At 71.6% G+C, this 43,465-nt stretch carries 34 protein-coding genes and 2 pseudogenes; 22 read left to right on the top strand and 14 right to left on the bottom strand.

The window, feature by feature from the left end:
• Positions 1 to 114 precede the first annotated feature (114 nt).
• From ABZT12_RS35100 to ABZT12_RS35085, 4 genes are read right to left on the bottom strand one after another with little or no spacing between them, the layout of a single operon-like run.
• On the bottom strand, positions 115 to 1,389 hold the full coding sequence (locus tag ABZT12_RS35100; RefSeq protein WP_356392518.1) for a S8 family serine peptidase: 1,275 nt from the start codon (positions 1,387 to 1,389) through the stop codon (positions 115 to 117).
• A 51-nt stretch (positions 1,390 to 1,440) separates the two neighbouring features.
• A complete protein-coding gene (locus ABZT12_RS35095) occupies positions 1,441 to 3,849 on the bottom strand; it encodes a BTAD domain-containing putative transcriptional regulator (protein ID WP_356392515.1) in 2,409 nt (802 codons plus the stop codon).
• Between the two features lie 10 nt (positions 3,850 to 3,859).
• Positions 3,860 to 5,263, bottom strand: coding sequence for a ricin-type beta-trefoil lectin domain protein (locus tag ABZT12_RS35090; RefSeq protein WP_356392512.1), 1,404 nt, complete (start codon positions 5,261 to 5,263; stop codon positions 3,860 to 3,862).
• Positions 5,260 to 8,553, bottom strand: coding sequence for a BTAD domain-containing putative transcriptional regulator (locus ABZT12_RS35085; RefSeq protein ID WP_356392509.1), 3,294 nt, complete (start codon positions 8,551 to 8,553; stop codon positions 5,260 to 5,262). Before ABZT12_RS35085 ends, ABZT12_RS35090 begins: the two co-directional genes overlap by 4 nt.
• 467 nt (positions 8,554 to 9,020) lie before the next feature.
• Here ABZT12_RS35085 and ABZT12_RS35080 point away from each other — a divergent pair, with 467 nt between their 5' ends.
• The 9 genes and pseudogenes from ABZT12_RS35080 to ABZT12_RS35040 all read left to right on the top strand — a co-directional run bounded on the left by ABZT12_RS35080 (position 9,021) and on the right by ABZT12_RS35040 (position 20,583).
• Positions 9,021 to 9,431 carry a hypothetical protein gene (locus ABZT12_RS35080; RefSeq protein WP_356392505.1) on the top strand — a complete coding sequence of 137 codons (411 nt, stop codon included), beginning with the start codon at positions 9,021 to 9,023 and terminating at the stop codon, positions 9,429 to 9,431.
• Between the two features lie 71 nt (positions 9,432 to 9,502).
• On the top strand, positions 9,503 to 9,937 hold the full coding sequence (locus tag ABZT12_RS35075) for a hypothetical protein (protein WP_356392504.1): 435 nt from the start codon (positions 9,503 to 9,505) through the stop codon (positions 9,935 to 9,937).
• A 75-nt stretch (positions 9,938 to 10,012) separates the two neighbouring features.
• Positions 10,013 to 13,432, top strand: coding sequence for a BTAD domain-containing putative transcriptional regulator (locus ABZT12_RS35070; RefSeq protein ID WP_356392502.1), 3,420 nt, complete (start codon positions 10,013 to 10,015; stop codon positions 13,430 to 13,432).
• 28 nt (positions 13,433 to 13,460) lie between these two features.
• Positions 13,461 to 13,645 (top strand): annotated as a pseudogene (locus tag ABZT12_RS35065) (hypothetical protein); the annotation flags it as partial.
• A 111-nt stretch (positions 13,646 to 13,756) separates the two neighbouring features.
• Complete coding sequence (locus tag ABZT12_RS35060) at positions 13,757 to 14,572, top strand: oxidoreductase (protein ID WP_356392499.1); 816 nt, start codon at positions 13,757 to 13,759, stop codon at positions 14,570 to 14,572.
• 266 nt (positions 14,573 to 14,838) lie between these two features.
• Complete coding sequence (locus ABZT12_RS35055) at positions 14,839 to 15,852, top strand: NADP-dependent oxidoreductase (RefSeq protein ID WP_356392496.1); 1,014 nt, start codon at positions 14,839 to 14,841, stop codon at positions 15,850 to 15,852.
• Positions 15,853 to 15,989: 137 nt separating this feature from the next.
• Positions 15,990 to 16,580: a TetR/AcrR family transcriptional regulator gene (locus tag ABZT12_RS35050; protein ID WP_356392493.1), complete on the top strand. Its 591-nt coding sequence runs from the start codon at positions 15,990 to 15,992 to the stop codon at positions 16,578 to 16,580.
• Between the two features lie 534 nt (positions 16,581 to 17,114).
• Positions 17,115 to 19,034: an ATP-binding protein gene (locus tag ABZT12_RS35045; RefSeq protein WP_356392491.1), complete on the top strand. Its 1,920-nt coding sequence runs from the start codon at positions 17,115 to 17,117 to the stop codon at positions 19,032 to 19,034.
• Positions 19,035 to 19,059: 25 nt separating this feature from the next.
• Positions 19,060 to 20,583 carry a hypothetical protein gene (locus ABZT12_RS35040; RefSeq protein ID WP_356392488.1) on the top strand — a complete coding sequence of 508 codons (1,524 nt, stop codon included), beginning with the start codon at positions 19,060 to 19,062 and terminating at the stop codon, positions 20,581 to 20,583.
• Between the two features lie 179 nt (positions 20,584 to 20,762).
• On the opposite strand, the gene ABZT12_RS35035 is transcribed toward ABZT12_RS35040, so the two are convergent.
• A complete protein-coding gene (locus ABZT12_RS35035; protein WP_356392485.1) occupies positions 20,763 to 20,921 on the bottom strand; it encodes a hypothetical protein in 159 nt (52 codons plus the stop codon).
• Positions 20,922 to 21,074: 153 nt separating this feature from the next.
• On the opposite strand from ABZT12_RS35035, the gene ABZT12_RS35030 reads away from it, so the two are divergent.
• A complete protein-coding gene (locus tag ABZT12_RS35030) occupies positions 21,075 to 21,737 on the top strand; it encodes a DUF4328 domain-containing protein (protein WP_356392482.1) in 663 nt (220 codons plus the stop codon).
• Between the two features lie 99 nt (positions 21,738 to 21,836).
• Here ABZT12_RS35030 and ABZT12_RS35025 read toward each other — a convergent pair whose 3' ends face one another.
• Entirely contained in the window at positions 21,837 to 22,442 is a 606-nt protein-coding gene (locus ABZT12_RS35025) for a dihydrofolate reductase family protein (protein ID WP_356392479.1), read from the bottom strand.
• A 403-nt stretch (positions 22,443 to 22,845) separates the two neighbouring features.
• Between ABZT12_RS35025 and ABZT12_RS35020 the strand changes: the two are divergent.
• A pseudogene (locus tag ABZT12_RS35020) lies at positions 22,846 to 23,774 on the top strand (ADP-ribosylglycohydrolase family protein).
• 202 nt (positions 23,775 to 23,976) lie between these two features.
• Here ABZT12_RS35020 and ABZT12_RS35015 read toward each other — a convergent pair.
• The gene (locus ABZT12_RS35015) at positions 23,977 to 24,510 is read right to left on the bottom strand and encodes a 2'-5' RNA ligase family protein (protein ID WP_356392476.1); all 534 of its coding nucleotides are present in this window, start codon (positions 24,508 to 24,510) and stop codon (positions 23,977 to 23,979) included.
• Between the two features lie 504 nt (positions 24,511 to 25,014).
• Entirely contained in the window at positions 25,015 to 25,371 is a 357-nt protein-coding gene (locus tag ABZT12_RS35010; protein ID WP_356392473.1) for a nuclear transport factor 2 family protein, read from the bottom strand.
• Positions 25,372 to 25,571: 200 nt separating this feature from the next.
• On the opposite strand from ABZT12_RS35010, the gene ABZT12_RS35005 reads away from it, so the two are divergent.
• The 6 genes from ABZT12_RS35005 (at position 25,572) to ABZT12_RS34980 (ending at position 32,785) form a co-directional block, all read left to right on the top strand.
• Positions 25,572 to 26,525, top strand: coding sequence for a helix-turn-helix domain-containing protein (locus ABZT12_RS35005; RefSeq protein ID WP_356392470.1), 954 nt, complete (start codon positions 25,572 to 25,574; stop codon positions 26,523 to 26,525).
• A gap of 462 nt (positions 26,526 to 26,987) precedes the next feature.
• On the top strand, positions 26,988 to 27,737 hold the full coding sequence (locus ABZT12_RS35000) for a DUF998 domain-containing protein (protein ID WP_356392468.1): 750 nt from the start codon (positions 26,988 to 26,990) through the stop codon (positions 27,735 to 27,737).
• Positions 27,738 to 27,830: 93 nt separating this feature from the next.
• Positions 27,831 to 29,993, top strand: coding sequence for an MMPL family transporter (locus ABZT12_RS34995; protein ID WP_356392464.1), 2,163 nt, complete (start codon positions 27,831 to 27,833; stop codon positions 29,991 to 29,993).
• Between the two features lie 62 nt (positions 29,994 to 30,055).
• Entirely contained in the window at positions 30,056 to 30,376 is a 321-nt protein-coding gene (locus tag ABZT12_RS34990) for a hypothetical protein (protein WP_356392461.1), read from the top strand.
• A 157-nt stretch (positions 30,377 to 30,533) separates the two neighbouring features.
• Positions 30,534 to 31,277, top strand: a complete 744-nt coding sequence (locus ABZT12_RS34985; RefSeq protein ID WP_356392458.1) for an SDR family oxidoreductase — start codon at positions 30,534 to 30,536, stop codon at positions 31,275 to 31,277.
• Between the two features lie 62 nt (positions 31,278 to 31,339).
• Positions 31,340 to 32,785, top strand: coding sequence for an aldehyde dehydrogenase family protein (locus tag ABZT12_RS34980; RefSeq protein ID WP_356392455.1), 1,446 nt, complete (start codon positions 31,340 to 31,342; stop codon positions 32,783 to 32,785).
• A gap of 176 nt (positions 32,786 to 32,961) precedes the next feature.
• Here the strand turns inward: ABZT12_RS34980 and ABZT12_RS34975 are convergent, their stop codons facing one another.
• Positions 32,962 to 33,828, bottom strand: a complete 867-nt coding sequence (locus ABZT12_RS34975; RefSeq protein ID WP_356392452.1) for a GNAT family N-acetyltransferase — start codon at positions 33,826 to 33,828, stop codon at positions 32,962 to 32,964.
• Between the two features lie 227 nt (positions 33,829 to 34,055).
• Here ABZT12_RS34975 and ABZT12_RS34970 point away from each other — a divergent pair, with 227 nt between their 5' ends.
• Together ABZT12_RS34970 and ABZT12_RS34965 are read left to right on the top strand one after the other, a co-directional pair.
• Positions 34,056 to 34,652, top strand: a complete 597-nt coding sequence (locus ABZT12_RS34970; protein ID WP_356392449.1) for a TetR/AcrR family transcriptional regulator — start codon at positions 34,056 to 34,058, stop codon at positions 34,650 to 34,652.
• A gap of 113 nt (positions 34,653 to 34,765) precedes the next feature.
• A complete protein-coding gene (locus ABZT12_RS34965; protein WP_356392446.1) occupies positions 34,766 to 35,455 on the top strand; it encodes a type 1 glutamine amidotransferase domain-containing protein in 690 nt (229 codons plus the stop codon).
• 273 nt (positions 35,456 to 35,728) lie between these two features.
• On the opposite strand, the gene ABZT12_RS34960 is transcribed toward ABZT12_RS34965, so the two are convergent.
• Entirely contained in the window at positions 35,729 to 36,673 is a 945-nt protein-coding gene (locus ABZT12_RS34960) for a DMT family transporter (protein WP_356392443.1), read from the bottom strand.
• An 80-nt stretch (positions 36,674 to 36,753) separates the two neighbouring features.
• On the opposite strand from ABZT12_RS34960, the gene ABZT12_RS34955 reads away from it, so the two are divergent.
• Positions 36,754 to 37,698: a LysR family transcriptional regulator gene (locus ABZT12_RS34955; protein WP_356392440.1), complete on the top strand. Its 945-nt coding sequence runs from the start codon at positions 36,754 to 36,756 to the stop codon at positions 37,696 to 37,698.
• A gap of 58 nt (positions 37,699 to 37,756) precedes the next feature.
• Here ABZT12_RS34955 and ABZT12_RS34950 read toward each other — a convergent pair whose 3' ends face one another.
• The 3 genes from ABZT12_RS34950 to ABZT12_RS34940 all read right to left on the bottom strand — a co-directional run bounded on the left by ABZT12_RS34950 (position 37,757) and on the right by ABZT12_RS34940 (position 39,831).
• Entirely contained in the window at positions 37,757 to 37,999 is a 243-nt protein-coding gene (locus ABZT12_RS34950; RefSeq protein WP_356392437.1) for a hypothetical protein, read from the bottom strand.
• Positions 37,987 to 38,808 (bottom strand): hypothetical protein, encoded by an 822-nt coding sequence (locus tag ABZT12_RS34945; protein ID WP_356392434.1) that lies wholly within the window; start codon positions 38,806 to 38,808, stop codon positions 37,987 to 37,989. Before ABZT12_RS34945 ends, ABZT12_RS34950 begins: the two co-directional genes overlap by 13 nt.
• Before the next feature lie 153 nt (positions 38,809 to 38,961).
• Positions 38,962 to 39,831 carry a LysR family transcriptional regulator gene (locus tag ABZT12_RS34940; protein WP_356392431.1) on the bottom strand — a complete coding sequence of 290 codons (870 nt, stop codon included), beginning with the start codon at positions 39,829 to 39,831 and terminating at the stop codon, positions 38,962 to 38,964.
• Positions 39,832 to 39,980: 149 nt separating this feature from the next.
• Between ABZT12_RS34940 and ABZT12_RS34935 the strand changes: the two genes are divergently transcribed.
• Positions 39,981 to 40,940: an NADP-dependent oxidoreductase gene (locus ABZT12_RS34935; protein ID WP_356392428.1), complete on the top strand. Its 960-nt coding sequence runs from the start codon at positions 39,981 to 39,983 to the stop codon at positions 40,938 to 40,940.
• A gap of 328 nt (positions 40,941 to 41,268) precedes the next feature.
• Here ABZT12_RS34935 and ABZT12_RS34930 read toward each other — a convergent pair whose 3' ends face one another.
• The gene (locus ABZT12_RS34930) at positions 41,269 to 42,180 is read right to left on the bottom strand and encodes an SDR family oxidoreductase (protein ID WP_356392425.1); all 912 of its coding nucleotides are present in this window, start codon (positions 42,178 to 42,180) and stop codon (positions 41,269 to 41,271) included.
• A gap of 292 nt (positions 42,181 to 42,472) precedes the next feature.
• Between ABZT12_RS34930 and ABZT12_RS34925 the strand changes: the two genes are divergently transcribed.
• Positions 42,473 to 43,063, top strand: a complete 591-nt coding sequence (locus tag ABZT12_RS34925) for a TetR family transcriptional regulator (RefSeq protein ID WP_356392422.1) — start codon at positions 42,473 to 42,475, stop codon at positions 43,061 to 43,063.
• The last annotated feature ends 402 nt before the right edge of the window (positions 43,064 to 43,465 follow it).

The raw sequence follows: 43,465 nt of genomic DNA, 5'->3' as shown, positions 1-43,465 counted from the left end.
CCAGCGCCGCCGAACTCTTCCCGCTGTACCGGCGCCCCAGGCCGGGCCCCTCCGCGGTCGACGGTTCCCCCGCCCCGGTCACCCCACCCGAGGGCTTCCTCCGCCGGGACGCGGTCAGCCCTCCGCGACACCGTCGCGGCGGCCACGCCGGGCGCGGAGCACGCCCCGCACGGCCGCCGCCGTCAGGAGCGCCAGCAGGCACACCGAGCCCACAGCGACGGCGATCCCGCGCGGACCCGGGTCGTCGGCGGGCAGCGACAGCACCACCCGCTCCCCCGGCGCCCGGCGCGACGCGGCGGTTCCTCCGTCGTGCGGTACGACGGTGAGGGAGGCGTAGGTGTCCAGGCGCGGCACGTCGGCCGGGTACGCGGTGCCGGTCAGCCGGCGCGCGGTCTCCTCGGCACTCAGGTCCGGGTACCGCGACCGGACGAGCGCGGCGGCCCCGGCCACGTGGGCGGTGGCGAAGGAGGCGCCGGTGCCGGTGAAGTCGCCGGAGCCGCGCGGGCCGGTGCCGACGACCTTGTCGCCCGGCGCGGCCAGGTCGGCCCGGACCGGCTCGGGCGCCCCGTCGGGGCGGCTGCCGGAGGGGCCGAAGTCCAGGACGGACAGCACGCCCTGCTCCGACGCGGGCCAGTAGCGCGCGGCCGGGACGGCGCGCGTCGTGGCGCCGGACGCGCCGGTGGTGTCCCCCGTGGCGTCGGGCACGGCCGCGGCGACCACCAGGCAGTCGCGGGCGACGGCGTAACGGACCGCCGCGCTCAGCGCCTTGCTGCCCCGGGACAGCGCCAGCGGCACCGCGACGATCCCGGCTCGGGCGTGGGCCGCCGCGCGGATGCCGGCGGCGACGCTCGCGGCGTCGGCCAGACCACGGGCGTCGGTGCCGCGGACGGCGAGAACGCGGGCGTCGGGGGCCATTCCGCCGAAGTCGGTGCCGGTGCCGTCGTACTCCGCGGCGATGAGTCCGGCGACGAAGCTGCCGTGTCCGACACAGTCCTCGGCGGCGTCGCCCACCGCCTCGACCCGGCCCTTGAGTCCGTGGGTTGCGGGTGCGACGCCCGTGTCGACGACGGCGACGGTGACTCCCGCGCCCCGGGAGTAGCTCCGGGCACCGGACAGTCCGAGCGCGGCGTGCGTCCACGGGACGACCGTCATCGTGGTCGGCGACGCCCGGGTACAGGCGGCACCGGTGCCCAGGGAGCCGGGGATGACGGGCAGTCGTACGGTCGGGCCGGTCGCGGCCGGGGCCGGTGACGCGTCGTCGGCCAGCGCGACCGGCGCGGGGCAGACGGTGAGCGCGAGGGCGCACAGCCCGGCGGGGACGGCCTGCCGGGTGCGGCGGGGGGACGGGGCGGGCCGGGCCGCCCTGCGCGACGGCCGGGAGTGGGGCATGTGCGGTCCAGTCCTTCGGTGGTGGGGCGGCCGCCGGTCGGGGCGAGCCGGTCAGAGCGAGAACATCTCCGGCTCCACGGCGAGGATGCGGCCGGTGCCCGGCAGCCAGGCCGGTGCGCCGGCGGATCCGTCACCTTGTGGCCACGCGGTCCACGGCTCGTCGTCCGGGAGCGCGTGGCGGACGAGGTGGCCGAGCAGGCGGCGCACGGCGGCGGCGCGGGCCGGCGGGCCGTCGGTCGCGTGGACCAGTTCATGGGCGTACGAGCGCTCCAGGGGCCGCAGGGCGAAGCGGCCGGGCGCGCGCTCGTCCAGCAGGTGCACTCCGGTGAGCGCGGACAGCAGGGCGCGGGCCCGCCGGGGACCCGTGCCGGCCAGCGCGGCGGCCTCGGCGACGCCCGTCTCGGGCTCCGGGTGCAGCGCGAGCAGCCGGAACAGCCGGGCGGCGTCGGGGTCGAGCGTCCGGTACGAGCCGTACAGACTCCGCCGTACGGTGGCCCGGTCGCTCTCCCCGAGAACGCCGGACGGTACGGGCGACGCCGCCGGTTCACCCGGGGTGTCCGTGAGCCGTCCGGCGGCCAGGTGGAGGGCGAGCGGCAGTCCGGCGCAGTGCTCCACGAGCCGTTCGGTCCGCTCGGGGTCGGCGGCGAGCCGGTCGGGACCGAGGCGGGTCGCCAGGAGTTCCCGGGACTCCTCGGGGGTGAGCGTGCCCAGGACGACGCGATGGGCGCCCTCCGCGGCGACCAGGCCGGAGAGCTGGTCGCGGCTGGTCACCAGGACCGCGCAGCCGGGCGTGGCGGGCAGCAGCGGCCGGATCTGCGCGGTGTCGCGGGCATCGTCGAGCAGCAGCAGGAAGCGTCGTCGGGAGAGCACACTGCGCCACAGGGCGGTGTACGCGTCCACGTCGTCCGGGTCGGTGGGCAGCCGGTCGCGGGGGACGTCCAGTGCCGTGAGGAGAGTGCGGATCGCCTCGACCGGCGCGACCGGCGCGGCAGACGGGTCGTAGCCGCGCAGGGCGACGCGGATCAGCCCGTCGGGGAACCGGTCGGCGAGGCGGCGGGCGGTCTCGGCCGCGAGGGCGGTCTTGCCGGACCCGGCCGGCCCGCAGACGGCGGCGAGTCGCACGGTCTCGTCCCCGGGCCGGGCGGCCTCACCCGCGACCTCGGCGAGCAGCCTCGCCGTCTCGGTACGGCGCCCGACGAAGGTGTGCGGGGGCGCGGGCGCGTCCCCGCCGAACGTGAGCAGGCGACGCCCCTCGTCATGTCCGCCGCCGGGACCCTCCGGGCGGGGCGTGGTGTCGTCCTCGGGCAGGACGGCCGACGGCCCCGCCGCGGGCCACGGCTCGCCGGTGCGGCCCGGTGCGGGGGCGGGCGGAGGTGCCGCCGGCGCGGGCCTGTGTCCGCCGCTCGGCACCGGAGCGGCCCGCCGGTGTTGTGCGGGCGCCTCGGGGTGCTCGGGGTGCTCGGAGCGCCGCTCCGGGTGCCGCGCGGGTTCCGAGTGCCGCGGGTGCTCCGGGTACATCGGTGACTCCGGGTGCTCCGAGTGCTTTGGGTGCTCTGAGCACTGCGGGTGCCTTGATGACTCCGGGTGCTGCGAGTGCTGCGAGTGCTGCGAGTGCTGCGGATGTTTCGGGTGTTGCGGGTGTTTCGGCCGGACGGCGCCCGGGGGGCCGTTCAGGTCGCCGCCCAGCACCCGCTCGTGTGCGGCGCGCAGTTCCGTGCCCGGGGTGACGCCCAGTTCCTCGGCGAGCCGGGTCCGGGCGCGGTGGCACACGTCGAGGGCTTCGGCCTGGTGGCCGGTGGCGGCGAGCGCCAACGCCAGTTTCGCGTGGACCCCCTCGTCGAGGGGGTGGCGGGCGGCGCAGCGTTCGATCGCCGGGAGGACGCGGTCCGCCAGGCCGTCGCGCAGGGCGGTGTCCGCGGCTTCGCGGACTGCCGCCACGTACTCGTCGTCGAGGGCGGTGAAGATGCGGTGGGCGCGCGCGACGGCCGGGACTCCGGCGGCGACCGGCCCCCGCCACAGCGCGAAGGCGTCGTTGAACCGCGCCACGGCCTCCGCCGCGTCCCCCGCCCGAGTGGCCTCCTGGGCCTCCTCGCGCAGTCGGCGGAAGCGGGACAGGTCGACGTCGTCCGCGCCGACGCGCAGCCGGTAGCCGCCGCTGACCCGGACCAGCCGCTGTCCCTCGGTGCGGTTGGGCAGCTCCGGCTCCAGGACCCGGCGGAGCATGCCGATGTGACGGTGGATCACGTTCGTCGCGCTCACCGGCCGGCCCTGGCCCCACAGCACGTCGGCGATCTCGCCGACCGGGACGGTCCGTTTCACTCGGACCAGCAGCACCGCCAGGGTGGCGCGCTGCTGCGGGGGGCCGAGATCCAGCTCGGTGCCGTCGCGCCAGGCACGCATCGGCCCCAGCACGGAGAACGACGGCGCCGTGGGGTCCTGACCCCTCACCGGCTCTGCCACGGCACCGTCCTCACCCGAGGTACCACTTCTGGTTCTGCGCCCCGGTGCACGTCCAGAGCTGGAGCCGGGCGCCGTTGTCGCTCTGCTGGTCCTTGACGTCCACGCACTTGTCGGCTCCGACGTTGACCAGGTCTCCCGCGGAGTTGAGCCGGAACCGCTGGCCCGAGCCGGCGTCGCAGTGCGCGAGCCGGATCGCGGCGCCGTCGCTCACGGAGGCCGAGGCGACCTCCATGCACAGGCCGAGCGAACGCACCGTACCGTCCGAATAGAAGGACCAGTGCTGCCACTTGGCGCCGGTGCAGTCCCAGATCTGGAGGGGCGTACCGGCGCTGGCGGTGCCGTCGGTGACGTCCGCACAGCGGCCGGAGGCCGAGCTGACGAGGGTGCCCGCCGACTGCACGGACGGGGCCACGGCGGCCTGTCCCGGGGACGGTGTCGAGGCCGACTTCGCCGGAGGGCCGTCGTCCGCCGCTGCCGCCGCCGCGGCACCCGCGGCGGTCTTGCCCGTGGCCGAGCCGGATGCGCTGTGGTGGGAGCCGGCACCGGTCGTGGACCCGGTCCCGTTCGCGGCGCTCCGCGGCGCGGCGCCGGTGCCGGTGCCGGTGCCCGGCCGGGTGCCGGTGGTCGGCCGGGCGGAGTGAGCGGTGGAAGCGGTGGAGGCGGCGGCGCCCGGGACACCGCCGGGTCCGTCCTCGCCGTCCTGCGAGAAGCCGCCGCGCGCGGACCGGACGGTACTGGACGCGGACGAGTCGCCTCCGGAGCCGACCAGCAGGAAGGAGCTTCCCGCCACGAGCAGGGCCAGCAGGGAGACGCCGATGACCGACTCGCGGGAGATACGGCGGCCACCGTTCGCGGTGTCACCGTCGTCGCCGTCCCGGCCGGTGTCCGAGACGAGCGCCACCGTCTGGGCGGCACCGGCGGCAGTGCCCTCGGCGGTGCCGCCGGGGACCTCGGAGCGGCCCTCGGAACGCCCCTCGGAGGAGCCCTCGGCCGCGTCCGGCCCGGCGGCGCCCGCTGCTCCGGCATCCGGTGCTCCGCCGTCAAGGGTCTCGGCGTCGGTGTCCTCGTCGGCGGTGGGGCGCAGGGACCCGCCCGCGGCGGTCACGGTGGGCACGGCCGCCGACGTGACAAGGGTCGACGCGGTGACGGCGGGCACGGCCGGGGCCTCTCCGGCCGGGGTCTCCTCGGCGGGGCCGGTGGCCGGTTCCGCGGGGACGGTCCGTCCGGCGTCGGCGTCGGCGGCAGGACCGGCGGACCGGGTCTCGTCGCGGCCCCGCGCGATGGCCGCGGCGGCCTGCGTGGATCCCCGCTCCGCGACGTGGTCCGTCTCCGGCGATTCCGCCGCCGCCACCGCGAGGCCGCCGGACGAGGACGCCCTCGCGTCCCTGGGGCGTGGTGTTCCCCCGCGCGTCATAGTCCACTCCCCTGGATCAAACCTGGATCAAGCATGTGATGGGCTGTGCTCATACCCGTGCCGCGCCCTGGCGCGGCGCCACGACCGTCCGCCGGGCGGCGGTGGGGACCGTCCCCCTCCGGGTCAGCGTAGGTCGGTCCAGTGACAGGAAACTGACCCCGCCGGAACGTACGGAACGCCGTTTTCCGGCCAGATTCGCGCCCGTCACGTGGAGGCGTCCGACACCAGTCGCAGGGACGGGCGCGCCGGGGGTCCGCGCCGGTGTCGTCCGGCGGGGACAGGTCTCGGAGCCTGCTCCGGAGCAGGGCGGTGGCCTCCCGCACCTCGGGGGTCTCGTGATCCAGGGTGTCGCGGACGGCGAGGGCACGAGCCCAGGCGGTACGGGCGGGCCCCGGGTCGGCGGCGGCGCGGTGCGCCTCGCCGATGCGGACCAGACAGCGGAACTCCTGGTACCCGTCCCCGGCCGCCCGGTACAGCTTCAGGGCCCGCTGGTGGGCGAGGAGCGCGCGGCGGTGGTTGCCGACCGCGTCGTGCCAGCGCCCGAGCGCGCCGCTGACCGCGGCCTCGGCATGCGGCTCGGTGAGGCCGTCCAGGGCTTGGAGGGCCTGGCGGGTCACGGCGAACGCGTCGCGGTGCCGACCGAGCAGGAGGTGGATCCTGGCGAGCGCGAGGAGCGCGCCTGACGCGCCCACCCGGTCACCGGCGCCCCGGTGCCGCTCCACGGCCCGCTCGGTATGGCCGAGGGCCTCGTCGAGGCGGCCCCGCGCCTCGTACAGCCGGCTGAGCCGCCGGTGCACGTCGCCCTGGCCGGCCAAGTCGCCCAGTTCGCCGAAGAGTTCGTGGGCCCGGCGCAGACGGGCGTGGGCCTCCTTGGTACGGCCCAGGCGTCCGGTGAGTTCGCCGAAGGAAGCGTAGGCGTGGGCGAGCGCTGCCGGGTCGCAGAGGCGCCGGGCCGAGTCGAGGGCGGCCCGCCGGGGCTCGACGGCGTCGTAGCGGAGGCCTTGCTGGTCGAGGAGGAGTTCGATCAGCAGGGCGAGCCGCCAGGCGTGGTCGTGGAATCCGTGGCGGGAGGCCAGGCTCACCAGGCCGGCCAGGCCGCGGATCTCGGCGCCGCACCAGGCGAGGGCCTGGGCGGCGCTGCCGTGCTCGATCGTGGTGACTCCAGGCAGGGCGGGCGGCGGCGGGGGCACGATCCGGTGCGGGGAGATGTGGGCGAGGGCGTTGCGGGCCGTGTGCAGGTGGTGGTCGAGCACCCGCCGCAGGGCCAGCCGTGACGCCTCGGCGTCGGGCTGGACGTCGTCCCGTGGCGCCCGCGGTTCCCCGCCACCGGCGTCCAACTCCCCGTCCCCGGCGGGGCCGGGTGGCGTGGCGGCGGTCTCGTGCTCGTCGGGGCGGGCCAGTTCGTGCGCGTACGCCGTGACGAGCTGCGGCCGGTGGTACCGGTCGCCGAGCCGTTCGGTGAGCAGTCCCGCGCGGACGAGTTCGCCCAGCGGGTGCCGGACCCCTTCCAGGGGCAGCGCGGCGGCACTGGCGGCAGCGGCCGTGGAGATCGCCGTGCCCGGGCAGGCGGCGAGGAGCCGGAAGACGCGGGCCGCGGCCGTGGTGAGTGTGCGGCGGGAGGCGTCGAGGGCCGCCCGTACCTCGGGTACGGCGTCCAGTCCCCCGCTCGCCGAGCGGATCTCCTCGGCGAGCGCGGCGAGGGGGTAGGCCGGTCCCGCGGAGGCGCGGGCCGCGGTGGCCGCCAGGGCCAGGGGCAGTCCCCCGGTCAGCACGGTGAGCGCGCGGACGGCGTCCTCCTCGGCGGCCACCCTCTCGCCGCCGAGCCGGGCGGCGAGACAGTCGCGGGCCTCGTCGGCGTCGAAGGGGGCCAGGTCGAGGAAGCGGCTGTCCCGCCCGCCGCCCGCGAGCTCGCGGAGCGGGCTCCGGCTGGTGACGACCGCGAGGCAGCCCGGGGCGTCGGGGAGGAGCTCCTGTATCTGCGCGGCGTCGCGGGCGTCGTCGAGGAAGACCAGGACCCGGCGGCCGGCCAGCGCCTCCTGATAGCGCCGAGGTCGCTCGTCCCCGGGTATCCGTTCCGGTGGCAGACCCAGGGCGCGCAGGAACCCGCTCAGGATGACCGCGGGGTCGGCCGGGGGCGCGCCGGGGGTGTGGCCGCGCAGGTTCGCGTGGAGCTGGCCGTCGGGGAAGCCGGGTGCCGCGCGGTGGGCCCAGCGGCCCGCCAGTGCGGTCTTGCCCATGCCGGGCGGCCCGCTGATGACGATCACCGCCGCGGGTCCGTCCGCGGCACCCGGCCCCGCCAGGAGCGCCAGTTCCCGCTTCCGGCCGACGAACACCGGTAGTCCCGGCGGGAGTTGGGCGGGTACGGAGGAGGCGTCCGACGGGCTGCCGGTCGGGCGCGGGACGGTGGACGACGGGCCGGGGCCGGCGGCGGCGGACGCCGGCACGACGGCGGGAGGCCCGAGCACGTGCCGGGCGGCGGCCCGCAGTTCCTGGCCCGGTCCGATGCCCAGTTCGTCGGCGAGCCTGGCCTTCACCGCGCGGTAGGTCCGCAGCGCCTCCTGGACCCGGTCGGTGGCCATCAGGGCGTACAGCAGGCGGGCGTGGAGCGGCTCGTCGAGGGGCCGTTCGGCGGCGCAGCGGCGGAGCGGGCCGAGCAGTTCGCCCGCGAGACCGCACCGCAGGGCGGCGTCGGCGGCCTCCTTGACCACGGCGTGGTGCTCCCGGTCCAGCGCCTTGAAGGCGGGGGCGGTGTGCATGAACGGCGGCAGGCCGTCGAGCGGGTGGCCGGTCCAGAGGGCCAGTGCCTCGACGTACCTGGCCACGCTCCGCCGGGTGGCGCCGTCGTCCCGTACCCGCCGTGCCTCCTGGGCAAGTTGGCGGAAGCGCAGCAGGTCGAGGGAGTCCGCGTCGGCCTCGATGCGGTAGCCGCCGGCTCCGCGCAGGAGCCAGCCGCCGGGGGCCCGCGCGGGGAGGTCGGGTTCCAGGGTGCGGCGCAGCAGGCCGATGTGCCGGTAGACCAGGGTGAGGGCGCTGACCGGCGGTTCCTCGCCCCACAGGGCGTCGACGATCTGCTCGACCTCCAGCGGCTGCCCGGGGCGGGCCAGCAACAGGGCGAGCAGCGCGCGCTGTTGGGGCGGCCCGAGTTCCAGGGCGGTTCCGTCGCGGGAGGCGCGGACGGGCCCGAGAACCGAGAACCACAGCTTGCCCCGCTCGGGTGCGGTCGCGCTGTCCTTGGTGACACCCGTCGGCATGTGCTTGGCCTTCCCCGTTCCGGTACCGACGTCGTCCACGATCGCCCCGCACCCTGAGTTCACTTGCGATCCCAACGCTGGGGCGAGTCGCTTGGAGGCGACTTGGCACGGGGCGTGGGCCGGATGCCGTGTCACGGGCCTCACCGCTCGCGTACCGCGACCGACAGCGCTCCTCGCGGCCCGGCGGCGGGCCACGGCCGGCCGCGGCCCGGCACACGCGCCAAGACGGTGCCAAGATGTCGGCGTGCCGGGCCTGGCGCCGCGGTCACTTCGTACGCACAGAGTCCTGCCTATGCTCCTCGGGCCCAGCGACACCTTCGGCGCCGCTCCGTGGCCACAGGCTTCGGCCACGGCGGCGTCCGTGTCGAGGGGTACGCGGCGCAGGGGGTGCCGAACAGTGTCACGGCGGGTGCTCACGGTCGTAGTGGTCGTCGACACCGGAATCGAGCCGGCACGCACCTTCGCGCGGCTCGTCCACGCCGTTCCCCGTCCTGAGGATCACAGCCATGTCCAAGCCTCTGTCGTCCCACGCGCACGCGACTCCCCTGGTCCGCACCTGCTTCTCCGACGAGCAGTCGTGGCAGGCCCTGCTCACCGAGGTCGCCACACCCACCGAGGAGGACTTCCTGGCGAACCTCGACATCGTCGACGACCTCGCCTACCGGGGGTTGTCGGCCCAGCGGATGGCGAGCCTCACGCCGTCGGGGACGAAGCTGGTGGTGCTCGCCGACGACACCGCGCTCGCCGCGCCCGAGAAGCCTCTTCTCGTCATCCGTACGGGCACCGGACGGCATGACGAACTACGCGTGATCGCGGCGGAGTTGTGGTCCATCGAGAACAACATCACGTGGGCCAACATGGATTGGGCCGACTTCACCGACGCCGCGGACGAGGACGGCGTGTTCCGCGGGTTCTGAAGCGGATTTGAGAGCACCACACCTCGAACGCACCGACCGCCGTACCGACAGAACCGAACGAGAGGGCTTCCGTGTACAAGCTTCCGGAGGGCACCGGTGCCGTAGTGATACGGACCGACTTCACCGACGAGCCGGCCTGGGATCAACTCCGCGCCCACCTCGGCTCTTACGCTCCCGAAGGCCTGCTGGTGGACGTGCGTACCGTGGACGATCCGCGCCATGAAGGCATGACCGCGGCGCAGCTCCGCTCGCTCGTGCCCGACCAGGCCGAGTACCCGTACCTCGCGGTGGCGGACTCCGGCACCTTCGCGGCCTGTCTCGCGGCCCGCGACCGCACACTCCTCGTGCTCGACCTGGACGATGAGGGCCCGGGAGAGGTGTTCCGGGCCGTGGTCTCGTCACTCGCGGAGATCGACGCCAATCTGTCCCTGGCCAACACGGACTTCGGCGACTACGTGGAAGGCGTCGGCCACGACGGGGTCTACCGGGGGCTCGACGGCGGGTGACCCTGACGGCGGCCCGCGGCCGGGACGGTGCACGCGTGGACCGGGCGGGGCTGCCGCTCGGGTAAATTCGCGTGCGTGCTGCGCATACGAGTCCTGGGTTCCATGGGTGCCGAAGTCGAGGGCAGACCCGTCGAACTGGGAACCCCTCGGCAGCGCGCCGTCCTCGCCCTGCTGATCACGGCCCGCGGCACAGTGGTGAGCGCAGACCAGATGGTGGACGCCGTGTGGCACGGACTCCCCCCGGCCAAGGCCAGCTCGTCCCTCCACGCCTACGTGTCGAACCTGCGCCGCCTGCTCGAACCCCGCCGCCCCAGCCGGGCGCCCTCGACCGTCCTGGCGACCTCCGCCCCCGGATACGTCCTCCGACTGCCCCCCGACTCCGTGGACGCCTGGCGTTTCGAGTCCCAGGTCGGCGAGGCCAGAGGGGCCCCGCCGGGCCGGTCCCGCGAACTGCTGGCCGACGCGCTCCGCTCCTGGCAGGGACCTCCGTTCCTGGAGCACGCGGACGAGCCGTGGGCGGCGCCGGAAGTGGCCCGGCTGACCGAACTGCACGTCCAGGCACGGGAGTTGACCGCCGCGGTCGATCTGCGCGAGGGCCGTGCCAACGAGGCGGCGCTCGCCGCCGAGGACCTGGTGCGGGAGAACCCGTTACGGGAGGAAGGGTGGCGGCTGCTCGCGCTGGCTCACTGGGCGTGCGGCCGGCAGGCCGACGCCCTGGCCGCACTGCGCCGTGCCGCGAAGGTGGTGCGGGACGAACTCGGCTGCGAACCGGGGCCCGCCCTCACGGAACTCGAAGAGGCCGTGCTGACCCACCGTCTGGACGTCCTGCCCGCGCACGTACCGCTCCTCACCACGACTGCCGTCCCCGGCACCACCGTGGCGCTCACACCCGGAACCACGGGCGCTCCTGCCGCCCCGGCCGACCTCCTGGGTGACAGCGCTCCGGTCCCCGAACCGGCCGGCTCCGCCCGCCTGCCGTTCGTCGGCCGGGACGACGAACTGCGCGCGCTCGGCGCCGCCGCGACGGCCGCCCGGCAGTCGGGCCGCACCGCGCTGGTCACCGGCGAGGCGGGCGCGGGGAAGTCGGCGCTGCTGGAGAGGTTCGCCGAACGCCTGCGAACGGAGGGGTGGTTCGTGCTGATCGGCCGATGCCCCGAGTACGAGGGAGCGCCGCCCGCCTGGGCCTGGGTGGAGGCCCTCGAAACACTCGCGCGCACGTTCCCTCCGGCCCAACCCGCGGAGCTGGCCGCGCTGTTGAGCGAGTCCGACGCCGGAACCGCCCCGACCGGCGACGCCGCGACCGTCGGCCGCTTCCGCATGCACCGTGCCTTCGCGGCCTGGCTCCGGGAGGCGGCCGGCCGGCGGCCGCTCGCCATCTTCCTCGAAGACCTGCACCGCGCCGACGCCGAGACGCTCGCCCTGTTCGAGGCCGCGGCCTCGGTCACCGGCCTGCCCGTGTTCACCGCCGCCAGCTATCGGCCCGCCGAGACCGGTGATCTCCTCGGCAAGACCCTCGCCCATCTCGCACCGAGCGCTCCGCACCGCATCGCGCTCGGCGGCCTGCCCACCGCGGATGTCGCGACCCTGGTCGAGACGGTCTGCGGCGAGCCGGTCGATCCCGTCACGGTGACAGCCCTCACCGACCGCACCGGCGGCAATCCGTTCTACGTCCTGGAAAGCGCACGCCTCCTGACCAGTGAAGGGGCCCTGGTCGCCGTCTCCGAAGTCCCGCAGGGCGTGCGCGACGTGCTGCGCAGACGCCTGGCCCTGCTGCCGGCCGACGCCCGCTCCGCCCTCCAGCTCACGGCTGTGGTGGGACTCGAAGCCGACATCTCCCTGCTGACGCACACGACGGACCTGGAGGAGGACAGCCTCCTGCACGGGCTGGAGGCCGCTCTGGCCGCGGATCTGCTCACCGAACCCGCACCGGGACGCGTCCGCTTCGTGCACGCGCTGGTACGTGACACCGTCTACAAGGACGTCCCCGTCGTGCGGCGTTCCCGCCTGCACGACCGGGTCGCCCGGCAGCTGCGCAGCCACCGCCCCGCCGATCTGCCCGCCCTGGCCCACCACTTCGCACGGGCCGGCCGCGGCGACACCGCGGCACTGGCCCTCGACTACGCGCTGCGGGCGGCGGAGATGGCGGAACGGCGGTACGCCCACGACCTGGCCGTAGGGCTGATCCAGCAGGCCCTGGAGGCACACGCCACCATCGCGTCCGACTCCGACGGGCACCGTGAGGCCACGGTCAACCTCCTGATACGGCTGCTGGGCGCACAGGTGCGGGCCGGAGCATCCGACGCCGCCCGACGGACCCGGCAGCAAGCCGTCGACCTCGCCGTACTGGCCAACCGGGACGATCTGGTCGCGGCGGTCTACGGCGCGTGGACCGAACCCTCGTTGTGGCGCAGCAGACTGGAAGGCTTCTTCGACCGCACCGCGCTGGCCCGCCTGGAGCAGCTGGCCCAGGACCGGTCCCTCGACGATCCGACACGCACCCGGGTACTCCAGGTGCTCGTGGACGCCGTCGCGGCCGAGGACGCGCCACGGGCCCGGGACGTGGCACACGCCCAGCTGGCCCTGGCCCGCGACGGCGGGGAACCGCGTCTGCTGGCCTCCGCGCTGATGACATCGGCGAGGCTCACGCCGCATGAGGGACAGCACACCGCGCGGGAGCCGCTCGTCGCCGAACTCCGTCAACTCGCCCTGGCCCACGACCTCCCCGCCTACCGCTGGGTCTGCGAGCACCTGGACACCCTGACCGCGGCCGCGCGCAACGACCCCGACCGGGTACGCCGGCACACCACCGACGGCCTGCGTCTCGCGCACCGCTACCGGCTGCTGTGGGCCCAGGGCATCAACACCCTCACCCTCGCCATGCTGGCCACCGTCGAGGGCCGGTACACCGAGGCGGAGACGGCGTACGTCGAGGCGGACGTCCTGTTGCGGCGTATCGGGGCCCACCGGGCCGCCGACCTGCGCACCATGGGCCTGATGACCATCCGGCTCACGCAGGGCAGGACAGCCGAGATCGAGCACGACGTCAGGGAGATCCACTCGGCCGTCGGCGCCCCCGTCGCCGTACTCCACGCGCTCGTCCTGGCACGTCTCGGCCGGACGGACGAGGCGAGAGCCGTGTCGTTCCCCGAGCGACCGGTGACCGACCACCTCTACGGGCTCGAACTCGACTACCGCGGCGAACTGGCCGTCCTGCTGAACGACACCGGCGCGGCGGCCATGCTGATCACCCATCTCCTGCCCCTTAAGGACCAGTTCGGCGGTGCCGCCGGCGGCGCCTACGCGAGTCGCCCCCTCGCTCACGCCCTGGCCGACCTGTACCGCCTGGTCGACGAGGAACAGGCCGCGGCCGACTCCTACACCCGCGCCGAACAGGTCGCCCGTGCCTGGCGCTCGGCACACCACGTGCACACCGCCCGCCAGGCCGCCGCGACACTGCCGCCCGCGGGAGCCCGGCGCCGGACGTTCACCCCGTGAGGCGACGTCCGGCCCGTGCCTCCATCGCTCCAGCGAACGGCTCGGCCGGCGAAGGCGGGTCATCGACCGCACCATGTCCTGGCTGACCGGCTACCGCCGACTCAACCACCGCTACGAGCGGAACCAGGCAACTACCTGGCCTTCCTCGGCTGGGCGGCCGCCCTCTGCTGCAACAGACGGCACCTCGAACCGACCATGCAGGACACCATCTGAATCGGAGGCTCCGGCGATCGCCGGAGCCTCCCCTTGCCATCCATCCCGTCCCACCATAGGCTTACGACCGTAAGGTAAACGATCGTAATTCAATGATGCAGGGAGCCTGTGATGACGACAGATCGGCCTGTGATACTCGTGACGGGGGCATCGTCGGGGATCGGCAAGGCAACCGCTTCCGCGTTCGTCACAGCCGGGTTCACGGTGATCGGAACCGGGCGGAACACCTCGGGACTCACCCCGCCCGCCGGTGTGACCTTCCTCGATCTCGACGTGACCAGCGACGCATCCGTCACCGCCGCCGTCCGCGAAGTGATCGAACGGTTCGGTCGGATCGACGTCCTCGTCAACAACGCCGGACTCGGCTCGGCCGGTGCAGCCGAGGAGAACTCCGTCGCCCAGGCCCAGAGCCTCTTCGACCTCAACTTCTTCGGTCTCGTCCGCATGACCAAGGCCGTCCTGCCGCACATGCGCGCCCAGGGTCGCGGCCGCATCATCAACCTCTCCTCCGTCCTCGGCGTCATTCCGCAGCCCTACATGTCCCTTTACGTCGCGGCGAAGCACGCCGTCGAGGGCTACTCCGAGTCCCTGGACCACGAGGTCCGTGAGCACGGCGTCCGCGTCCTGCTCGTCGAGCCCGGATACACCCGGACCGCCTTCGACGCCAATGCCGCGCAGCCCGACACGCCGCTGCCGCTGTACGCGGAGCGGCGGCGTGTATTCGACGAGGTGGTCGCCGCGGCGATGGAGGCCGGTGACGACCCCGCCCTTGTCGCCAAGGAGGTCGTCACGGCAGCCACCACCACGAAGCCGAAGCTGCGCTACACCGCCGGACCGCTCGCCTCACGCATCACCACCGCGCGACGCCTCGTCCCCGCCGGGATCTTCGACAAGCAGATCCGCAGATTCAACCGGATGCCCGGCTGACGGCGAGTACGAGGCGCTTGCCGGCGAGGGCGCCGACTTCGGCCGCCGGCTCGCCGACTTCAAGATCACTTCCGAGTCCGCCCGCTGCCCGCGGGCCAGCACTCGTTCATCCTCGGCGCGGGGCGCGTACCCGAGGTGGACAGCGCGATCGGGCAGATGGGTCAGTGGCTCCGCCGGCACCTCGGCAGCTGATGCGGAAGCCGCGAGGACATGCGCAACATCCGCCGAAGGACAACCGAGAAAACCACGCAAGAGGGATGGCTGACATGAAGGCATTCGTCGTCGAGAAGTACGGCAAGGACGGCGTACGCGCCACAGACGTTCCACAGCCCGCCGTCGGGGACGGCGACGTCCTGGTCCGAGTGAGCGCCACCAGCATCAACCCGCTGGACAAGATGGTCCGCAACGGGGAGTTCAAACGACTCCTGAAGTACAAGCGGCCCTTCGCGCTCGGTCACGACGTCGCCGGCGTCGTGACGAAGGTCGGGTCCGCCGTACGCGAGGTCGCCGTCGGCGACGAGGTCTACGCCCGTCCCCGCGACCTGCGCATCGGAGGCTTCGCCGAGTTCATCGCGATCGACCAGGACGACGTCTCGCCCAGGCCGGAATCACTCACCCTCCGCGAGGCGGCTGCGGTCCCGCTGGTGGCCTTGGCCTCCTGGCAGATCCTCGTCGACCGCGCCCAGGTGAAGCGGGGCCAGAAGGTGCTCATCCACGCCGGTGCGGGCGGCCTCGGATCGACGGCCATCCAGCTCGCCAAGCACCTCGGCGCCACTGTGGCGACGACCACCAACACCCGCACCCAGGAGTTGGTCAGAAGCCTCGGCGCCGACATCGCCGTCGACTACACCAAGGAGGACTTCACGAAGGTGCTCTCCGGCTACGACCTGGTGCTGGACTCCCTGGGCGGCGCGAACCTCAAGAAATCCCTGACCGTCCTGAAGCCGGGCGGCCTGGCCATCGGTGTCGCCGGCCCGCCGGACGCCGGTTTCGCCAGACAACTCGGCGCCCCCTCGGTCATGGGCGTGGTCATGAACGCGCTCAGTCGCAAGGTGCGCAGGCAGGCCACGGCCCTGGATGTGCGCTATGAGTTCTTCTTCATGCAGGCCAGCGGCTCCCAGCTCCGTGAACTGGGAGCCCTGTACGACAACGGACGGCTCCGCCCGGTCATCGACCGAACGTTCCCCTTCGACCAGACGCTCGAGGCGATGGCGTACGTCGAGCAGGGCCGCACCACGGCCGGAAAGGTCGTGATCTCGATGACACCTGACGACGAGTGAATCGGGCCGGCCGCAAAGCAGGCGTGTCGGCGGTCCCAGACACCGTCGGCACACCATTGGAGTACGTTCGCACTCCAATACGATGGGGAAGCCGGCGGAGGGCAGGTGACCCTTCCGGCGCACAAGGGAGCGAGCGCGTGCCGCGATACGGAAAAGAGCACAAGCAGGCGACGAGGCAGCGGATCGTCGAGACCGCCGGCCGCCGGTTCAAGCGGGACGGTATCGACGGCTCGGGCATCGCAACGCTGATGGCGGACGCCGGACTGACCAACGGCGCCTTCTACGCCCACTTCGCATCCAAGGACGACCTCGTGGCCACCGCGGTCACGGACCAGTTGCGCGCGCAGTACGCGAACGTCATCGAGCAGGCGGCCCCCGGCATCGCCGGACTGGAGCAGATCGTACGGTGGTATCTGTCACCCAAGCACCGGGACAGCCCCGACGACGGCTGCCCCTCCGCGGCACTCCTCGATGAGATCGGGCGCTGCCCAGACGAGACCAAGCAGGCGTACACCGACGGGGTGCTCGCTGTCATCGACGGTATCGCCGCCCGCCTGGCGCCCGCCGATCCACCCTCGGTGCGCACGAAGACCCTCAGCGTCTACGCCATGATGGTCGGAACCCTGCAGCTCTCCCGCGCCCTGGCGGACCAGCGACTCTCCGACGAACTCCTCAACGAGGGCATCCGCAACGCCCTCACCCTGCTCGGCGTACAGGCGTCCCGCTGACGCGGCGCAACACCACGCGGCAGCCTGGGCAAGCCGCTCCGCCACCCCCCGGCGGATCGCCTGCCGCTTCGGCGGGGCCTTCTTGCCCTGCGCAGCCACCGCGAGGAACTGCGTCACCCTCAGCCCGGTGAGTGCCTCCACTGAACCGCCCGGTAGTGGGAAGGACGTGCCATGACTCGATCAGGAACGGGACGTGCTCATCAGCTACGCCACCGAGTTCGAGCCGGTGCTGCGCCACTCCTCGGCGGTCACCTTCTCGTCCAGGAGGCCCTGCACGGCCCTTACCATCGACCCGCCGATCCCACCCCGTAAACCTCGGTAATCAAGTAACGGGAGGCGGCGCATTGCGCGACCGCACGCCCGGATCGGATCGGGTCACAGACGTGCGTCTATTGTCCCGACCGCCTGCGCTCAACTGCCTCGGGAATGTATACCTCGTGGTGATGCTTTAGCCGGAAGAAGGCGGGGGTGACCGGCATGGCGGAACCTCTCTACGCGCGGGACGGCGTTACCGGGGAAATGTTGCAGGATCTCGTGAACCGGAAACCGGACCAGGAACTGCCGATTGTCCTGCTGTACGGACCGCGCGGCAGCGGTAAGACCAGCCTCGTGGACTCCCTCGCGGTGCGCAGCGCGCTGTCCGCGTCACTGCCGTATCTCCGCTTCGACTGCGAGAGCTATCCGGCTATGGAGGTCTGGCAAATGGTCGCCTACTTCAGCCGGGCCATCGCCGGTGGAAGATGGGCCCAATCACGCCCGATCTGGTTCCCACGCGCCACATTGGGCACTCTGGTCCTCTCCGCCGACATGGCGACCGGAGATCCCCAGCAGATCGAGGACGCCATATACCAAGCGATAACCCAACGGTATCTGCCCGCCGGCCTGACCGAGAATTTGCCGACGTTCGTGGACCAAGTGCGCGAATCGCTGGTCCCGTCGATGAGCTGGCTCTCGCGAGTCACCTTCTTACAGCCCCTCCTGGACTGGGCGCTGACCACGCGCAAGGTGAAGCACGCCATCACCCGGACCGGGATGGGGTATTACGGCGACCGAATGGGTACCACCGGCCCGTCGGCGCTGACCGAACTCGTCCGGCTGCGGAACTCCGAGGACCCGGTGGAGCGGGAGCGGGCCGGCCGCATCGTCTGTGAGGCGCTGCTGGAGGACATGGCGCAGATGTGGTCGAGCGGCTGGCGGCCGTGCAACTGCCTTCTGCTGCTCGACAACGCCGACGCGGCCTCCGGGAAGTCCTTCCTGCGGGCGCTGGCCGCGGCCAAGGCCGCCCGGTACACGCGTGATCCCGCGCCCCCGCTCGCCGTGCTGGCGACCTCCCGCAGCTGGCTCAACCTGGACGGCCACTGGCTGTGCCCGGGATACACCCCACAGGGAGACCGGCGTCACCCGACGAGCTCCGGCCGGGCCGGCCTGGCGGACTGGGTCGCGACCCGGGCGACCGGGCGGATCGACCGCTGGTGGTACCCGGTCCTGCTGGACGATCTGACCCGTGACGACGTCGAGGCGCTGGAGAGCGTCCTCGCCCCGCATCGGACGAGGACGTGCGCGGGCTTCGTCTACGAACTCACCGCCGGGCACCCGAAGGGCACCCGGATGCTGCTCGATGTCATAGGACAGCTGGAGGGCGGGGCCGGTGTCTCCGAGGACAGCCTGCGCGGCATCCTCGCGGCCGAATACCGCGAGCCCGGCGCTCCCGCGGGCCGACCCATGGACACGGTCGTGGTCGAGGACCTGCTGCGCGGCGTGCCGCAGAACCTGCTGAACCAGATCACCCGCTGGTCGGCCACCCGCGATCTCAGCGCGGCGCGGAACCTGCCGACTCCCCCCGGTGACGCGACCCTGGCCGGACAGCCCGACGCCTGGACCACCCTCGCCGAGAGTTTCTGGCTGGTTCCCCGCGGCGCCTCGGAGACCGTTCTCCACCCGTGGCTGCGCCGCGTCCTGCTGCACCGGCTGAGCAGCGGCCCGACCGGCGCGTGGGAGTCCTTGTACACCGCTCTGCGCGAAAGCGCGCAGGTCGAAGCAGCTCGCAGATGCTACGACCTCGCCGCCCACGCCGATGCGCCCGACGGACGGGCCGTGGACGAAGCCGTCACCTTCCTCACCGATGAGTTCAGCCGGCTCCTGGCCCAGGGGTGGCCAGACGAATGGATCGCGCTGCTGGAACGGGTCGGTGGCGCGCCCCTGCGCCGCCCACCCGACTCGGTGGCCGTCGCCGCGGCCCATCCCGTGGGGAGCGCCCGCGCGATCATCAGGAACCTGCTCAGCGCTCGCCGCGTCTGGGCCGATCCCCTGGCCGACCCCTGGGGAACCGGCACGGGGCTGCTCGTCGCCGGATTCTTCGGGCTGGCGGCCCTGACCGAGGTCGGCCGCCTCAGCCAGGAGGCCATGGACCTCCAGCGCGGCCGGCTCCGCGACCCGTGGGAGTTCCATCTCTGATGATCGATCCGAGGAAGGTCGCCCCATGAGCGATGCCGACCCCCGGCAGAGTCGTCCCTTACACCCGTCGGTGCGCTGGAAGGTCGCCCACCCAGTCCAGTTCCGGTTCGCGGTGAGCGCCTTCGTGCTCGCGGTCCTCGTCGCGCTCTCCGGCATCACCTACGTGTTGTGGCCTCGGCCGCCGGTGCTGATCACGGACGGCGGGAAGCCGCCCACCGACAACCTCCGGCGGATATCGGGGCTGATCGAGGAAGAGAACGCGTGGGTGAAGGACCAGCACGTCGCCTGGGTCAGCCTCGCCCTGATGATGCCGATGGACCCGGCGGGCGGAACGGTGTCGGCGGACAGCATCCGCCACACCGTGGAGGGCGTCTATCTCGCCCAGCGCTGGGCGAACAGGCACACCGAGGGGAAGCTGAGCCCGCCGCTCGTCCGGGTACTGCTCGTCGACGACGGCAAGGTCGGCACCAAGTGGAAAGAAGCCGTCAACCAGATCCGCGACAAGGTCTCGTCGGAGCACATCGCCGCGGTCGTCGGACTGGGCGTGAGCATCGACACGACACGCTGGGCGATCGAAGCGCTCGGCAAACAGCGGATCGCCATGGTCGGGTCGAGCATCTCCGCGGACGACCTCAAGAACATGCGCGCCATGGTCCGCGTGGTGCCCCCCAACAAGGACCAGGTGACCGCCGTCCTCGGTGAGCTGCCGAAAAGGACTTCGGTCCCTCCGGTCCTCGTGCAGGACACCAACCCCGCGGACGCGTACGCCAAGGACCTTGGCACCGACTTCGCCGCGAAGTTCCCCCCGTCGGGCAGTCGGGGGAAGAGCCTGACCGACAGCCAGCTGTCCTTCGACTCCAGCCTTCCCGCGAGCAACCAGGTCCTCAACGGGCTGGCCCAACAGGTCTGTTCCAGCAGCAGCAACACGGTCCTCTTCGCCGGCCGCGGCCGCGACCTGCCGGCCTTCCTCTCCCCGCTCGCCACCTACAGCGGCTGCCAGGACCGGGACGTGACGGTCCTCACCGGGGACGACGCGGAGCAGGTCGCCCGCCCACTCCCCCCCAACGCACCCATGTGGAACGCGACCGCCGCGCCGCGACTGCACGTCTACTACGCCGCGAGTGCCTACCCCGACGCCTGGAGCGATGCGTCCTACTACAACAAGGCGGTCACCGACAGGTTCGGCGCGACGGACAAGGACGGCTTCCGCAGCATCTTCCCCGGGGAGCAGTTGGGCGACGGAGCGGCGATCATGGCGCATGACGGGGCCCTCGCGGTCATCACCGCGGTCAGCGACCTCGTGGGCACCTCCGGCTCGGGCGCGGGGAAGCAGGCGTCCGACGGCGACGACTCCCTGCTGGAGCCACCGGCCTCGGCTGTCGCCAACCAGCTCCCGTCGGTCAAGTTCGCCGGCGCCAGCGGCTGGATCGCCTTCGACGGCAACCACGATCCCGTCGACAAGGCCATCCCCATCCTCGAACTGCACTCCACCGGGCGCGTCGACTTCATCAGGGTGACCTCAGGAGACAAACAGCCCGCCAACCGGTGAACGCCGGACGGTGGTGACGTCGTGGGTGTCGGTGGTGGTGTCGGTGGTGGTGTCGGCCGACAAATGGAGAGCTGCTGCATGCACACGCGCCCGTCGGCGACCAGTTGGCGGGGCTTCTTCGAATGGCGGGGCACGCGGCTGAGGGTACGCGGCCGATCCGCGAGACACCTTCCCCAGTATCAGGTGGCGGTGGGCCAGGTCCGCAGCAAAGGGTACGCCCAACTGCCGTCGGGCCGGCGCCGAAGTGTGTCGCTGGTGCCGGAGACGGACGCCGTCCGGCAGGCGCTGCGTGAACTGCTCTGCACCGGCGCCCAGTTGAGGTTGGAGCTGCGCGACATCCGCGTGGTCGACCCAGCTCTTTCACCAGCAGGGGTATCCGAGGCGCGTTTCGAATAGGTAAGGAGCGCCTCTGACCTGGGGCAACGGGACTGGTCCAGGGTCCTGTTCGTCGTCAGGAAAGCTGTCGTACGCGCGTGCGACGAGCAGACCCTATGATCACTGCGCCCCAGCGTTCGCTGCGGCCGTACACACCTCCGAGACAGGCCAAGACGATGACGAGCACCGCCCGCAAAGCTCCCTGGATCCTTGCCCGCTCCGCGCAGGTGGCGATAGCGGGGGCCGCCGCGGCGGACGCGTTCCGCGGGGCGGCAGTCCGGGACCACTACCTGCACCCCACGGATGCGTCACTGCGCAAGTCGGGCTTCACCTCCATGATCTTCGGCTATCTGATGACTCTTGCGATCGTGCTGTTCCTGGTGTGGCTCGCCCGGTCCCGGCACAACGCCCAGGAGCTGTCCCCCCAGGCCTCGCTCCCGAGTCGGGGCTGGACGATCGGCGCGTGGTTCATACCGTTGGTCAACCTTGTCATCCCTCGCCGGTTCGTCCTCGACATCGGGCGCGCCAGCTCCACGTCGTGGGAGCAGAAGCGGGACACGACATTGGTGAACCTGTGGTGGGTCGCCTGGATCACGCACACGCTGGTGCTCGTGGCGGCGGGCCGGATGGCCCCGGGATCGGTTCCCCTCCTCGTGGTGGCGGAGGCGCTCATGATCGCGGCGGCCGTGCTGATGGGGCTCGTCATCGAGCGCATCACGGCGCTGCAGAGCTCTGCGCTCGGCGCCACCGCGCCCGTCGCACCTCTCGCCCGAGCATGAGGCAGCTCCCCCGATGTGCTCCCTCCCGGCGACATGATCGGCCGCGCGCGTGACCGGCTACGACTTGGCCCCCAGTGGACCCGTCATGGACGATCGAGGTCAGTAACTGTCGTAGCCGGGCGCGCCGTTCGGCCGGTAGACGCCGACGATGGTGCCGCCCTTCGTCGTCGAGACGCTGACCGGCTCCAGCGCGGTGGGGATCGCTCCGTCGGCGAACAGCCGCTTGCCGGTGCCGATGATGACCGGATGGACGGTCAGCCGGTACTCGTCGACGAGGCCGTGCCGCATGAGGGTCTGGGCGAGGTCGCCGCTGCCGACGACGTTGACGTTGCCGCCGTCGGACGCCTTCAGCTCGCGTACGGCATCGACGATGTCGCCCTCCAGCAGCGTGGAGTTCTGCCACTCGACGGACGTCAGGGTCCGAGACGCCACGTACTTGTGCATGCTGTTCATCCGATCGGTGAACGGGTTGCCGGGATCGGCGGTCGGCCAGTACGCCGCGAAAATGTCGTACGTCTTGCGGCCCAGCAGCATCGCGTCGGAGTGCTCGTACCAACCGGCGATGGCTGTGCCCACCTCGTCGTCGGCCACCGGTTTCTGCCAGCCGCCGTGCTCGAAGCCGCTCTCAGCGTCCTCGTCCGGACCGCCCGGCGCCTGCATGACGCCGTCCAGCGTCAGGAACGTGCAAACGATGATCTCGCGCATGGTGCGCTCCTTTCGTCGACGGGTAGACCGACCGACCGCCGGAAACTCATCGACGGAACTCCCGCGGCGTCGGCCTGCGGCGACTGGCTGCCGGGCGACTGTTCCCTGTTCGACGGGACTACCAGGGGCTGACGTGAAGGGCATCACGGCATGACGTAGGCCCTGCCCGGACCGATACTGACCGTGGCCGTCGAAGGCTCTGCCCTGCGCACCGGGTGGCGGCGGCCCTTGCTCATTGTCGACGGACACTGACCCGGACGGGGTTATGTGACCTGCGCTGGTGTCTCAGGCCCGGGAGGTCTCAGGCTGCGCTGGACGGGACACGTTCGCCGCAGGTGGTTCGCGGAGCCGAAGAAGGAACAAGGCCGCGTAGCCCTCGGCGCGGTACCGATAGCCTGCGCGAATGAAGCGGATCCAGCGGGCCGCGGGAGCGGTCGTCGGCTCAGCGGTGGGTGACGCGCTGGGCGGCCCCTTCGAGTTCGGTCCCCAGGGAGCCTTCTCCGCGCGGTTTCCCACGCCTGGTGGCGGTGGCGAAATGTGCGGAGGCGGCGGCTGGGACCCGGGCGAGGCCACGGACGACACGCAGATGGCCGTCCTGGTCGCGGAGTCGCTGCTGGAGAGGGGCGAACTGGATCTGCCGGACATCTTCGCCCGCTTCCAGCGGTGGGCAGCATCGGAACCGAAGGACATCGGCTTGCAGACCGAAGACGTCCTGACCAACGGCATGCCCTGGGATCTCGCCGCCGCGATCCATTTCCAGGTCAACCGGCGAGCAGCGGGAAACGGCTCCCTGATGCGGGCATCGACCTCCGCGGTCCACTTCGCTGCCGCCGGCCAGGAAGCCACGATGGACGCGGCCCGCCGGATCGCTGCTCTGACCCACGGTGACCGCGCGGCGTGGGAAGGCACCGCGATCTTCCACGAACTCGTCCGCGTCACGTTCGAGGACACCGACCCCCTCGCCGCGCTCCCGGACATCCTGGCTCTTGTCCACCCCGACCACCGAGACCGTTGGGCCACCGTCCTCTCGCCTGACTGGCACCCCGAGCAGGCGACCGAGTTCAACGGTGCCGTCTGGCCCTGCCTGGGCTCCGCCGTCTGGGCCTTGCGCACGACCACCGGCTTCGAGGACGCGATACACGCGGCGATCGACCTCGGCGGTGACACGGACACCGTCGCCGCGGTGACCGGAGGCCTCGCGGGGGCGTACTACGGGCTGGATGCGATCCCCGCCCACTGGACCCAGCCGCTCCACGCCCCCTTCCGGGCTTCGACGGAAGGGTGCTGCACCTGGCAGATCTGCTCCACCTTGGACACCGCCTGGGAGGCTGAATCGGGTGCTGCTCGACGACGGCACCTCCCACGAACTCCAGCTCTCAGCCGCAGCCACCTGACCAGCGGCTCCGCAAGGAGGACGACTCGATCAGCTTCGACATCGAAACCGGGCACACGATGACCGTAACAAGCCCCAGAAAACACCAAGCCGCTCCTGCCCCCGCAACTCCCGCGCATCAGTGTCGTCGGGAACGGCGTCTCACGGGCGGGACTCCAGCATCTCCAGGGCGCCGGTCTGGGTGTCGTAGCTGCGCAGGGTGGTGAGCCGGGCCGACAGCGGGGGCGTCGGCAGCAGTTCGGAGATCCGCCGGTCAGCGAAGGCACCGGCCCGCCGGGTCCGGCCGAGGGTGATGTGCGGGCTCCAGCGCCCAGGTTCGTGGAAAGGGTTGAGGGTCCCGGACCGACTGTCCGAGGCCACCGCCTCCCACACCCGGCGGTGCCAGCCGGCCAGCGCGGAGTCGAGGTCCAGCGCCCAGGCCAACACCGAGGTGGGCCGCTCGAAACGGACCACGCCGGTGAACCGCACCGGCAGCGGCAGTACGGCGGCCACCTCGGCGAGCTCCCAGCGAATCGGGGCGGTCAGCTCCGGGCAGGCGGCAAGGGTGAGGTGCGGGCTGTTGGTCGGTGAGCGGTGGCTCGCCAGGCTGGGCAGCCCCGCGTCCGCGAGCCGCCGCCAGGCCTCCCGAACTGCTAGCTCCGCCGCCTCGTCCAACAGGAGCTCGACCGTGCGCACCTGTCCAGCCTATCGGCGATCGCCTACGGTTCTGCCGTCGGCCGGGCCGTCAGGCCGGGGGTCGACGGGGCCTGCGGTCGGTCTCCTCGACGGCGGTTTCCACCGCACGGACAGGAGGCGCTGCACTTCCACGTGACTTCGGCCGCTGTCAGGCCTCCGCCGGAGTCCACCTGCCGCTGCCGTTGTCCGGCGCACGGCTGGCCGGGGCGCTGGACCGCCTGGACGGAGATGCCGCCCGGCTCGTCGTAGGCCTGGTCGCTGTCCATGCCGTGCCCGCCGAGGAGGTCGCCCGCCTCGACCTCGCCGATGCCGCTTGGCCCGGCGGACCCCGGCGAAGCACCGCGTCGAGCACACCCACGCCTCCCATCTTGACGACCTGGGCGCCCTGTTTGTGGGCCGCCCAGACGGCAAAGAGGCACTCGGTGGCCCTTCCGCAGGTCGAGGGTTTGGTGCGCGGTGAGCTGGTTCCGGCGGCGGTACGGGTGGCTCTGGGGGCTGTGCCCTTCAGAAGCGGTTTCTCCAGACTCGTAGCACTCTTGCCTGGCCATGGTCGTCCAGGGTGACGACAAGGAGGCTGAGGAACGTGCCGAGTCCGGCTTCGACGCGGACCTCCCTGATCGCTGCCGTGTCACCGTTGACCAGCAGGACCTGCCAGTTGAAGCGCCCCATGCCGTGTCGCGCCGCGGCCTGTGCCTGCCAGCCCTCGACGATGGCCGTGCGGCCGATCCAGTCGGCCGTGTGCGGTCGTTGGTGGTATTCGGCGTCCCCCGTGAACAGGGCTTCGATGTCTCCGGCCTGACCGGTGCGCCAGGCGTAGATGTAGGCGCCGACCCAACGGTTCACCTGGACCTGGGTGAGCATGGCAGTCCTCCCGTCGGGGAGCCCCCCGGCAGGCTCCTCTCCTGACAGCCATTGGACGGCCGCGGCGGCATCGAGGGACACGACGTGACGTGCAGACCCGACGGCGTTTCCTGCCACCGTCCCCGACCTGGCCCACGACATCAGGCGTTCATTTGCGCGGGTTAAGATCACCGGAATCGCCCAGGGAGGGGCCGTACGCCGTGCAGGTCTACGAGTCACACTCGGCCGAGGAGTTGGAGCAGTACGCGGCCTCCTCGTTCGCACCCGCGCTCGCCGCCGTGCCCGAGGACTTTCACTGCCGCACCAGCCTGGCAGACCTGGGTGGCGGGATCGCGGCCGGGACGTTCACCACCCGCCCGCTGCGCATCCAGGCCACCCGTAAGGGCATAGCTCGTGGCGACGGGGCGGACACCTTGATGCTCTGCATCCACCTTTCCGGCGCCGGAACACTGGAACAGCACGGACGTGAGGCGTCCATCTCCCCCGGCACCGCTGTGCTCTTCGAGTCCGGCACGCCCTTCGACCTGAACTACTCCCGGACCGGCGAAAGTCTGACTCTGCAGATTCCCCGGGACCTGCTGCCGCTGCGCGGCAACGAGGTCTCCCAAGGACTCTCCCAGTCCATCCCGCTGAGTTCCCCGTCGCTGCAACTGCTGCGCCTGTACCTCGACCAGCTCCACAAGGTCGCGGGCAGTTTCTCCGCCCCGCAGCGCGGTGACGCCGCTCGCGCGGCCATCGACCTGCTCGCCATGACGCTGCGCGGCATGACGCCCTCCGTACAGGCCGACGACGTCCTGGTGGAGGTCCTGCGCGAGCACATCCGCGCCGGCCTGGGCGATCCGGCGCTGACGGTGGCCGAACTCGCCCGCCGCCACCACATCTCGGTGCGGCAGGTGCACGCGGTTTTCGCCAAAGCGGGCTCCACACCTGCGGATTTCATCCGCACGGAACGGCTGATCGCCGCCCGGCGACTGCTGGCCGACCCCGCCCAGCCCAGCCGTACGGTGGCCGCGATCGCCGCATCCGTCGGGTTCGCCGAACTGCGCACCTTCGAGCGCGCCTTCCGCCGCGAGCACGGCCTGACGCCCGCCCAGTGGCGCACCGACCTGCCGCGCACGGGCACGGGCACAGGCACAGGCACAGCGCAGGAGTAGCATCCGGCCCGGCCCCTCAGCTCTCTCCTCAGCCGGTCCCCGCGCACACCGTGGCGCCTCTGCCGTCGGCGGCAGTGAAGCATCGCCGACAGGGTCCGGACCGGTCCCCATCGCGGGAAGAACGTCCGCTCGCCACACGGGCACGTGGCGCCGGTTGCCTCCCGGCGACGGTAGGCCGCGTCCAGGAGCCACAGCACTACTGAGCAGGACACCGTCCTGCCGCCGCATGTCGGCACCGACCCGGGTCTTCCCCGGGGCGTCGTTGCCTATGGGCCTGCTCAACGCCCGTGCAGCGCGCCGCCGTTGCTCCTGCGGGCAGCGGCGGCGAGGAGATCGCGCAGAAATTGTCGTGTGCCCTGCCGATCAGGTCGTGTGAGCGGCACCCCGCCGCGCGGTCCACTGATGTCGTCCCGCTGACGTGGCGGGGACCAGACCCGCCACACTCCCCAAGGACGGTCTTCCATGACCCGATCACTCCTGCCCGCTCACCGGCTGCGCTGGGGCGCCGCCGCGTGGACCGTGGGCGTCGCGCAGTACTTCATCTGCCAGGTCGTCGTCGCGGCGCAGTGGAAGACCTCCTACAGCTGGACGCACAACTTCATCAGCGATCTGGGCAACACCGCCTGCGGGCCGTTCACCCTGCCGCACGGGCAGACGGCCTACGTGTGCTCCCCCGCGCACACCACCATGAACGTGTCGTTCGTCGTCTCCGGCATCCTGGCCGCCGTCGGGATGGTGCTCCTGCGCCCGCTGTGGGCCAAGCAGCGCACGGTCACCGTCGCCTACTGGTTGTGGCTCGCCTCGGCGGCCGGAAAGGTGCTGGTCGGCCTGGTGCCGGAGAACACCGACGTGGCCCTGCACACCTTGGGCGCGCTGAACATGCCCCTCAGCGGCCTGGCCGTTCTCCTGCTCAGCCGCCGCGTCGCCGGTGTGGGCCGGCCGTGGCGGCGCGCCGGTCTCGCGCTCGGCCGCGTGGGACTGATCGGCGCCACCCTGTCGATCACCGGGCAGTTCACCACGCACCTCCCCTGGGGCGCCGGCCTGTCCGAGCGCCTGGCCTCCTACCCCGCCAACGCCTGGATGCTGCTCATCGGCGCTCTTGCACTGACCCGCGCACGCTCCGTGGCCCCCGACCCAGAGGTCTCCGAACTCGTGGTGCCCTCCACCGCCGTGCCGACGCCTCACCCCACCGCGCAGAACAGTGCCCGCTGACCTGTCCTGCCCGGTGAACCCCGCCCCGGCCGCGGTTGCCGCGCCCTGCGGTGTCCGACCGACCATCGTCCCGTCCCGAAAGCAGGCCGTTCCTTGCTGTACCGCTATGGCACCTTCATCCACCGACGCGCCGGACTCGTCCTCGTCCTGGCAGCACTCGCCCTCACGCTCTGCACCGCCCTGGGCATCGGCGCGTTCGGGCAGCTGAAAGGAGGCGGCTTCAACGACCCCGACGCCGAGGCGACCCGCGCCGAACAGGTCATCGACACCCAGTTCGGTGGCCGCATCAACCTGGTCTTCCTGCTGCACGCCACCACCGGATCGATCGACGCCCCCGCCGCGACCCAGGCCGGCCGCACCCTGACCCGACACCTGGGCGGCGAACCGGACGTGGACGCGGTCGTGTCCTACTGGACGGCCAAAGCGCCGGCCCTGCGCTCCCACGACGGCTCGCAGGCCATGGTCGCCGTGCACGTCACCGGCGACGACGACGAGTCGACCACCCGTGCCAAGGCGCTGATCTCCCGGTACAGCGTCACCGGCGGCACCGTCACGGTCCAGGCCGGGGGCAGCGCCGCGGCCTCGGCCGACATCAACGACCAGGTCACCACCAGCCTGCTGCGCGCCGAGGCCATCGCCGTGCCGCTGACCACCATCCTGCTGCTCCTGGTCTTCGGCAGCGTGGTCGCCGCCCTGCTGCCGCTGCTGGTCGGCACCGTAGCGATCATGGGCACGTTCGCGGAACTGTTCGTGGTCGGCTCGGTGACCGACGTGTCCGTGTTCTCCATCAACATGACCACCGCGCTCGGGCTCGGCCTGGGCATCGACTACTCGCTGCTGCTGGTCAGCCGCTTCCGCGAACAACTGGCCCAGGGCCAGCCGGTGGCGGAGGCAGTGGCCGCCACCGTCGCCAGCGCCGGTCGCACCGTCCTGTTCGCCGCCGCCACCGTCGCCTCGGCCCTCACCGCTCTGTTGGTGTTCCCGCAGTACTTCCTGCGCTCCTTCGCCTACGCCGGCATCGGCGTCGTACTGATCTCCGCCGCCAGCGCTCTGCTGGTGCTCCCCGCCCTGCTCTCCGTCCTGGGTGCAAGGGTCAACAGCGGCAAGATCCCCTGGTCGGCCGCCGCCACCCGCGGCGGCGAGTCGAGGATCTGGCGCCGTACGACCACGGCCGTGCAGCGCCGCCCCGCCCGGTACGCGGTGCCCGCCGTCCTGCTCCTGCTGTTCCTGGCCGTCCCGCTCACGCACGCCGCACTGGGCACCCCCGACCAGGGCGTACTGCCCAAGAACACCGCCAGCCGACAGGTCAGCGACCACCTCTCGGCCGACTTCAGCGGCCAGGGTGACCAGCTCGACGTGGTCACCACCGCGGCCGTACCGCCCACCGCGCTGTCCGACTACGCCCGGACCCTGTCCCAGCTGTCCGGGGTGGCCGCCGTGGACAGCAGCGCCGGAAGCTATCGCGACCGGGCGCCCGCCGCCGCTTCCCTTGATCCCACCACCCTGGCGCGCCCGCACGCCCAGCGGATCGTGGTCTCCACCGACCTGACGGCCAAGTCCGCAGCGGCCCAGGACCTGGTGGCCAAGGTGCGCGCCGTGCCGTCGCCGGCCGAAGTCGGGGCTCTGGTCGGCGGCCCGGACGCCGACCTCGTCGACACCAGCGCCTCCATCGGCGACCACCTACCCTACGCCGCCCTGATCATCGTCGCCGGCACCCTGCTGCTGCTGTTCGCCTTCACCGGCAGCCTTCTGCAGCCGGTGCGGGCCCTGCTGTTCAACGCGCTGACCCTGTCGGCGACCACCGGTGTGCTGGTGTGGATGTTCCAGGACGGCCACGGGGCCGGGGCGCTGTCGTACACCGCCCGCCCGATGGACATGTCGATGCTGATCCTGTTCCTGTGCATCGCTTTCGGGCTCTCCATGGACTACGAGGTCTTCCTGATCAGCCGGATCAAGGAACTGCACGACCACGGCACGCCCACCGCCGACGCGGTCACCACCGGCCTGGCCCGCACCGGCCGCATCGTCTCCGCAGCCGCGGCCCTGCTCGCCGTCAGCCTGCTGGCCTTCGCCGCCGGGACCGTGAGCTTCCTGCAGATGTTCGGCATCGGCAGCGGACTGGCCATCGTGCTCGACGCCACGCTGGTACGCGCCGTGCTGCTGCCGGCCTTCATGCGGGCCTTCGGCGAAGCCAACTGGTACTGCCCCGCTCCCCTGCGCCGACTCCACCGGCGCATCGCCCTCGCCGAAGCCTGACCACAAGCCACCCCGCTCCGGCAACCCCATCCAGCTGCACACCGGAAGAAGAGGAACCTCTCATGCCCGACGTACTGGAAGTGACCACCCTCAGGCCCGCGCCCGGACTGACCGTGCAGGACTTCATCACCGCCAACGCCGACATCAACGACTACCTCCACCGGCAGCCCGGCTTCCAGTGGCGGCGCATCGCCCAGACCCAGGACGGCACCATCATCGACATCGTCGCCTACGACAGCATGGCCCACGCCCGTGCCGGTGCCGCCGGAATCACCGGCGTCATGGGCGGCTCACCCGTCCACGCGACCATCGACCACAGCAGCGTCGACTGGCAGCTCACCACCGTCCTGCAACACACCGGACAGCCCCAAGGCGCCCTCTGAGGCCGCCACTTCGGGACATGCGTGCTGCGCCCCCGAGCTCCTTGAGCCCGCGCGCCGACACACCACGGGGCAGCGGCCTCCCGCCGCGCCCCGGTTCCGTTCCACGACCGCCCACTCCACTTGCTACGACCACCCACCCCACTCCCTGGAGCACCTCATGACCACGCCCACCCCCTCCCCCCGCAAGATCGTCCTGGTGACCGGTGCGTCCAGCGGCATCGGCGAGGCCACCGCCCGACACCTGGCCGCAGTCGGACACCACGTCGTCCTCGGCGCCCGCCGCGTGGACCGCCTCGCCCTCCTGGTCAAGGAGCTGACCGAAGCCGGCCACAGCGCCGAGCACGCCGAACTCGACGTCACCCGCCTCGACAGCGTGACCTCCTTCGCCGACGCCGCTCTTGCCCGCCACGGACGGATCGACGTCCTGGTCAACAACGCCGGCGTGATGCCGTTGTCACCGCTCGACGCACTCCACGTCCAGGAGTGGAACCAGATGATCGACGTCAACCTGCGCGGAGTCCTGCACGGCATCGCCGCCGTCCTGCCCGCCATGCGCGAGCGCGGCGCGGGCCACATCGTCAACATCGCCTCCACCGCCGCCTACCGTGTCGACCCCACCGCGGCGGTCTACTGCGCCACCAAGTTCGCCGTGCGGGCCCTGTCCGAGGGGCTGCGCCAGGAGAACACCGCCGTACGGGTCACCGTCGTCAGCCCCGGCTTCACCCAGTCCGAACTCGCCGACCAGGGCGGCGACGTCCGGGCCCAGAGCGCCGCGCGCGCCGCCACCGAACAGATCGGTCTTCCCGCCTCCGCCATCGCCCAGGCGATCGGCTACGCGATCGCGCAGCCCGACGCCGTGGACGTCAGCGAGATCGTCGTCCGCCCCACCGTCCAGAACTGACCCCTCCGTCCGACCACCGCACCCCATGCCGCCCGCCTCGCCGGGCCGCCCCTTGGAGAACCGTGCACATCCCCGCTCGCGACCAGAAGTTCACCCTGACCATCGACGGCCTGCCCGTGGAAGGCGCCACCACCTTCGACGTCACCAACCCCGCCACCGGCCAGGTCCTGGCCGCCGCCCCGCAATGCTCCACCGATCAGCTCGACGAGGCCGTCGCCGCCGCCCGCACCGCCTTCCCCGCCTGGGCCGCCCTGCCCGTCGAGCGGCGCCGCCAGTACCTGCGGACGATGGCCGACACCATCGACACACACACCGAGATGCTCGCCGACCTGGTCGTCCAGGAGCAGGGCAAGCCCCGCGGCGTCGCGCGTACCGAAGTCGCCGGACTCGGCTACTGGCTGCGTGCGACCGCCGGCATCACCGTGCTGGACACCGTCAACCAGGACGACGAGGAACGCCGGTCGGTCACCCGGCAGGTGCCGCTGGGGGTCGTGGCGGCCATCACCCCGTGGAACTACCCGCTCGGACAAGCCTCGTTCAAGCTCGGACCGGCTCTGCTGGCCGGCAACACCGTAGTCCTCAAGCCCTCGGCGTTCACCCCGCTGGCCAACCTCAAACTCGGTGAGATCCTGCGCGACGTACTGCCCCCCGGCGTCCTGAACGTGATCACCGGCACCGGTGGGCTGGGCTCGCGCATCACGAGCCACCCCGGTTTCGACAAGATCAGCTTCACCGGGTCCACCCCGACCGGACGCAGCGTCATGGCCGGCGCCGCCACCACCATGGCCCGGGTCACCCTGGAACTGGGCGGCAACGACGCCGCGATCGTGCTGCCGGACGTGCACGTCAAGCAGGCCGCCGCCCAGCTGTTCTGGGCCGCCTTCGCCAACACCGGCCAGATCTGCCTGGCCACCAAACGCCTCTACGTGCACGCCGACGTCTACGACGACATGGCCCGCGAACTGGCCGACCTCGCTGCCACCGTCACCGTGGGCGACCCCGGCCAGGACGAGGACGTCGAACTGGGTCCGGTATCCAATCTGCGCCAGTACCGGACGGTCCTGGACCTGCTGCACGACTGCCGCGACCACGGCTACGCCTTCCTCAGCGGCGGCCTGCCCGACCCCGAGACCGCCGGCTACTTCATCCGGCCCACCCTGGTCGACAACCCTCCGGACAGCGCGCGCATCGTCCGCGAGGAGCAGTTCGGGCCCGTCCTGCCGCTGCTGAAGTACACGGACACCGCCGACGCCATCGCCCGCGCCAACGACAGCGAATACGGCCTGGGCGCCTCCGTCTGGGGCACCGACACCGAAGCCGCTCACCGCGTGGCCCAGCGGCTGCAGGCCGGAACGGTATGGGTCAACGAGTCGATGCACCTGCACCCCCACGTTCCCTTCGGCGGCCACAAGCAGTCAGGCATCGGCGTCGAAAGCGGCCTCGCCGGCGTCCTGGCCTTCACCAACACCCAGACCCTGACCGTCAAGCACACCCAGCCACAGGCATGAGCCCCGCGCCGGCCACACCGCCCCCGCGGCACACCGGCGGTGTGGTCCGCGACCGGCCCGGGCTCTCCCACCCTCCCGGCACACACCCCACTCCGATCAGACCGTCGGGGTGTTCGCCGGAGGCCGGCTCGCCCGGTTCGCGTCGGTCATGCCCCGCACCGGGCTCGTGGCGCGCCTCAGGAGAACTCGTAACCGGCGAAGTCGGCGATGCGCACGTACCCGATGCGCTGGTAGAGGGCATTGCTGGTGGGGTTGTCCGGGTCCGTGAACAGGACGACGTCCGTCGCGCCCGCGGCCAGCGCCGCCCGGCTCGCCTCGACCGTCACGGCGCCCGCGTAGCCGCGGCCCCGAAGGTGGGCCGGGGTGTAGACGGGGTCCACCCGGACCATGCCGCCGACGATCGAGGTCGCGGCAGCCATCGAGACGGGGGTGCCGTCCGGGGTCTCCCAGAACGTGAAGTGCCTGTCGCCGAAACGCGAGTCGTCCCAGGAGCCGACGTCGATCAAGTCGATGGAGCGCTGCTCCCCGACGTCGACACAGAACTCGCGGCACCAGCGCACGACTTGCTCACGGTCCTGCCCACCCGTAGTGCGGCCTCGGCCCTCCGGGCGCGGCTGCGGTGGGGTGAGCGTGCCGAGACGGTAGAGATGCGTCCGCCAGAAAGGCACCGGTGTCGCGCTCGTGTGCCGCTGCCACGACTCGGCGAAGGCGCCGGCAGTTTCCTGGTCCGCGATGACGTGGGAGGGCGAGCGGCCAAGGCGCGTCAGGCAAGTGGCGAGGGCGTCGGTCTGCTCGACGGAGAGGGGGGTGAGCCCCAGGCGGCCGCGCGGAGTGAGGTAGAAGATCGCGTGGACTTCGCCGTCTGCCTCCAGTCGGCCGAACACCGGTACTTCGGCCTCGTGTTGGGCCGCCCCGCGGATCCGCAGCTTCTCGATGTCCGTCAGCGGCGTGTTGTGCAGGGCGGGGCGCGAGCGCAGGAACTCCCCGGCTCGGGCGAGGAAGTCGTCGACGTCTTGGTTGAGGTGCCAGCCATCCGGGATCATGCTTCATGGTCCCGGATGTCCTCGGCTCGGGAGCAGGTGCTCAACGCCTTTCAGCCAGGCGACGAACTGCCCTGGTCAGCCGTAGGTGTCAGCGGCGGTACGGAGGGAGAGGCTGGACGGTCCGGTGGGGCGTCGGGGGTCGGGGGTCGGCGATCGAGCAGGCCGCACCCAGAAGCTGGACGACCGAAACTAGACGACTGGTCTATTCATGAGGTACGGTGGGCACCATGCCAGCCACCACAGCACGCAGTGCCGACACCCGTCGGAACATCCTCGACGCCGCCCAGCGGATCATGGCCCACAAGGGCTACTCAGCGGTCGGCCTCAACGAGGTGCTCGCGGAGGCCGGCGTACCGAAGGGGTCCTTCTACCATTATTTCTCCTCCAAGGACGCCTTCGGTGAAGCGCTGCTGAAGAGCTACTTCGACGCATACCTCGCCGACATGGACCGCGTACTCGCGCAGCCCTCCCAGTCCGCCGCCGAGCGCCTGATGGCGTACTGGCAGTTGTGGCGGGAAACGCAGAGCTTCGAGGAATGCCAGGGCAAGTGCCTCGCCGTGAAGCTCGGTGCCGAGGTCTCCGACCTCTCCGAGCCGATGCGGCTGGCCCTCAAGGAGGGAACGGGCGCGATCATCGACCGCCTTGAGCGCACCATCACCAGTGGCCTCACGGACGGATCGATCACGGTCGACGGCGCGCCCCGCGAAACGGCCCAGATCCTCTACGACATGTGGCTCGGTGCCAGCGTCATGGCCAAGATCCATCGAAGCCTCGAACCTCTCGAAGCCACCACCACGATGACCCGCCGACTCCTGCATCTGTAGGGGCAGTTCACGCCCGTCAGGGCAGTTCACACCCTCCTCGTCCGGCGGCCCGTCGGACGAGGAAATTCTTCTCGCCGGTCAAAATACGACTGGTCTACTTATAGGAGAGCACCATGAAGGTCCTGATCGTTCTCACCTCGCACGACGAGCTCGGCGACACCGGCCGCAAGACCGGGTTCTGGCTGGAGGAACTGGCCGCGCCCTACTACCACTTCAAGGACGCCGGCTGGGAGATCACCCTCGCTTCCCCCAAGGGCGGCCGGCCGCCGCTGGACCCCAAGAGCAACGAGCCGGGCTTCCAGACCGAGCAGACCCGTCGCTTCGAGACCGACACGGAAGCGACCGCGGCGCTCACGAACACCGTGCGCCTGGACTCCGTATCGGCGGCGGACTACGACACCGTCTTCTACCCCGGCGGCCACGGCCCGCTGTGGGACCTGGCCGAGGACACCGACTCCGCCCGCCTGATCGAGACGATCCTGCGCTCGGGCAAGCCGCTCGCCCTGGTCTGCCACGCCCCCGGCGTCCTGCGCCACGCGGTCAACGAGGACGGCACGCCGCTGGTCCGGGGCAAGAAGGTCACCGGGTTCACCAACTCGGAGGAGGAGGGCGTCGCCCTGACCGAGATCGTCCCCTTCCTCGTCGAGGACGAACTCAAGAGCCTCGGCGGCGTCTACTCCAAGATCGGCGACTGGCAGCCCTACGTCGTGCAGGACGGCCTCCTGATCACCGGACAGAACCCGGCGTCGTCGGGCCCGGCAGCCGAAGCCCTCATCAAGCTGACCAACACGGTGAACGCCTGAGCAGGCCGCCCGTCTCGCACCGGTACTCCCCTTGCCCGTTCGGGCCGGACGGTCTCCGCGCCGATCCGGCCCGAACGGCTACCGGTGACATCGATCGCCCCGCCGAGACTTCCGTTCGGGATCGCGACGAACAGCCACTGTGCGGCCTCCTCCCCCAAGGCGACCGCACGTATCAGGGCGGCGAAAGGGCCCGTGTCGGCGTTGCCCAAATACGCGGCGGGGGTTGTTGGTTGATCAGCCGGTCGGGGGCTGGGTGGCTGACGCGCAGGGCGATCAGACGCTGGTAGGGGTCGCTGCAGGGCACGTACTGTCCTCTTCGACGTCACCGGTCTCAGCGGTCGCGGTGCGGTGGGTGCGTTCGACGGCCTGGCCCCAGTACGTTCCGGCGATCATGAGCACGGCGCCGAGGGAGGCCCACACGGTGAGCCGTTCACCGCCGAGAGTGATGCCGATCGCGACGGCCCAGATCGGCTCGGTGCCCAGCAGCAGGCTGGCCCGGCTGGCGGAGGTGCGTTGCACGGCCCACGTCTGGGCTAGGAAGGCGAACACGCTGCAGAACAGGGCGAGATAGATCAGCTGCGACCACGTGGTGGCGCTGCTGTGGGCCAGGTCGGGCAGGTGCGTGAGGGCGGGCCCCAGGAACAGGGCCGAGCCTACGACGGTCTGGACCGTGGTGAGGTGGAGCGCGTCCATGGGGCTGCGGGCGGTGAGCCGTCCGACGAGCGCGACGTGCCCGGCCCGTACGACCGCGGCTACGAGCACCAGGGCGTCGCCGAGTCGCAGCGCGTGCAGTCCGGTGCTGGAGGTGAGCAGCCCGACGGCCACCACGCACAGGCCGGCGGCGGCGAAGAACGTCCAGGGCAGTCCGCGGCCGGCCGCGGTCCGGTCCAGCAGCGGCGTCAGCACAATGGTCAGGCTGATGATCACCCCGGCGTTGGCGGCGCTGGTGTGCGCGACCCCGTAGGTCTCCAGCGCCAGGACGGCCGCCTGTGTGACCCCCAGCAGCGACCCGGTGCGGACCTCGGCTCGGGTCCAGCGGCGCGCCCGGCGACGGGAGACGACCAGCGCTCCGCACGCGAGCGCGGAGATCGCGTACCGGGCGAACAGCACGCCGGTGACCGGGAGGGCACCGGTGGCCGTCTTGGCCGCCAGGTAACTGGAACCCCAGACCAGCGCGACAAGGAACAGCACTACATCGGTACGGCGAGCGACAGGCATACGCCCACGCTGCACCACCAGCATGTTGAAGACCAGCACCAGTCCCTAAAACAAAGCTGTAGCAGCCCTACACTGTCCGCATGGATGAGCGGCAACTCCAGATCCTGCGGGAGCTGGGAGAACTGGGCAGTGTCAGTGCGGTCGCCGAGGCCCTGCGCGTGACACCTTCCGCGATCTCCCAGCAGTTGCGCCTGTTGCAGCGCTCGATCCCCGTCCCGCTCACCGAGCGCGCCGGGCGCCGGGTGGTGCTGACCGAGGCCGGGCAAGCCCTGGCCCGCGCGGCCATCGAGGTGGAGACGGCCCTGGCCCGGGCACGGCACACCATCGCCGACTTCGCGGAGCAGCCCGACGGCGACGTCTCGCTGTCGGCGTTCCACAGCGCGGCCTCCGCGTTCTTCCCCCTGCTGCTGCGCGACCTCGCCGGACCGGGCCACCCACGACTGGCTTTCGCCGACGAAGATGTCGCCCAGGACCGCTTCCCCACCCTCACCCGCGACTACGACCTCGTTCTCGCCCACCGCCTCGATCACGGGCCGCCCTGGCCGAGCACCGTCACCGCCTGCACCCTCTTGCGGGAGCCGCTCGACGTCGCCCTGCCGGCCGGCCACCCGCTGGCCTCGAAGACGCTGCTCTCGCCCCACGACGTGGCGGACCAGCCCTGGATCACCGTCCACGACGGCTTCCCGCTCATGTCCACCATCGAAGCCATCGCCAGCGTCGCCAACCGCCGCCTCGACATCGTCCACCGCATCAACGAATCCGCCGTGGTCGCCGAGGTCGTAGCCGCCGGCGGCGGGCTGGCGCTGATGCCACGCTGGACGGCCCGCCAGCACCCGAACCTCGTCCTGCGGCCGCTGAGCGCGGTCCACGCCCGACGCCACATCGACGTCCTCCACCGACCGGAACGCACCGCACGACGGGCCGTCCGTACCGTCCTCGCCGAGTTGCGCCGCGCCGCCGAAGAGATCCAGAACCAGGACACCGACGCGCCTCACCCCGCTGCCGGCACCTCCGCGACCACATGAAACCGGTTTCGTACGGCGGGAGTTGGGGCCCCGCGTTCGACAGGTGGTCGCTCACGAATCACTGCGGCAGACCCGCGGGTTCGGCGAGGAAGTCCGCGTTGGCGTTCACATCGTGACCGAGCACGACCTCGTGGTGCGGGAGCGCGGTGAGCCGGGCGGTGACCGTCGCACGGGCCAGGTCGTCGCCGCCACCGCCGATACCGGGGGCGAGGCCGAAGTGGTCCGGGTAGCGGTCCTCCGTGGCGCCGCTCATGAAGTCGCCCTCACCGAGGGTCCGGTCCCCGTCGATCACGGCCGGCACGGCGGAGGGATCGATGCGGGCCGCATGCCGAACCAGGTGTCGAACTGGTCGGGGAACACCTGCACCTTCCTCTCCCGCTTGCCGCCCGGCTCCCACAGCGGCTCACGTCGGCCGGCCAGAAGTGCGTCGGTGACGTCGCGGTGCTGCGTGGGGTGGAGCTGCTCGCCCGCCTGGAGCCTTGCGCGTACGACGTCGAACAGGCCGAGCGCGTCGAGCAGGCCCAGCCCGAGGGCCGCCGCCGGCGGCCACGGCAGGACCCGCGGTTCACCGCCGACCACCTTGACGAACACCCTTTCGTTGGCGTGCAGTTGGGCGCCCCGGCCGGCCAGCAACAGCGCCGTGGTGGTCTTGCCCGCCCCCTTGGAGCCGAAGGTAAGCAGGACTTGGCCGTCGTGGACGACACCGGAGGCGTGCAGGAACGTCCACCCGCCCCGCAGCAGGGCCGCCCGGATCATCTCCCGCGCGATCCGCGCCGATGCCAGCGCCGGCGCTTCGGACGTCCGTCCGGCGATGGTGACGTGGCCACCGAACTGCTCGGAGCGGTAGGCCAGTCCCTCTTCCGGCGAGACGCCCGTGATGGTGCCCGTACTGTCCCGGGCGAGCGGCAACCGGGCCTTGGCGTAGGCGACTTCGGCGTGCGGGCAGGTGGTGACCAGGTTGAGCAGGCGGTCGTACGTCTTGTCGTCGAGGTCGGCCCTGACGAGCGGGCCGGCGCAGACGCTGCTCACGGGGACCTCGAAAGCGTTCCACCAGGAACCGAAGTAGCGGTCCCGGGTGGGTTCGTTCTCCCCGCGACACACCTCGGCCATCGTGATCGAGCGCGAACTCGCCGACCCGGTTGACGCCTTCGTGGTGCGCCCCCAGCGGCGAGTACGGCGGCGGAAACCCGGCGCGTCCAAGGTTTCCTGAAGCCTTGACTCCAGTCCGGGCGCGCGCAGCCGTCGATCCGTGAGTGCGGGTGGTCACCGCGACGCTTCGATGGCTGTGCTCATACCCCGTGACTCGGCTACGGCTGCCGCCGCGCGTACCAGCGCGGCCACGCCGCGGCTGCGGGAGCGCTCCGGCCAGGCGATGACCAGGGCTGCGGGAGGACAGTCCTCGATGGGGACGTAGGTCACCCCGGGCCGGGGGTATCTGGCGGCGACGGACCTCGGGAGCACGGTCGTCGTCGTGCCGAGGCCGATGAGGGCGAGCAGTTGGGCGAGATCGTGTACGCCGTGCTCGTTGATGTCGCGCTCTGCCCGTTCGTCGATTCCTTCGGCTGCGATACCGAGGTCGGCGAGCAGTACCCGGGAGGCGGGCGCGAGCGCATGGCCCGTGGGCAGCGCCGCGACGCGCGGCTCCAGCGCGACGACGTCCGCGTCGATGCCGTCAAGGTCGTAGGGCTCGAACATCAGCGCCGCGTCGGCCTCGCCGGTGCGCAGTAGTCGGGTGTGCTCGCGCCAGCCGCACAGGCGTACGGCGATGGGTTCCGCGTCGGGTTCGATGGCCGCTGCGGCGAGGAGGTCCGCCAGCAGGCCCCCGTCGGCGTCCGCCTTGACGGCGAGCAGCAGGCTGCGATTCGGTGCCGAGGCCCGCGCGGTACGGCGGACCGCCGCGTCGAGTGCCTCAAGGACGGGCTGCACCTGTGCGAGGAGCACCGCGCCGGGCTCGGTCAGCTCCACCACTCGGGTAGAGCGCTCGAAGAGGCGTACGCCGGTCTCGGCTTCCAGCTTGCGGATCGCGCGGGACAGCGCGGGGCCGGCGATGCCGAGCCGACCGGCGGCGCGGGTGAAGCTGCGTTCCTCCGCCACGGCGACGAAGTACCGCAGCGGTCGGGACTCCACTGCCATGAGCCTCATATTACGACCGGTTGGGCATCGTTATTGGTGCCTCTTTGTTCATAGTCGGTGCTGCATCGGTCATTCCCGCAGGGTGCTCCCTGACCGCACTCTGATGCCGTCGCCAGGCGGACGGCCTGCGGTGGAATGGAGAGGGAGCAATGCGAGGAATCAGCGTTGAGCGCTTCGGGCAGGCCCCGGAGCTCAGGAAGTTGCCCGTGCCCGAGCCCGGCACCGGCCAAGTGCAGGTCGCGATCGAGGCGGCGGCGGTCAACCCGCTCGACATGGCCATCGCCTCGGGTGCGCTGGCGGCGTTCGGAGAGTACCGGTTCCCCTTGACGCTCGGTATGGACGGTGCCGGCACCGTGACCGCGATCGGCGATGGCGTCACACAGTTCCGCGTGGGGGAACGGGTCTTCGGCCAGTTCTGGGACCAACCGTTGCAGTTCGGTACCTTCGCGGAGGTCTGCGTGGTGCAGGCGGCGCCCGTGCTCGGCGCACTGGCAGCCGTGCCCGACATGATGCCCGCTGATGTGGCCGCCGCACTGCCGACCTCCGGCATGACCGCGCTCGGCGTCCTCGACCATATGCAAGTGCCTGAGGGCGGAACACTTCTCGTCGTCGGCGCGACGGGGGGCGTGGGTACCTTCGCGGTGCAAGCCGCCACTGCCCGCGGCATCGGGGTTGTCGCGACGGCGTCTGCCGAACTTGCCGAGGAGCTGCGAGGGCTCGGTGCCAGTGAGATCGTCCCGCGTGGAATCGAGCCCCTGGAGCAGGCGCTGCGCAGGATCGTGCCCGAGGGTGTCGACGCGATCCTCGATCTCGTCGGCGACCCCTTGCTCACGAGCAGAGTGGCCGGCGCTGTGAGGGACGGCGGCGCCCTGTTCTCGACCGCCTTCGGCCTCGACGACCCACTTCTCGGCGACAAGCGTATCCGCACCGCGAACTACCAACTCGATCGCAAGCCCGAGCGGCTCGCGGAGCTGACGGAGCTCGTCATGGCCGGCACACTCCGGTCCGTCATCGGCGCGGAAGTCCCCCTTGAGGAGGCGCCGCGAGCCCTCGCAGGCGAGGTAGGGGTGACGGGGCTGCGTGGCAAGACAGTGCTGCGGGTGAGCTGAGCTTGTTCAGACAACGAGCCCGGAACAGCGACGAAGATCTGGAACTGCCGCTGCTTGAAAGTCAGTTGGCAGGTGACTTACATCGCTGGCGCGGCACAGCGGTCTGTCGCAGTCGAGCGTGGCCCGCAAGTGCCACCAGGCCTTGGTGCGGCAGGCCGCCGCGCAGAGGCGGCGCGGGCGCCCGACGCCTTCGGGTAGCTGAGCGCCGCACTGGCCGCACCGCCGGATGTTCCGCCTCTCGATGTTCCCGTGGGCCCGCCGTGCGGAACCGCGGCGGGCCCACGCAGAGGACGCGGCCGGTTGTCGGCGGGGATACAGGGCGAGGGGGTCAGGAGACCGGCGGGGCCAAGTAGTCGCCGTGCTCCAGGTCATCGAGAAGTGTCGGGTGGATGGGGGCCCAGCCGAGCAGCTCCTGTGTGTGAGTACTGGTGACGGGCGCGTCGAAGCCGTAGACCCGGGCCATGAACGGGCTGACGTAGTGCCCCGCCGCCTCGTCGGGTGTCAGTGAAACCGTCGGCAGGTCCAGGCCCCGGGCGATGGCCTGCGCGATGCTCTTCATGGTGACGCCGCTTTCGGCTGTTCCGTGCAGCACACCGCCCGCCGGAGCCTTCTCCAGCGCCAGGCGGAACAGGGCCGCGGCGTCAGACCGGTGCACCGCGGGCCAACGGTTGGCGCCGTCGCCGACGTAGGCCGAGACGCCGGTCTTTCGTGCGGTGGCGATGAGCATGGGGATGAAGCCGTGGTCCTCAGGGCCGTGGACGGTAGGAGCGAGGCGGACCACGCTGGCGCGTACTCCCCGGGCCGCGAAGTCCAGACAGGCTCGCTCGCCCGCGATGCGGAAGGCGGCGATCCCGGTCGCGTCGGGTTCGTCGCTCTCGGTGGTTACCCGGCCGGCGGGCATGACCAGCGTGCCCGAGGTGACGACAAGCGGTTTGCCCGAGTGTTCCAACGGCCGGCCGAGGGTCTCGATCGCGGTCCGGTCACGCCTCATCATGTCGTCGAGGTCGGAGAAGTCCCCGCCGTAGGCCATGTGCAGCACGCCGTCGGCGGCTTCGGCGCCACGGCGCAGGCTGTCGAGGTCGTCAAGGGAACCGTGGTGGGGCGTGGCGCCCAGCGCCTCAAGCCGGGTGGCGGCGGCAACAGAGCGCGCCAGACCAGTGACGGCGTGACCGGCCGCGATCAGCTCGGCGACAACGGCGGGGCCGGTCTGGCCAGAGCCACCAGTGACGAAGATGTGCATGGAACGCTCTTCCTGTGGGTGTCTGCACCGGGTCCGGTGCGGGTGAGGCGGACATGGGCCGCCTTCGAGGGCGGCGGCGCAGCAAGGCTGTGGGGGCCTGCGAGGGGGAACGGTGACGTCGCTCGTCTCGACGACGTTCGGAACGAAAGGTCTGAAGCGCTGCAAATAGCGGCGAGACGGTTACGATAACGCCAGTCGCTGGCGTTAAGTAGCGCCAGTCACTGACTGTACGTAGCGCCAGTGACTGGCGTCAAGCGACTTCGGTCACTGGCGTATGCGGTATCTTCTGGGGGTGCCACGAAGCGGAGCAGAAGCGCGCCGCCGCCTCCAACAGGCGGCTCTGGAGCTGTACCGCGAGCGCGGGTTCGACCAGACCACCACCGCCGAGATCGCCGCCCGGGCAGGCGTCAACGAGCGCACGTTCTTCCGGCACTTCCCGGACAAGCGCGAGGTGCTCTTCGACGGCGAAGCCGATCTGCGGGCCGCGCTGACGCAGGAGGTCGCCGACGCCCCTGACGGCCTACAGCCACTCGGCATACTGCTGCACGCCTTCCAAAAGGCCGGACGGATCCTTGAGGACAACCGCCCCTTCTCCGAGCCACGGCTGGCACTCATCGCCAAGACCCCGGCCCTCCGAGAACGCGACTTGGCCAAGGCGGCAGCCCTCACCGAAGCCCTGGCTGAAGCCCTACGTCAGCGCCAAGTCCCCGACCGGCTGGCCGGCCTGGCCGCACAGACCGGCTGGGCCGCCTTCCACCACGCCGCGCAAGCCTGGATCGATGACCCCGAACGGAGCTTGGAGGCACATCTCCTCCAAGCTTTCGACGATCTGCACGCGCTCTCCGCCTCCGTACCGCCGGCGGAGGCGCGGCCTCGAAACTGAGGCGCGGCCCCGCTCGGCCGCCGACCACGGGTCGGCAGCGCGCACAGGCCTGCGGTTCCTCACTCCTGCGACGAGCGGGCGTCGGGTCTCGCCGCTGTCGACGCGTCGGCAAGCAACTCACGGATTCAGACGCGACGGAGGAAGCCGCCGCAAGGCAGGCAGGCAGCGTAACCGGTGGCCAAGGCACGTTGGGGGCCTACCCGACGGCCGCGCGAACGGCTCCTGGCGCGGGGCTCCCCCGGTTTCGGCTCGCCTCATGTGGACCGCGTTCGTCAGCGGACTGAAAGGCTCGCAGCCGTGACACGCGAGAGGGGCGGGGGGCGGCGCGGGCGGCCCCCCAGCGGCGGGGGGGGGCTGAGTTGTACGGGGGCGAGAACCAGGGGGGGGCGGAGGGGAGGCGGG

It is taken from the genome of Streptomyces sp. NPDC005423 (assembly GCF_040606415.1).
Taxonomy (GTDB): domain Bacteria; phylum Actinomycetota; class Actinomycetes; order Streptomycetales; family Streptomycetaceae; genus Streptomyces.
This window is presented reverse-complemented; position numbering and strand designations above follow the sequence as displayed.

Excerpts from the sequence above, each read along its gene's own strand:
- ABZT12_RS34940 (WP_356392431.1), bottom strand. The coding sequence starts at position 39,831 with ATGGCAGTGGAGTCCCGACCGCTGCGGTACTTCGTCGCCGTGGCGGAG.
- ABZT12_RS34965 (WP_356392446.1), top strand. The coding sequence starts at position 34,766 with ATGAAGGTCCTGATCGTTCTCACCTCGCACGACGAGCTCGGCGACACC.
- ABZT12_RS34990 (WP_356392461.1), top strand. The coding sequence starts at position 30,056 with ATGCCCGACGTACTGGAAGTGACCACCCTCAGGCCCGCGCCCGGACTG.
- ABZT12_RS35080 (WP_356392505.1), top strand. The coding sequence starts at position 9,021 with ATGTCCAAGCCTCTGTCGTCCCACGCGCACGCGACTCCCCTGGTCCGC.
- ABZT12_RS34975 (WP_356392452.1), bottom strand. The coding sequence starts at position 33,828 with ATGATCCCGGATGGCTGGCACCTCAACCAAGACGTCGACGACTTCCTC.
- ABZT12_RS34945 (WP_356392434.1), bottom strand. The coding sequence starts at position 38,808 with ATGGCCGAGGTGTGTCGCGGGGAGAACGAACCCACCCGGGACCGCTAC.
- ABZT12_RS34935 (WP_356392428.1), top strand. The coding sequence starts at position 39,981 with ATGCGAGGAATCAGCGTTGAGCGCTTCGGGCAGGCCCCGGAGCTCAGG.
- ABZT12_RS35090 (WP_356392512.1), bottom strand. The coding sequence starts at position 5,263 with ATGACGCGCGGGGGAACACCACGCCCCAGGGACGCGAGGGCGTCCTCG.
- ABZT12_RS35025 (WP_356392479.1), bottom strand. The coding sequence starts at position 22,442 with ATGCGCGAGATCATCGTTTGCACGTTCCTGACGCTGGACGGCGTCATG.
- ABZT12_RS34960 (WP_356392443.1), bottom strand. The coding sequence starts at position 36,673 with ATGCCTGTCGCTCGCCGTACCGATGTAGTGCTGTTCCTTGTCGCGCTG.
- ABZT12_RS35035 (WP_356392485.1), bottom strand. The coding sequence starts at position 20,921 with ATGTCGCGCAGCTCCAACCTCAACTGGGCGCCGGTGCAGAGCAGTTCA.
- ABZT12_RS34985 (WP_356392458.1), top strand. The coding sequence starts at position 30,534 with ATGACCACGCCCACCCCCTCCCCCCGCAAGATCGTCCTGGTGACCGGT.
- ABZT12_RS34930 (WP_356392425.1), bottom strand. The coding sequence starts at position 42,180 with ATGCACATCTTCGTCACTGGTGGCTCTGGCCAGACCGGCCCCGCCGTT.
- ABZT12_RS35010 (WP_356392473.1), bottom strand. The coding sequence starts at position 25,371 with ATGCTCACCCAGGTCCAGGTGAACCGTTGGGTCGGCGCCTACATCTAC.
- ABZT12_RS35100 (WP_356392518.1), bottom strand. The coding sequence starts at position 1,389 with ATGCCCCACTCCCGGCCGTCGCGCAGGGCGGCCCGGCCCGCCCCGTCC.
- ABZT12_RS35040 (WP_356392488.1), top strand. The coding sequence starts at position 19,060 with ATGAGCGATGCCGACCCCCGGCAGAGTCGTCCCTTACACCCGTCGGTG.
- ABZT12_RS35030 (WP_356392482.1), top strand. The coding sequence starts at position 21,075 with ATGATCACTGCGCCCCAGCGTTCGCTGCGGCCGTACACACCTCCGAGA.
- ABZT12_RS35055 (WP_356392496.1), top strand. The coding sequence starts at position 14,839 with ATGAAGGCATTCGTCGTCGAGAAGTACGGCAAGGACGGCGTACGCGCC.
- ABZT12_RS35000 (WP_356392468.1), top strand. The coding sequence starts at position 26,988 with ATGACCCGATCACTCCTGCCCGCTCACCGGCTGCGCTGGGGCGCCGCC.
- ABZT12_RS34955 (WP_356392440.1), top strand. The coding sequence starts at position 36,754 with ATGGATGAGCGGCAACTCCAGATCCTGCGGGAGCTGGGAGAACTGGGC.
- ABZT12_RS35060 (WP_356392499.1), top strand. The coding sequence starts at position 13,757 with ATGACGACAGATCGGCCTGTGATACTCGTGACGGGGGCATCGTCGGGG.
- ABZT12_RS34970 (WP_356392449.1), top strand. The coding sequence starts at position 34,056 with ATGCCAGCCACCACAGCACGCAGTGCCGACACCCGTCGGAACATCCTC.